The sequence below is a fragment of the Rhizobacter sp. genome (assembly GCF_046595475.1).
In the GTDB taxonomy this organism is placed as follows: Bacteria; Pseudomonadota; Gammaproteobacteria; order Burkholderiales; family Burkholderiaceae_C; genus Rhizobacter.
The window spans coordinates 1-53,905 of the sequence record NZ_JBKJOQ010000084.1; the positions used below are offsets into that span (position 1 = coordinate 1).

A 53,905-nucleotide genomic window follows, 5' to 3' on the forward strand; every position below is an offset into this window, starting at 1 on the left:
CAGAAGGCCGCGCTCGAGGCCTGGGTGCAGGAATACCGCGGCGACCTCGGCACGGCGCTGACCGACGTGGTCGGCATGGATGCCTTCATCGCCGACTTCGACCTGTATTTCGCTAAACTTTTTGACGGCCTGCGCCATGACTCGGGCGACCCGGTGGTGTGGGGCGAGAAGGCGCTGGCCCACTACGCCAAGCTGCGCATAGACGCGCGCACCAAGCGCTTGGTGTTTTCCGATGGGCTCGATTTGCCCACCGCCTTTTCCATCTACCGCCACTTCGCCGACCGCACGCAGCTGGGCTTTGGCATCGGCACCTCGCTCAGCAACGACGTGGGGCAAACGCCGCTCAACATCGTGATGAAGCTGACCCAGTGCAACGGCCAGCCGGTGGCCAAGCTCTCAGACTCACCAGGCAAGACGCTGTGCAAGGACGAGACCTTTCTCGCCTACCTGCGGCAGGTCTTCAATGTGAAAGAAATGACGTAAAGGAACTCTGATGCTCAACATCACCGTCGCGCAACTGAACTACTTCGTCGGCGACATCGAAGGCAACGCGCTGAAGATGATCGCAGCGGCCCAGCACGCGGCCGTCGAAGGCTCAGACCTGGTCGTCTTCTCGGAGCTGTCGCTCACCGGCTACTACCCCGGCGACCTGCTCGACGAGCCGCTCTTCATGGCGCGCGTGGCCGCCGGCATTGCGAGCCTGCAACACGCCTCGCGCGAGCTGCGTGGCCTGCACTGGGTGATCGGTGCGCCGGTGCCGCGCGAGGGCCCGGGCAAGCGTCTGCACAACGCGCTGCTGGTCATCAAGGCTGGCGACATCGTGCTGCGCTATGCCAAGCAGCTGCTGCCCACCTACAACATCTTCGACGAGCATCGCCACTTCGAGCCTGGGCCTGATGTGGCGCGTGTGCTGCGCATAGGCGATGCGCAGGTCGGCCTGATGATCTGCGAAGACGGCTGGAACGATGAAGGTCTCGACTACCACGTCAACCCCTTCGAGCGCATGCGCGATGCCGCGCCCGACCTGGTGGTGAGCATCAACGCCAGCCCCTCCAACATTGGCAAGCGCGAGCAGCGCCACCAGGTGTTCGGCGATGCGAGCCGCCGCCATGGCCTGCCCATCTTGTACGTCAACCAGATCGGCGGGCAGGACCAGATCGTGTTCGACGGCGCCTCGTTTGCGGTGGAGCCCGAGCGCGGCGTGGTCTACGAGGCGCAGCGCTTTGTGGAAGATGTGTGCACGCTGCGCTTCGAGCACGGCCACTTCCTGTCGCGCAGCGGTGAGGCGCTGCCCGCGGTCGCGCCGAAAGGCTTGCCCACGCTGGCCTTCTACCAAGCGCAGATCGTGCTGGGCCTGCGCGATTACACGCGGCGCTGCGGCTTTCGGCAGGTGGTGGTCGGCTCATCGGGCGGCATCGACAGCGCGCTCACGCTGGCGCTCGCCGTGCAGGCGCTGGGCGCGGAGAACGTGGTCGGCGTGACCATGCCGTCGTCGTTTTCATCCACCGGCTCGGTGAGCGATTCCGTCACCTTGTGCCGCAACCTGGGCATCGTGCTGCACACGCACCCGATCAAGGAAGCGGTAGCTGTGTATGCGCGCCAGTTCGAGGCCAGCTTCGGCCCGCCACTCAAGGGGCTGCCGCTAGAGAACCTGCAGGCGCGCATACGCGGCACCATCCTGATGGAGTACAGCAACCACTTCGGCCACATGCTGCTGACCACCGGCAACAAGTCTGAGCTGTCGGTGGGTTACTGCACGCTGTACGGCGACACCAACGGAGGCCTGGGCCTGCTGGGCGACCTCTACAAGACTGAGGTGTTCGCCTTGTCGACCTACGTGAACGAAGCGGCCGGCCGTGAGCTGATCCCGCAGATCGTGATCGACAAGCCGCCGTCTGCCGAGCTCGCACCCGACCAGAAAGACACCGACAGCCTGCCGCCTTACCCGGTGCTCGACGAGATCTTGAAGGTGCTGATCGAAGGCAAGCGCCTGGCGGCGTGGGAATTTGCGCAGGCGACTGCTTTCGTGGAGCGCCAGCGCGCTGACACGGCGGGCAACGCCTTGGTCGAGCGCATTCGCGGCATGATCGCTCGCAACGAATACAAGCGCCGCCAGTCGCCCCCCATCATCCGCGTGCGCGCACGCTCCTTCGGCACTGGCCGGCAAATGCCGATCGCTGCCAAACACGTTTGAAAGCTCCCATGACCGCACCCCATGACGTGGCCGTTTACGTCGGCCGCTTCCAGCCGTTTCACAACGGCCACCTCGCCTTGCTGCAGCGCGCGCTCGCGTTGGCGCCGCAGGTGGTGATGGTGATCGGCTCGGCCCACCAGGCGCGCACGCCGAAGAACCCTTTCAGCTGGCAGGAGCGCGCGGAGATGGTCCGCCTGGCACTCACGCCCGAAGAGCGCGAGCGGGTGCAGTTTCTGCCGGTGCGTGATTACTACGACGAGGCACGCTGGGTGCAAGCGGTACACGCCGGCGTAGAGGCCTTGGGTGGCGGCAACGACAAGCGTGTGGCCCTGGTTGGCCACTACAAGGACGCCACCAGCGAGTACCTGCGCGCCTTCAGCAGCTGGGCGGTGGTGTCGGTCGACCGCGTGGGCGCGGCCGATGGCACGCACCTGCGCGACGCGCTGTTTTCATCGGCCGGTGATGCGATAGAACCCACGCTTGCGGCGCTCACCGACCAGGCGCCGGCCACCACTTTGGCTTTCATCCGCGCCTGGGTGTCGCTGCCCTTTTTCGCCCGCCTCGCCGAGGAGTGGCGCATGCTGCGACAGTACGCCGCCGCGTGGGCCAGCGCGCCCTACCCGCCGGTGTTCGTGACGGTCGATGCGGTGGTGCGCTGCGCCGACCGCGTGCTGCTGATCCAGCGCGGCCGCGCACCGGGCCGCGGCTTGTGGGCGGTGCCGGGGGGCTTCATCGAGCTGCGTGAAACGGCTTACCAATCGTGCCTGCGCGAGCTGAAAGAAGAGACCCACTTGAGCCTGCTCGACACGACCATGCGCAACTGCCTGGTGGCTGCCGCCGTGTTCGACCACCCTGACCGCAGCCTGCGCGGTCGCACCATCACCCACGCGCACTACTTCAACCTGGGCGAACGCGAGCTGCCCGAAGTGCAAGCCGATGACGATGCGCAGGCGGTGGAGTGGGTGCCGATCGAGAAGCTGCTGGCGCTGGAAGACCAGTTCCATGACGACCACTTCCACATGCTGGATCACTTCTTGGGCTTGACCGAGGGGCCGTGATCGGCTCTCAGGCGAATTCATGGCGGAAGGCTGCCAGAGTGAGCTCGCCGGGTGAGTCATCAAGGACGGAAAAACGTACGTTGTTGAATTTCCCACCCAGGCGCGCGCCCGCGAGGTGTTGGGCAAAGATTCGGGCGACCAGCGTGGGATCGTTGCCGAATACCCCGCAGCCCCATGCGCCTAAGACCAAGTGTCTGCACCCGGCGTGCAAGGCGAGCGCTAGCACGCGACCTGCACGCTGAGACAGCACGGCAGCGAGCTGGGGCAGTGCCTGCTGGTCGTTCTCGCGCAAGGCGCGCGCGTTGGGCGCCGGGCTAGTCAGCAAGGTGATGTTGTAGGGCGAGGGAAGCAGCCCGCCTTCGTCGTCGCGAAAGACCGGGCAGTCGGGCGAAAGGATCATTCGGTCCGAATACAGGGCCGACGCTTCGCGCCGGTGGAACTCATAGAACGGGGTGGCCGCATCGCTCGTCAGCGAGGCATGCAAGGACGAGGTGCGCGCAAGAGACTCTTCTTGCGCCTGGCTGCCCGTTAGGAAGCCGCCACCCGGGTTGCGTGCCGACGCGAAGTTGAGCACGCCGACGCGCTCGGTTGTGGCTGTGGCCAGACGGCGGGCTCCCATCAAAGTGGTCTCGTTGGCCACGTCGAAGCGCGTGTCGATGCGCTCACCCGAAAGTGGCAGGTCGGCAGCGATCTGCTGCAGTTCGTCAGGCATAAAGAGGCGCGTGTGGTCGCGGCATTGCGCCGTGGCGGCGGCGATGCTGACTGATTGGCCACTTGCGGTGTTGTAGTGCCCGCTCTCCACGATGCGCAGGGTGTCGAGTGCGAGCGTGGTGCGCTGGGCTCGATTCATGTGCAAGCGCGCTCCCTGGCCTTGGCGCTGCGGGGTTCGAACACGGTCTCCAGCGGCGTCAGCAACTGGTGGGTGTGGGCGGTTGCGAACTGCCGCTGCTCGGCGACGAAATCAGACATGTCGATCACCTCGAGCAGCGCACAGTCGGCCATGGCCTTCAGCGCGTCACCGCGCAGCCCGAGCTGGATGGCGCGGCGCTCCAGCTTGCTGCCATCAGGCGCGTGGTCGGGGTCCCATTGCATGCGGACCTCGGAGGTGGCGACTTCGGCCTGCCACGCCTCTGTGCTGAGGTACATCGACGGCATGAAGCTCGAAGGCACGGCCTGCTCTAGCAGCGACTCGAAGAAAGGCCGCGGCAGGCGCAGGGCGAGCGTTACCTCTTGCCCGGGCTTGGTGCCCCAGCCCGAGCGGTACATCATCCACAGGAAGTTGGGCTTGATCCAGCTCATGCGGTTGAACGAGAAATCGGGCCCGCCAAGGCGACCGTGGCGAGCGGCGTAGTGCCCGGTGGAGGGCTGGTAGGCCTGGTACACGATGACGCTGTGCTCGTCGTGCTGCGCAAGGATGTGCTGGCCGGCCGCCGGCCAGCGGGCCGCCTGGCCGTCATGGCGTTCTGTCGGGAGGGGCTTCATGGAGGTTCTCTTGGAGTTTTTGTGGTGTGGTGGTGGCCCGGAAGCTTCGTATGACTTCGACCTGGCCAAAGATGCAATCGTTGAGCGCTTCGAGGTCTTCAGCTGGTATCCACCATTCCGTGTGGTGGCTCCCGCCGACGCGCTGGATGTCGTAGCGGTCCATGAAGGCCTTCTCGACCATGAATCGGGTGACATGCCCGACCCCGCCGGCCGGCACATTCCAGTCGCGCGCGATCTCGATCGCGTACTGTTCATTGGTCACCGGGTAGAAGATCGGCTGTTCGGCTAGGCGCGGCGGCCAGCGGCGGTAGCCACTGCGGGCCACCAGTGCGAGCTCCTCGTCGCCGGTGGGACGGTAGAGCACCACGGTGTCCGTCATGGCGTGACCTCGATGAACTCGGGTGGCACCGTGTCGCTTAGCCACACCTGGTTGGCCGTGCAGAAGAAAACATGGCCTGCTTGGTGCATGCGCAGTGCCGCTATGCGCAGCATTACCGGCGCACCATAGCGCTGCCCCACCGCCACGGCGGTGGCCGGGCGCTCTGTCAGGTGCACGTGGTGGCGCGCGCCCCGGCTCAAGCCCGTTTTCAAGATGGAGTCGAGCGAGCGGGTGGCCGTGCCGTGGTATAGCAACTCGGGTGGCACTTGCGGCGCCAGGGCCAGATCAACCTCGACCGAGTGGCCTTGGTTGGCGCGGATCGATAGGCCGTCAGTGCTCAGGGCAAAGCGCTGCTTGTCTGAGGTGTCGATCACCTGCTGTAGCAGCTCTCGGCTGACCGGCTTGCCGGCCCGGGAGAGCTTGACCAGCAGGTCATCGACTAGCACCCATCCTGCGCTGTCCAGCGTCAGGCCGATGCGTTCGGGTTCGTGCCGCAACACCAGGCTCAGAAACTTGCTGGTGGCGGTGGGGAAATTTTTGGTGTTCATTTTTTGTTTTCCTTGTTGTTGTGGAGTCATGCATGCACTCGCCGCCGCAGGCTTTATGCCAAGCGGTAGACGACATCGGAGCGAAGCGCGTACTTCAGACCGCGGCTGACCGCGGCGCCGCAGGTGGCGCGCGAAGACCAAAGCCGCGCCGCGCACGGGCTCCACTGGCGCCCAGCCGAAGCCGGTGCAGCCGCCATCAAAGTTGTCGTTCTGGTAGACCATGAAGGCGAGCATGCTGCGCTCGCCGTCACGCGGTCGGTGTTGCGCACTTCTTCATAGATGCGCTGCCCGATGATCGTCAGGATGCCTGTCGCTTCATAGCCCAGGCGCTCGCCGCGGGCGACGAAGCCCGCGCATTCCTTATTGGGGGAGAACGCCTCAATGAAGCTAACGCCGGCGCCAGGTTGTGGGTCTTCATGAGTCGATCGCACTGGATAAGGGCGTTTGTGCTGCGCCGGTGCTGTAAAAGTTGTGCTGAGCATCTTGTTTAAGATGCACAGTACAACCTACACTCCGGCGGCTGTCAAGAAGCAGCGCTTCCCCAGGGCCCAACGTGTCTGCCAAGAAACACACCCCGCTCGACTTCCCCCGCCCTTACACCACCGTCGACGTGGTGATCTTCGCGGTGCAGGATGACACCCTGAAAGTGCTGCTGGTGCGCCGGCCGGCCGACACGCGTGAGCCACACCCAGGCCTGTGGGCCTTGCCGGGCGGCTTTGTGGACGTTGGCCGCGACACCGACCTGGTGGCCTGCGCGCGCCGCAAGCTGCAGGAAAAGACGGCGGTCACGAGCCCGTACCTAGAGCAACTGGGTAGTTGGGGCAGCGCCACGCGCGACCCGCGCGGCTGGTCGGCCACGCACGCGTACTTCGCGCTCATTGCAGGCGAAGGGGTTGTGCTGCGAAAGGGCGCCAACGCCAGCGACGTGGCCTGGTTCGGCGTGGACGTTCTGCTGCAGAAACCCAAGCTCGCCTTTGACCACGACGAGATCCTGCGGGCTGGCGTGGCGCGTCTACGCAGCAAGGTCGAGTACACCTCGTTGCCGGCGTTCTTGCTAGCCGAGCCCTTCACGCTGCCGCAGTTGCAGCGCATGTACGAGGTGGTGCTTGGCCGCCCGGTGGACAAAAGCGGCTTTCGTACCCGTATGGTGGCCGCAGATTTCCTGGACGAAGTGGGTGTGGTCCAGAGCGAATCCAATCGGCCGCCCATGGGTTACCGCTTGAAGGATCGCGCCAAGGCCGTGTTATTCCCACGTACCTTCAGCCCGCGGGGGAGCGAATGACGACGCTGCGAGATCGCTATCGCGGGAGCTTGCTGGGCCTGGCTTGCGGCGACGCCGTGGGGACGACGGTGGAGTTCAGCATGCGTGGAAGCTTTGAGCCAATGACTGACATGATCGGGGGTGGGCCGTTTGAGTTGGCCGCTGGCCAGTGGACGGACGACACCTCTATGGCGCTGTGCTTGGCGACCAGCTTGCTCTACTGTCACGGCTTCGATGCCGTGGATCAGATGAATCGCTACGTCAACTGGTGGCAATGGGGCTACCTCAGTTCAACAGATGAATGCTTTGACATCGGAATGACGGTTGCCAAAGCATTGCAGCGGTATCAGGTCTCGCAAGATCCTATGGCTGGTTCGACAGACCCGAACACGGCCGGCAACGGTGCGTTAATGCGGTTGGCCCCAGTGATTCTTTTTTTCGGCCATGACCTTGCGCTTGTCCGCCGCTATGCGCGTCTCAGCACGGCGACCACCCACGCGGCGCCAGAGGCAATCGAATGTAGCGAGCTGTTCGGCGACTTGCTGGCGCGAACCCTCCAGGGGCTGCCTAAGGAGCATCTGTTCCCGGCGTCGAATCTGGCAGTTCAAACACTGGCCGTCAGGTTGCTGGCTGCGGGAGACTTTCTTTGCAAGCCGGTGTCAGCTGTCACCGGATCGGGCTATTGCGTTGCTTCCTTGGAGGCCGCCCTGTGGTGTTTCATGAATACGGCGTCGTTTGAGGAGGCAGTCCTTCAAGCGGCGAATCTCGGTGACGATGCCGACACGACAGCCGCCATTACAGGGCAGATCGCCGGGGCTTACTACGGCGCTGACGCCATACCGGCTTCTTGGCTGAGCAAGTTGCACATGCATGGGGAGATAGACCGTTTGGCCTGCGAGCTACTGGCTCAGTCAATTCGCCAGCGAGATGCAGTCTCGTCATGACGGCCACTGGTCTAAGAGCGATTGCTCGCGCGGCTCAGGCCTGCCAAACCCCATATCCTTTCTCCCGCAACCCAATCGCCAGCTCGACCTCCATGTCGCGCGCCCCGTCATACGGCATGGGGTTGAAGACCTCGTACAGCTGCGGCAACAAGCGCAAGCCGTACTCGAACACATAGCGGTTCGATTGAATCCCGGCCTTGTGTTTGTCAAAGCGCAGATCGGGGTCTAGGCCGGTCATGCCGACATAAACGAAGGGCTTGCCGAGCGTGTAGTCAGGGTTGGCCGCGCGAAAGCGCGCGTTGTTCCACACCGGGTCGGCGAGCTCGACCACGTACACGTGATAGTGGTGAGAGCGTGGCGTGGCCGCTGCCTTCGTGGCAGGGGTGCGGCGCTTCTTAGGGCTGGCCTTCTTGGTGGGAGCGGCAGACATGGCACCTACAATTCTCGCGCCTCCTTTGCTCCCCGCCGCGCCCTCACATGCCACGTGTTCCCAAACCGAAAACTGTGAGCATTCGCGATGTGGCCGAGCTGGCCGGGGTGTCTCTGGGCAGCGCTTCGCGCGTCATCAACAAGGTCGACAACGTGACGGCCGAGACGCGGCGCAAGGTTGACGAGGCCATTGCCCAGCTCGCCTACCGGCCCAACCACGCAGCGCAGTCGCTGCGCCTGCGTACCACGCGCACCATCGGCTGCCTGTTGACCGACGTGAGCAACCCGCTGTACGCCAAGCTGTTTCGAGCGCTGGAAGAGCAGCTGCGCAGTGCGGGCTACATGATGCTGCTGGCCAACAGCTTGAACCTCGCCGAACGCGAGATCGACATCCTCTCGACCTTCAAGAGCCGTGGCATGGACGGTGTGCTCATCGCCCCGGGCAATGAGCGTGACCGCGAGGTGCTGGCCGCGGTGCAAGGCTTGGGCGTGCCCACCGTGATCCTGGACCGCGACATGGCCACGACCAACGCCACCGACAGCGTGCTCTTCAACCACGTGCCGGGCATGAAGCGCGTGGTGGCGCACCTGGCCGGCCTGGGCCACCGCCGCATCGCGCTGATCGTGACGCAGTCGCCTACCCGGCCGATGCGCCGGCGCATCGAGGGCTTTCGGGCCGGCCTGCGCGCGCAAGGCCTCACGGCCGATGAAGATGTGATCGTGCGGCTGCCCAGCGCCATGAGCCCGGCCTTCGATGCCGTGCGCGCGCTGCTTCAGCGCGCAGACCGGCCGACCGCCATCGTTGCCATGGGCACCGGCATCTTGAACGACACGCTCAACGCCATCAGCGCACAGCACCTGCGCATACCGCAAGACGTGTCAGTGGTGGCTCTGGGCGACCCCGACTTCGCGGGTCACTACGCGCCGCCTATCACTTCTCTGCGCGTGGACCTGGAGGCCGCGGCCACAGCAGGCGCCGAGCTGCTGCTGTCGCGCTTGCAGGGCCGCAGCGGTGATGCACCGCGCAGCGTGATGATCGACTGCCACTTCATCGAGCGGCAATCGTGCGGGCCAGTGCAGGGCGGCAAGGCCCGCTGAGCCGTTCAGAGCTTGATGAGCGAAGCGCAAGCCGCCTGGTCGAGCACCGGGGCGGGTTGATCGCGGCGCGCCAAGGCCGCGGTGATGCCGGGCATGGCGGGTGACTTGAGCAGGGCCGCTGCCGTGTGGGCGCTGGGGGTGAGCCTGCACTCGTTCACGGTGTAGATCAGGGCCAGGTATTCGTCTTGGCTGAGGGCGCGCAAGCGTGCCTGGTCTGCCGCGCTGACCTCGGTGCTTTTGGCGTGAGAAGACAGGGCGATGAGGGCGATCGATGCCCCAAGAATCAAACGGTTCATGGCGTGTGTGACGTCGAGATTGAGGCCTCGTGGGCCGATCGGTGAAGTCTGCCTGCAAGTGGTTACTTGAAACACTTCTTGTTACGAGTGGTGTTCTACGGCCGCGCATTTCGTCGCGCTACTTTTTGGCACTGTGCCCGACCTAGTGGTTTGTCTCTATTCAGAAGGCTGGGCTCAGTGCTCGCCGCGTGAGAGCAGCAAGAACGCCGCGAGTGCCATCAGGCCCATCAGCCCGACGAGCGTGCCGATGCCAAAGGCGCTGCGCACTGGCAGGCTCACCACCAGCAAGCTGCCCAGCGAGCCCGCGCCCATGCGCAGGCAGCTCGACAGGGCCGACGACGAGCCCACCAGCGTGGGCGCCACACTCATGCTGCGCAGCGTGGCGGTGGGCATCACCAGGCCGTTGCCCAGGCCGAACAGCATCATCGGCAGGGCGATAAGGGGCGCGACGGGGCCGAACATTGCGCTGAGAACCGCGACCAGCACGCCCGCCGACACGATCAGCACACAACCCGATTCGATCAGGCGGCGCTGCGCCACCCGCCCGGCGATCTGGCTGGTGATGAAGTTGCCCAGCACGTAGCCGATGGGCGGCATGGCGCCGTAGATGCCGAAGGCGGCGGCGCTCACGTGCAGATCGCCGATCAGCAGCACCGGCGCTTGCGTGTTGTAGGCAAAGATGGCCAGCGCGCCGATGGCCACCGGCAGCGTGTTGGCCATGAAGCGCTTGGCGCGCAGCAGCTGCACATAGCCACGCACGAGGGACATGAAACCGCCATGGGGGTGGCGCCGCTCGGGCGGCAGCGTCTCGACCAGGCCGCGCACCGCACCCACGCACAGCACGCCGCCCATCACCGCAAAGAGCAGCAGGTTGGCCCGCCAGCCGAAGCTTTGCTGCACCAGCCCACCGACCATGGGTGCCACGATGGGTGCGATGGCGATTGACATGCCCAGGTGCGCGCTCGCGCGGGCGGCGTCTACGTCGTTCATCGCGTCGCGCACCATCGAGCGCGACAGCACCATGCCACCACTCGCCCCTATGCCCTGCACCATGCGCGCCACGATGAGTGTGGTGATGCTGTTGGCCCACCACGCCGCCACGCTGCCGAGCATGAAGACCACCAGCGTGATGAGCCCTACGCGGCGCCGGCCCACGCGGTCGCTCCAGGGCCCCACGACCAGCATGAAGGCCGCCATGGCCGCGAGGTAGGCGGTGACGGTGAGCTGCACCTGGCCGATGGGCACGCCGAAGTCACGCGCCATGGCCGGCAGCGAAGGCAGGTAGGCCGATGACGAAAAGAGGCCGACTGCGGGCAGCGCACTCAGCAGCCACAACGGGGCGATTGGCCGTGCGGGTGGGGCTGGAGAAGTGGTGGTGTCGCGCATCAGGGCAGGGTCAGCACGACCTTGCCGAAGTGTGCGTTGCGAGCCATATAGGCCAGCGCCTGCGCGGCCTCTTCGAAGGGGAAGCTGCGGTCTATGGGCAGCGAGAGCTGGCCTGCGGCGAGCGCCTCGCCAAGGTCTTGGCGCATGCGCTCGTAGACGACCCGCACTTCTTGCACGCTGCGGGTGCGGAAGGTCACGCCCACGTACTGAATGCGCCTGAGCGCATGCAGATCGAAATCGAAATCACCCCGCGTGCCGGCCAGGCGGCCCACGTTGATGATGCGCCCGTGCACGGCACACGCGCGCATGTTGGCGTTGGCCTGCGCGCCCGAGAGTTGGTCGACGATGAGGGCGACGCCCAGGCCAGCGGTGGCGGCCAGCACCTGCTGCGGCCAGTGTTCGTCGCGGCTGTCGATGGCGAGGTCGGCGCCGAAGTCTTTCAAGCGCATGCGGCGCTCGGGCGTGGTCGAGCTGCCGATCACCAGGCCGGCGCCCAGCAGCTTGGCGATCTGCATGCCCATCAGCCCCACGCCCGATGAGGCGCCCTGGATCAGCACGGCATCGCCGGCCTTCAGCTGGCCATTGGTGACGAGCGCATCGTGCATGGTCTGCAGCGCCACTGGCAAGGTGGCCGCCTGCTCGAAGCTCATGCTTGTGGACGGGATGGGCATCACGCGGCCCTTGTCAGCCAAGGCGTACTCGGCAAAGGCGCCAGCGCCTGAGCCCATCACGCGGTCACCTGGCTTGAGCCCCTGCACGCCGGCACCCGTGGCCGCCACCTCGCCGGCCCACTCGATGCCCAGCCGCGTGCCGGGGCCGCCCTGGGCGCCGTGGGCCTGGCCGGCAGCCATGCCGATGTCAACACGGTTGAGGCCGCAAGCGCGCACGCGCACAAGCACCTCGTCGACGCCTGGCTGCCGCAGGCTCACCTCTTCGATGCGCAGGCCGTCTGCGCCCGCTTGCACGGCGGCTTTCATGGTGTTCATAGGGCGTCGATTCTGAACTTCAAATGGGCGCGCGCACCACGCCGATGCTCAAGCCCCCGTCGAGCAGCAGTGCATGGCCGTTGGTGTAGCTGGACTCATGCGACATGAGGTGCAGCGTGGCGTAGGCCACCTCCCAGCCCGTGCCCTGGCGGCCAAAGGGCACGGACAGCGCGCGGTTGGGGCGGCGGCGGGTGGCGTCGCGGCCCATGGGCGTGTCCATCAGGCCTGGCAGCACGGCGTTGCAGCGTATGCCCTTGGCTTCGCCGGCCACGGCGATGGCGCGGGCGAGCGACACCTGCGCCGCCTTTGAAGACTCATACGCCGGGTTGCGGCTCGCGTTGCGTAGGCTGGCCAGCGACGACATCAGCACGATGGCGCTGCCGGGCTCCAGCACTTCGAGTGCCGCCTGCGAGAAAAACATGTGGCTGCGCAGGTTGACGGCGAATTCCTTGTCCCAGGTTTCAGGCGTGATCTTGGCGAGTGGCAGGCCATGCGAGATGCCCACGTTGAGCACCAAGCCGTCGAGGCCGCCCAGTTGTTGCGCGGCGCGCTGCACCAGTGGCGCAATCACCGACACATCGCTCACGTCGGCCACTTCTGCAAACGCGGTGCCGCCTTCGGCCCTCACCTGGTCGACGGTGGCTTGCGCGGCTTCGGCCGAGATGTCGGCGCAGACCACGCTCGCGCCTTCGCGGGCGAACAGCACCGAGATGGCGCGGCCGTTGCCTATGGGCGGGTTGTCTTCAGGGATCACGCGCTGGCCGGCGCCAATGATGAGCACGCGGCGGCCCTGCATGCGGCCACGGCCGGGCACTTGGCCGAAAGTCTCTGGGTGCATCTGGCGGCTGGGGTCTAGGGAGTTGGGGCTCATGGTGCAGTCTTTGAGTCGTGAGTCGCGTGTCTCAGCGGGGCTTGGTGTGCTGGCCTACTTGAACGTGCCGGCCGGCTCAATGTCCACCTCGAAGTTCTCCAGAAACCGGCTCACCAGCATGTAGAAGCCGATCGTCAACACCAGCTCGGCCGTCTGGCGGTGGCCGAAGCGCGCGGCCACGGCGTTGAACAGCGCATCCGGTGCCTTCACCTCACGGAACACGACGTCGGTGAAATTCAGCACCAGCTTCTCGTCGTCGGTGAGCACCGAGGTGTCGGCATTGACTTCCAGCGCCGCGACCTTCTCGTCCGACAAACCCACGTTGCGCGCCACGCGCTTGTGCTGGTGCACTTCGTAGCTCGCCTTGCTCAAGATGCCCACGCGCAGGATGGCGATCTCGCGCAGCTGCGAGTCGAGCTCGTTGTCACGCAAGAGCGCCGAGCCCAGCGCCAGAAACCCCGACGCTGCTGACGGGCCGGCGTGCGGCAGCATGCGGTAGAGGTTGAGCGGGTTGCGCGACTTGAGCAAGGCTTGGTATTGCTCGGGCGCCTGGGCCATGTCGAAGTAGGGAATGCGGGCCATGGGGTGCTCTCCTGCGGGGGGTTTTGGCCATCGTAGGCGGCCAGATGAAACGTTTCATGAGGAATTACACGGAGCGGCTGCGTCGCCTGCGAGACAGAGGGTCGGGCGAGAGCGAGCGCCTGGCCCGAGGCCATGTGAACGACAATCCCTGGCCTCTATGAACCTCTCTAACGAACCCGCGTTCGAGCGCCTGATGGCGCAGCTGTCGGCCAGCCTAAATGACGGCAGCTTCGTCAGGTTTGTGCTCGCCAAGCCCCAGCGCCCGAGCGACGACCTGCAGCGCCTGGATGGGCGCATGGTGCTGCTGCGCGGGGAGGCGATGCTGTCGCTGGTCTACACCCACAAGACGCGCGACATCACGCAAAACTTCCCACGCGAAGAGGGTGTGAAGGTGCTGGTCGGGCTGTTGGGCACGCACTTTCGCAACGTCCATGTGATGACGCAAACTGAAGAGCTGCAGCTGTCCATCAGCAGGCGAGGCAAGTGCACGCTGCACACGGCCGCGCACGCCACCTCGGCAGCACCTGCCGCGCACGACCGCGAGAAGCAGCGCTGGCTGGAGCTCACGCGCCCCTTTCTCGCCGAGCTGGGCGTGACCACGGCGCAAGGCCAGTTGATCCCGGCCATGTCGCGCAAGTGGAAGCAGATCAACAAGTTTGTCGAGGTGTTTGCCGGGGCGCTTGCGTCGTCGCGCTTGGCCGGCGCGAAGGAGCTGAAGGTGATCGACTTCGGCTCCGGCAAGGGCTACCTGACCTTTGCCATACACGACTGGCTGCAGCACGCCAAGGGCGTGCATGCGCAGGTGACCGGCGTGGAGCTGCGCCCCGACATGGTGGCGCTGTGCAACCACGCCATCGCCAAGCTCGGGCTCAACGGCCTGCGCATTGAAGAAGGCGATGTGCGCGACTACGAGCCTGGCAAGCTCGACGTGATGATCGCGCTGCATGCCTGCGATACCGCCACCGACCACGCCATCCACCTGGGCTTGCGGGCCGGCGCCGAGATCATCATGTGCTCGCCGTGCTGCCACAAGCAGCTGCGCCCGCAGCTCTTGAGCCCGCACCCGCTCAAGCCCATCCTGCAACACGGTGTGCACCTGGGCCAGCAGGCCGAGATGCTCACAGACGGCCTGCGCGCCATGCTGCTCGACGCCTGCGGCTACGACACCCAGGTGTTCGAGTTCATCTCGCTGGAGCACACCAACAAGAACAAGATGATCCTGGCAGTGAAGCGCGCGGTAGCCAAGGCGCCCGACGAGGTGCTGGCCCAGATCCGCGAGGTCAAGGATTTCTACCGCATCCAGGAGCAATGCCTGGAGACCCTGCTGAGGGCCGATGGGCTGATCACCACTTGACCCACGCACGCGGGTCGGCTGAGCGCATGCCTCGGTCAGTTTTTCAGTAGTTCTTGCCATTTCGCTGCAGCGCCGTGCGGTATCCGCAAGGCACTGCTGCGGGGAACGCCGATTGCTCCGGCACGCTTGCAGCTGGAGCCTTGCATGATGCCCTTGTCGTTCTTGTTTGGCCGCACCGAGTCGCGCGGCCTGTTTCAACGCTCTCGGAACTGTGTGCTGACCACCATCGCCGCAGGCCGCCACCCTCAAGCGCACAGGATGAAGGTGGCTGCCTGTTCGGATGACGGCACCCACCTCTGGTTCGTGATCACACGAGAGAGTGGCATCACGGAAGACGTGGTGCTCGAACCGAACGTGATGCTGTCGGTGATCAACCACGACAACCAGGAGCTGGTGCATGTGTCGGGCCGCGCTCGCGTGGTGGGCCAGCACCGCAGCCCCCTGTACCTGTCGCCTGACTTCGAGCAGTCGCAGTCGCTGGGGGTGATCAGCGAAGAGGCCGACATTGCCCTGCTGAGCGTGGACGTGAGCGAAAGCCGCGAGCCACCCGACAACGCGGGCGACAGCGAGCCGCCGCACCGCATCTTTCGGCTGTTCCAGGCGGGGCCCGGTAACGTAAGCGACACGGCCGAGAGACGCGGCTCGCAATAATCCGCGGGCGATGCAGGGCGACCCCGCCCCATCGAACCCTTCGGAGCGAGCCCCATGAATCGAGTGTTGGCCCACACGGGCGCGAAGTACCCCATCGTGCAAGCCCCGATGGGCTGGATCGCCCGCACACAGCTGGCCTCGGCCGTGTCGCGCGCCGGTGGGCTGGGCATCATCGAGACCTCGTCTGGCGAGACCGACAACTGCCAGGCCGAGATCACCAAGATGAGTGCGCTGGGCCTGCCCTTCGGTGTGAACCTGCCCATCCGCTTCCTGAAAGACGACGCCATGTTGCGCTTCGTCTGCGCCTCGGGCGTCAAGTTCGTCACCACCTCGGCGGGCAGCCCGGCCAAGTTCATCGCGCCGCTGAAAGACGCTGGCATCACCGTTTATCACGCGGTGCCCACGGTCGACGCGGCCATGAAGTGCGTGGACGCCGGCATCGATGGCCTGGTGGTCGAAGGCGGCGAGGGCGGCGGCTTCAAGAACCCTGAAGAAGTCTCGACGCTGGTGCTGCTGCAGGCGATACGCGCGCGCACCGACGTGCCCATGATCGCGGCCGGCGGCATTTGCGATGGGCGTGGCATGGCGGCCGCCTTTGCGCTGGGTGCAGAGGCCATCCAGATGGGCACGCGCTTCGTGAGCTGCACCGAGAGCCCGGTGCACGCCAACTACAAGAACGCCATCGTCGATGCGAAAGAAACCGGCACCTGGGTGCTCAACAAGAAATCAACGCCGTGCATACGCGCGCTCAAGTCGCAGCGCACCCAGGCGATCTTTGACGAAGGCCTGATGCCAGCCGATGCCTTGAAGGGCATACGCGGTGTTTATTTCGACGGTGACATGGAGGCCGCGCCCGCACTGGCCGGCCAGACAGTGGGGCTGATAGATGCCATCAAGTCGGCGCAACAGATCATCGAAGAGACGGTGGCCGAGTTCTTCGCGATCACGCAGCGCCTCGGCGCACTGGCGCAGAGCCGCTCGTTTGGTTAGCAGGGTCTAGCGGCGCCATCGGCAGCTCGGGTATCGGTATCTCGGGTAACTCGGGCAGCGCGCCCGGTCGCGATATGCCCCGGCGTGAGCCGTAGCTGTGGGCATAGACCCAGGTGAACTCGGCGCCCAGCAAGAAGATCTGCGCCGAGTAGTAGACCCACAGCAACAGCACGGCGAGTGAGCCTGCCGCACCAAAGGCCGAGGTGATGCCACTGCGCCCGATGTACAGGCCGATCAGCCACTTGCCGATGGTGAACAGCACGGCGGTGACCGAGGCACCCACCCACACGTCGCGCCACTGCACGCTCACGCGTGGCATGACTTTGTAGATCAGCGCAAAGATCGCGGTGATGAGCGCAAAGCTGATGAGCAGATTGCCCACCTGCGCCAGCGTCTCCCAGCCGCCGAACATGGGCGCCCACCAGCGGCCCAGGGCCGCGAGCCCGGCGCTGACCACCAGAGACACCATCAGCAGAAAGCCGATGCCGAGGATCATGCCGAACGAGAGCACGCGCGCCCTCAGCAGCTTCCACACGCCGCTGCTGCCGCGCTCAGGGGCGCGCCATATGCGGTCAAACGCGTCTTGCAGCTCGGCGAACACGGTGGTGGCACCGATCAACAGCACCACGGTGCCGATCACCGTCGCGACCACACCTTCGGCTGGCTTGCTCACGCTTCGCAGCAGGCCTTCCACCGCGCGCGCGCCCTGTTCGCCTATCAGGTCTCGCAGCTGGCTGAAGATCTCGCCGCGCGCCGCCTCTTGCCCGAACACCAGGCCGGCCACCGACACCACGATGAGCAGCAGCGGCGCGGCCGAGAAAGTGGTGTAGTAGGCAAGCGCCGCGCCCATGCTGGGCGCGTAGTCGTCGCGCCACGACACGGCGGCGTCTTTGGCCAGTCGCCACACCATGGCGAGCTTCATGCGAAGGCTCGCTCAGGCGGGGATGGCGTCGGCGTTGGTGGGCTGTGAGATCTCGCGCAAGGTGGCGTCGGTGTGCGCCGATTGGCGGGTGGCCAAGTCGCCCAGTGAGACGATGCCCACGATCTCGCCTTCGCGGTTCAGCACCGGCAGGCGGCGTATTTGCGCGTCGCCCATCTGCTTGAGCACATCGTCGATGCCGTCGTCTTCCGAACACCACAGGGTTTGCGACGTCATGATCTCGCTGACAGGGGTGCTGTCGGCGGGGCGGTTGAACGCGGTGGCGCGGATGGTGATGTCGCGGTCGGTCACGATGCCCACCAGCGACTTGCCGTCGTACACGGGCAGGGCGCCCACATTCAGCTTGTGCATGAGCTCGGCGGCGCGCTGCAAGCTCTCTTTTGGGCTCACGACCACCACATGTCGCGTGATGACTTCAGAGATCTTGGGCATGGAGGGCTCCTGAGGGAAAGCGCGAAAAGTCGCGTCGACTCAGGATAGGGGGGGTGGGGGCCGGGGTCAGTCGGCGGCTGCCGGTGCGCGCTGTGGGAGCTGTCTGACATTTTTCTGTTCGGTCGAGCTTGTCTAAGCCTCCCTTCGACAAGCTCAGGGTGAACGGGTGTCTCAGGGCGAGCGGGTGTCTCAAGGCGAGCGGGTGTCTCATCGCCAGCGGGTGTCTCAAGTCGGAAGAATGTCTCAGGACAGAAGGGTGTCTCAGGCCGAACGGATGCCGTTGCAGCGCGCGACCACCGCTTCTATCTCTGCCAGAAACTCCTTGTAGCGCAGCGGCTTGGTGATGTAGCCGTCGCAGCCGGCGGCGCGCATGGTGGCTTCATCGCCCTTCATCGCAAAAGCGGTGACCGCTATCACCGGCGTGTGGCGCATCTGGGGGTCGGCCTTCAAGATACGGGTGGCGGCCAGGCCATCCATGTCGGGCAGCTGAATGTCCATCAAGATCACGTCGGGCCGGTGCTCGCGCGCGAGTGCAATGCCGTCGGTGGCGGTCTCGGCCTCCAGGGTGGTGTGGCCCGCGCGCTCGAGGATCGCCACGGTCAACAGCATGTTGACGGGCAGGTCTTCGATGATGAGTACGCGCAGCATGTGTGACGGGGCCTTGGTTGTGCCGGACATTAGTTCACCGCAAGAGGGGCGGCGTAGCTGTCATGTCTTACAGGTCGCGCATGAACCGATCGCCTGGTACGGCATAGTGGTCAAACCCGAATGCTCTGGGAGCAAAGCGCATGACCTCAACCCTAGACGCCGTAATCGATGCCTTGCTGAAGGCCCGCGAAACGCGGACGGCCGCCGCAGAGACCGGGCTGTCGGTGCCCACCGCCGACGATGCCTATCGGGTGCAAGCCGCGATGGCCAACGAGCTGGGCTGGTTCGGTGACGGCGCAGCGCGGCACTGGAAGTCGGGTGGCGCCTCGCGCAGCGCAGTGATGACGCACGCGCCGCTGCCGCCGGCCGGCGTGTGGGCCAGCCCGGCCGAGGCGCGTGCGTGGCCGTTTCGCCTGCGCTACATCGAAGCCGAAATCGCGCTGCGCTTGGGGTCTGAGGTGGACGCCGACCTCGCGGCCACGCTCGACATGGGCTCGGCGGCTGCGCTGGTCGATGCCATGACGGTCAGCATCGAGATCGTCGATTCGCGCTGGCAGCAGGCCTTCACGGCGCCTGCGCTGCTGCGCTTGGCCGACCTGCAATCGCACGGGGCGCTGGTGCTGGGCGAGTGGGTGCCGTATGCCGCTCACCGCGCGCGCGACTGGGGCGCCCAGCCTGGCCGCGTGCAGATCGGCGAGCGCGTCAGCGAGCACCATGGCACGCACTCGTGCGGCGACCCAGCCTGGGTGCTGCCCGACTGGCTGCGCCACGCCACCCGCGAAGGCGAGGTGCTTGCCGCCGGCACGGTGGTGAGCACCGGCACCTGGTGCGGGGCGCTCGAGGCGCACGCCGGTGACCACGTCAGCGTGGTGTTCGACGGCGTGGGCCGTGCCGAGGTGCAGCTCTGATCAGCTCAGCAGCTTGACGAGGGCGCCAGGGTGTAGCGCCCAGCCGAGCAGGCCCGCCAGGCCCATGAGCACGCCAAAGCCCGCCGGCACCAGGCTCAGGCCGTAGAGCCAGCGCAGCTGCGTGAGCGAGGTAATGGCCAGCAGTGAAATGGCGATGGCGATCAGCGCGTCAGACAAGTCGAACTGGTCGTCGCGGTAGTTGAGTGCGTCGTAGTTTTCCTGGTCTTTGGCGGCCTGGCGGCGTAGCTCGTCTTTCTTCTCGGCCTGCTCCCGGGCGAGCTGCTCATAGCGCGTGATGGCTTCCTGCCAGGCGGCTTGTTTGTCGGCCGGGCGGTCAGCGGCTTGCAAGCGCAGCTGCACCACCGTGGCCTTGGCCACCTCTTCGCGCAGGTTGCGGGCTTGGTAGAAGGCCCAGTGGTCGATCTTGTCGGCCTGGGCCTGCTGCATGCCCTGCACGATGTTGTCGTCTTTCACTTTGCAGATGCCCATGAAGGTGGCGAGCAGCGCCACTGCCACGCCCACAGCGGGGTTGAGCCAGTGGTGTTTGCTGTTGGACGGGGGCTCGTCAGCGGGTTGTGCGATTTGCTGGGGGTCGATGTCCATGGGGTCACCAGAGTTGGGTGATGGGGAAGACCACGCCGGCGAAGACCGAGGTGCTGCCGGGTGTCGGTCGGGTGGCGCGGGCCGCGCCGAGGTCGAAGGTCAGGCGCTTGCTCGGGCTGAAGCTCACGGCGCCCAATACCTGTAGGGTGTTGTCGGTGTGGCGGCGGTGTGTGCCCGAGAGTTCGGCGGTGAGGCCCCAGCGCTCGGCCAGCGGCATGGAGAACGAGGCCGACAGGCCCAGTTGCGTGCGGCCGGTGCCCGCCTCGACCGCGCCGAGGCGTGTGGCGTTGGCATTCACGTCGATGTGCAGGCTGCCGAGGTCGCGGCTGTCGATGAGGTTGAGCGTGTAGTCGGCCTTGCCGCTGCCCAGCGTGTCTTTGGCGGTCGGCAGCTTGGCGCCGAGCTCCAGGCCTGCGGCATGGCCGTCTTCGATGTCCCAAGCGTGCTTGAGCACCAGGCTCGTGTCACCAACGCCGCTTTCGTGCGCGCTGCCATCGCGCGCCGAAACGTGAGCCTCGCCTCCGAGCAGCACGCCCCAGTCCTTGCTGAAGGCAAGTTTGAACTGGTAGGGCAGGCTGTCTCGGCGGGCATCGTCGGCGCGGGTGCGCAGGCCACCGAGCTCCATCTCCAGCTGGCCTTCGGCCGGCAGCTGCGCGGGGCTGGACACCGATGGGCGGTAAGGCGTGATGGCGGCATCGCCCTCGCCCTGGGCGAGGGCCGGCCAGGCGAAGACGAGCAGCGCGCAGGGCGCTAGAAGGTGGCGGGGCGCTGGTCTCATGTCGATACCTTTCAGGCCTGGGGTGGGCGGATTCTGAACGCTGCGTGCAAAGACGCTTTTTTCTATATATGATGATCGTCATTCAATGAACTTTTCGATGGAGAACACCATGCCCCACGCCGTCATCGCCGGGTACGCCCGCACCCCCTTCCACTTCGCCCGCAAGGGTGGCCTCACGCAAGTCCGCCCCGACGACCTGGCCGCTGCCGCCGTCAAAGGCCTGGTCGAGCGCACGGGCGTCAACACTGCTGACATCGAAGACCTGATCCTCGGCTGCTCGTATCCCGAGGCCGAGCAGGGCGACAACATGGCGCGCCTGGTGGTGTTTCTCGCCGGCTTGCCGATCGAAGTGGCGGGTACCACGGTCAACCGCTTTTGTGGTTCGTCGATGACGGCCATACACATCGCGGCCGGGCAAATCGCCATCGGCGCGGGCGAGGTGTTCATCTGCGCCGGTGTCGAGTCGATGACGCGTGTGCCGCAGGGCGGCTTCAACCACTCGCCCAACCCGCACCTGCTGGAGACCTTCCACGAGGCCTACATCAGCATGGGCGAGACGGCCGAAAACGTGGCCACGCGCTGGGGTGTCTCTCGCTTGGAGCAGGAAGCGCTGGCGGTGGAGTCGCAGCGCAAGGCGGCCAAGGCGCAGGAACTGGGTCTGTTGAAAGACGAGATCGTGCCGGTGCACACGCCCGAGGGCTGGGTGCATGCCGATGGTTGCCTGCGGCCTGCCACCTCAATGCAAGGCCTGGCCGGTCTGAAGACCGCCTTTCGCGCGGATGGCACGGTGACGGCCGGCACCTCGTCGCCGCTGACCGATGGCGCGGCCGCCGTGCTGGTGTGCTCCGAGGCGTACGCCCAGCGCCACGGCCTGACCGTGCTGGCCAAGATCCGCTCGACGGCGGTGGCCGGCTGCCCGCCAGACGTCATGGGCATGGGCCCGGTGCCGGCCACGCGCAAGGCGCTGGCGCGCGCCGGCCTCACGGTGGCCGACCTCGATGTGATCGAGATCAACGAGGCCTTCAGCAGCCAGGCGATCGCCTCGATGCGCGAGCTGCAGATCCCGCGCGAGAAGGTGAACCTCGATGGCGGCGGCCTGTCCATCGGCCACCCGCTGGGGGCGACCGGCGCGCGCATCACCGGCAAGGCAGCGGCGCTGCTCAAGCGCGAAGGCGGGCGCTTTGCGTTGTCAACTCAGTGCATCGGGGGCGGGCAAGGGATTGCGACCATCCTGGAGGCGGTCTGATTTCAGCGGCAGGCCCAGCCGTTGGCTGATGGCCTGCCGCGAGGCCCGCAGTATCGCGGTGGAATGCTCGGCGTTGGCAATCGAGCGCGACAGCACCACCGCCCCCACCATCTCCGACAGCAGCGACACCGCCAGCACGCCCGCGTCTTCGCGCCCCATGGCTTGCAGCCGCCCGGCGATCAACGTGGTGAGCCGCGCCGCTCCATGCTCGAAGGCGCGGCGCGCGTCTTCACCCAGGCGCGGCAGGTCGGCGGCCATGCTGGCGATGGGGCAGCTGGCCTCGCGGTGGTCGCGGTGGTAGCGCGACAAATAAAACCCCACATAGGCCGCCAAGCCCTGGGCCGGTGGCTTGTCGTGCGACAGCTCTTCAAACCAGGCGCAGGCCTCGTCGAACATCTGCGTGATGCTGGCCACCAGCAGCGCGTCTTTCGACGCGAAGTGTGCATAGAAGCCGCCGTGAGTGAGCCCGGCGCGCGCCATGATGCCGGCCACGCCGATGCGGTCAGGCCCGTCGACGCGGATGGCGGCCGAGGCTTCCTTCAGCACACGCTCGCGGGTGCGTTGCTTGTGTTCGGCGTCGTAGCGCATGGTCGGCCCGCTTTGATATGACGTTCGAAATATAACCCGCCCCCGGCCCACGGGGAGAAGCGCCCGCACCAGACCGAGGCAATTCGGGTTGGCACAGCGTTTGCTATGACTTGACTTGTCATAACAAGTTGAGCCCGGCATGAGCAAACCTGGTGCTTTCTCGACACCCAAACTGGTGGTTTCGCAGCCGCCTGATGCCAAGCGGGCGGACAAGGTGCAGCCGCTGTCGCCGACCCCGCTGTATGCGCAGATCAAGGAAATCTTGCGTGCGCGCATCCTCGATGGCAGCTACCAGCCGCACCAGCAGATGCCCTCCGAGGCCGAGATGATCGAGGCCTTCGACGTGAGCCGCATCACGGTGCGCCAGGCGCTCAACGACTTGCAAAACGAGGGTCTGATCTTTCGCATCCATGGCAAGGGCACCTTCGTCTCCAAGCCCAAGGCGTTTCAAGACCTGGGCCGGCTGCAGGGCTTCGGCGAAGCCATGCGGCAGATGGGTTATGAAACCTACTCGCGCGTGCTCTCCCTCAAGAGCGTGGCGCCCACGCCCCAGGTGGCCGAGCGGCTGCGATTGGCCAAGCGCGCACGGGTGACCGAGTTGCAGCGGGTGCGCTTCCTGAACCGAGAGCCGATCTCGCTCGATGTGACCTACGTGCCGCTGGCCATCGGCAACCGCCTGGCCAAGGAAGACCTGGCGGCGCGCGACGTGTTCGTGATCCTGGAGAACGACTACGGCCTCGCGCTGGGCCACGCCGAGCTGCAGATCGGCTCGACGCTGGCGGATGAAACCCTCGCCACGCAGCTCAAGGTGGAAGAGGGCTCGCCGGTGCTCTTCATCGAGCGCACCACGCACACCGCTGACGGCACGCCCGTCGACTACGAGCACCTCTATTACCGCGGCGACGCCTTCCAGTACAAGGTGCGCGTCGATCGCGTGCCTTTGTCTGACCGTGCCTCTTGATCAAGGAACCAGCATGAACACGATCGAACTCGAATACGACATTGTGGTGGTGGGCGGCGGCACCGGTGGCCCCATGGCTGCTGTGAAGGCCAAGGAGAAGAACCCCAAGCTCAGAGTGCTGTTGCTCGACAAGGCCAACGTGAAGCGCAGCGGCGCCATCAGCATGGGGATGGACGGGCTCAACAACGCCGTCATCCCCGGCCACGCCACACCCGAGCAGTACACCAAAGAGATCACGGTCGCCAACGACGGCATCGTCGACCAGAAGGGCGTCTACGCCTACGCGGCCAACAGCTTCGCAATGATCGAAGAGCTGGACAAGTGGGGCATCAAGTTCGAGAAAGACGAGACCGGCGACTACTCGGTGCGCAAGGTGCACCACCTGGGCAGCTACGTGCTGCCCATGCCCGAAGGCCACCACATGAAGCGTGTGCTGTACCGCCAGCTCAAGCGCGCACGGGTAGAGATCACCAACCGCGTGGTAGGCACGCGGCTGCTCACGGGCCCGAGCGGTGAGGTGGCGGGCGTGATGGGTTTCGACTGCCGCACGGCAGACTTCTTCGTTATCAAGGCCAAGTCCGTGATCATTTGCACCGGCGCCGCGGGGCGCCTGGGCCTGCCCGCATCGGGCTATCTGTTTGGCACCTACGAGAACCCGACCAACACCGGCGAGGGCCACGTGATGGCCTACCACGCAGGCGCCGAGCTGACCAACCTCGAGTGCTTTCAGATCAACCCGCTGATCAAAGATTACAACGGCCCGGCCTGCGCCTACGTGACCGGCCCCTTTGGTGGCTACACCTCCAACAACGCGGGCCAGCGCTTCATCGAGTGCGACTACTGGAGCGGCCAGATGATGATGGAGTTTTTCAACGAGCTCGAAGGCGGCAAGGGCCCGGTGTTCCTGAAGCTTGACCACCTGGCGGAAGAAACCATCAGCGAGATCGAGCACATCTTGCACACCAACGAGCGGCCCAGCCGCGGGCGCTTCCACGAAGGCCGCGGCACCGACTACCGCAAAAGCATGATCGAGATGCACATCTCGGAGATCGGCTTTTGCAGCGGCCACAGCGCGTCGGGCATCTGGACCAATGAGCGCGGCGAGTGCTCCATCCCCGGGCTGTATGCGGCGGGCGATTGCGCCAGCATCCCGCACAACTACATGCTGGGGGCGTTTGTCTACGGCAAGTTCTGTGGCGAGAACGCGGCCGATTACGTGAGCGGCATCTCGCAGCCCAGCTTTGAGCAAGAGAAGGTCGAGATCGAGCGCGCGCGCGTCTATGCGCCGCTGGCCAAGGCTGAGGGCCTCACGCCGTTCCAGCTCGAATACAAGACACGCCGCATCGTCAACGACTACCTGCAGCCACCCAAGGTCACCCGCAAGATGGAGATCGGCCTGCAGCGCTTTGACGAGATCCGCGAAGACCTGAACCACATGAGCGCGGCCGACCCGCACGAGCTGATGCGCGCGATGGAGGCCCACACCATCCGCGACTGCGCCGAGCTGGCGGCGCGCGCCTCGCTCTACCGCACCGAGAGCCGTTGGGGCCTGTACCACCTGTGCGTGGACCACCCCGAGCGCGACGACGAGAACTGGTTCTGCCACACCAACGTGACCAGCGATGAGAGCGGCAACGCCGTGTTCCGCAAGCGCGAGATCGAGCCCTATGTGGTGGAGCTGAATGAGCAGGAGAAATCGGCGTATCAGCGGCTGCGGGTGGCCAGCCCGGCGGCGGCTTGAGCGGGGCTTCGATACCTCAGCCTGAGCGGGCTGAGAGTGTTCGAGTTCTGCTTCATCCCCATGCCAATCCCCCGCTGAGCCTGAGGTATCGAAGGCCCGCTCTGAAGTGACCCAAGTGAAAGAGGAGAGATCCACATGACCATCAACTTCACCCGCACCCAAGCCCCCGTCGTTGTCGACGAAGACAAGTGCATCGCCGACAAGGGCTGCACGGTTTGCGTCGATGTGTGCCCGCTCGACGTGCTGGCCATCGACCTCACCAAGAACAAGGCATTCATGAAGTTCGATGAATGCTGGTACTGCATGCCCTGCGAGAAAGACTGCCCGACGGGCGCAGTGCACGTGAACATCCCTTACCTGGTGCGCTGACATGAGCATGGCCACCATCCACGAGCGCTTGCGCAATGCCGATGCGGGCGTGCGCCGCATCGCTGTCATCGACCTGCCCTACACCGACGAAGAAGACGACATTGCGCCGCTGCTGATCACGGCGCTGAGCGATGCCGACGCCACGGTGCGCCTCGAAGCCGCCAAGGCACTCGAAGGTTTTGAAGAGCCCGAGGTGCTCGCCGCGCTGGTGCCTTTGCTGAAGGACAGCGACACCGAGGTACGCGCCGCGGTGGCTTACACCCTCGCCGAGCTGAAGGAGCCGGCCTCGGCCAGCGCCTTGCTGCCTTACCTGAGCGATGCTGATCCCGAGGTGCAGGCCGCGGCGTTGCAGGCGGTGAAAGCGTTGCGTGTGGACGCCGCCTTTGAGCCCGCCTTACAGGCCTTGCAGCACACCGACCCTCAGGTACGCCGCGCCGCGGTGGGCCTGCTCGGCTACCTGAAGAAGCCCCACGCCATCGCCTCTCTGACCCAGATTGCCGCGCACGACGAAGACGCCGACGTGCGTCGCGTGGCGGTGGGTGCGCTGAGCTACGCCAGCGACTCGGCCGACGTCAGCGTGCACCCGGCGCTGAGCCGCGCGCTGGCCGACCCGGTGTGGCAGGTGCGCGAAGAGGCCGCCACCACCTTCGCCAAGGCCGGCTCGGCACTTGGCGTGCCCAACCTGGTGCGGGCGATGGAAGACGAGTATTGGCAGGTGCGCGTGAAGGCCGCGCGCAGCCTGGGCAAGCTGAAGGCGCGTGACGGTGTGGCCGCGCTCGCCGAGGCGCTGTCGCACCCGGTGAGCAACCTGCGCAAAGAGGCGGTCATCGCGCTAGGCGAAGTGGGCGACCCGCGCGGCATCACGCCGCTGGAGCGCGCCTTGCGCGACAGCGACCCTGATGTGCGCAAGCTCGCCAAGCTCGCGCTCACCAGCATCCAGATGGCCAAAGCCTAGGAGCCGCTCCATGAGTTTCGTCGTCACCGAAGCGTGTATTCGCTGCAAGTACACCGATTGCGTGTCGGTGTGCCCGGTCGAGTGCTTTCACGAAGGCCCCAACTTTCTCGTGATCAACCCCGAGGTGTGCATCGACTGCGGCGTGTGCGTGCCCGAATGCCCGGTCGAGGCCATCCTCGATGAGAAAGACCTCGCGCCGGGGCAGCTGGAGTACATCGCCCTCAACAAAGCGCTGGCCGCGAAGTGGCCGCTCATCACAGAGCCGAAAGAGCCGCTGCCCGACGCCGACGCCTGGGCCGACCAAACAGACAAGAGAGCCCTGCTGAGCGAAACCGCTTGAGCGTGGGGCCAGGAGACAGAAGTGGAGCCCGCGAGCAGGCATTGATCTTGCGCAAAGGCTTCGTGATCGTGAAGTGACCGACCAGGAGATTGACATGCGTTCAGTTGTTCTCTCGTTGACGTGCGCCACCGCACTGATCTGCTCCGCCTCATGGGCCTGGGCCGCCGACAAGCAAGTGATCACCGTGGGCATTGGCACCCAGAACACCACCACCAACACCGTCACCGGTGGCGTGGTGCTGAAAGAAATGAAGCTGATCGAGAAGTACCTGCCCAAGACCGGGAAGTACAAAAACATCGAGTTCCAGTTCGACTGGCAAAACGCCACCTCGGGCCCGCCCATCATCAACGGCATGATGGCCAAGAAGCTGCAGATCGGCATGATGGGTGACTACCCGCTGCTGGTGGCCGGCGCGACGGGCCAGTCGCAGCCGGGCAACGAGACGCAGCTGATCGCCACCATCGCCTACAACGCCTTCGGCTCGGGCAACGGCATCGTGGTGCACAAAGACTCGCCGTACTACGAGCTTGCCGACCTCAAGGGCAAGGTGGTGTCGGTGCCCTTCGGCTCTGCCGCGCACGGCATGGTGCTGCAGGCGCTGCAGTCGCGTGGACTGCCACCCGATTTCTTCAGCCTGGTGAGCCAAAGCCCCGAGGTGGGCACCACCAACCTGCAAGAAAAGAAGATCGACGCCCACGCTGACTTCGTGCCCTTCGCCGACCTGCTGCCCTACCGCGGCTTCGCCCGCAAGATCTTCGACGGCGTGCAGACCAACGTGCCCACGTTTCACGGCGTGATCGTGCGCAAGGACTTTGCCGAGGAGTACCCCGAAGTGGTGGTGGCCTACATCCGCGCGCTGATGGAAGCCAATGCCTGGCTCAAGGCCGACCCCGTGCGCGCCGCCACCAAGATCGAAGAGTGGACCAAGATCGAGAAAGAGGTGGCTTACCTCTACCTCGGCCCCGGCGGCATCCACACGCTGGACCCGACCATCAAGCCGCGCTGGCTGGACACCATCAAAATCGGCCACGGCGTGCTCACCGAACTCAAGCGGGTGAAGCCGCTGGACATCAAGGCATGGGTCAACGAGACCTATGTGCGCGAAGCCTACAAGCAGGTCAAGCTCGACTACGACGCGCAGAAGCAGTCGATGGCCGCCTTCGACATCACCGGCACCGACACGCTCTGCAAGCTGCCCATCGGCCGCCCCAAGGAGGCCGGCGAGGTGTGGGTCGATGGCGTCGGCGTCGAACCCCACGCCTCTGCGCTGTGCACACTGGGCGCCATCGCCAAGCTCGAAGCCGCAGGCAAGAAGGTGCGTGTGGCCTACCTGATCGACCACGCCTTGGGCATCAAGGTGTTTGCCGACAAGGCCTACTACGCCGTCAACGCGAGCGACGCGAAGAAGCCGGTGATCGTGCCCTTTCTGTTGAAGAAAGACGCCGAAGCGCACGCCGCCAAGATCGGCGGCAAGCTCACCAGCTACAGCGAGGCCCTGGCCTTCGCATCAGCGCCCTTCTGATCGGCCTGCCGGAGCACACCATGTCCATTGCCCCGCTGCGTCGCGTTGAAGATGCCGAACTCTTTGTCGCCAAAGCTTCCGTGGAGGCGGCGCCCGCCGTCCCTCACCTGGCCGAAGTGACGAAGGCCCCGACGCTCCCCGCGCCCGACCCAGCCCTTGCAGAGCCCGCCAGCGCAGCACCCGGCGCGCTGGCCTGGCTGGGTGGTTGGGTGCAGCGCCAGGGCGTGGCGGCCCTGTTGGCGTTCTGCTCGCTGGGCGGCATGGTGTTGTTCTGGCATGTCGTGACGACCTACAGACTCGATTTCTACATTCGCTTCGCCAACATCCCCACGCCGGCCGACGTGTGGCAGTCGGTGCTGCAAGCCGGCGCCAGCGGCAAGTTCATCACCAACGTGGGCATGAGCCTGCGCCGCATCTTCATCGGCTTCGCACTGGCCGGTGTGCTGGGCGTCGCCCTGGGTCTGGGCATAGGGCGTTACCGCCGCCTGCACCAGTTGCTGTTCCCGGCCATGGAGGCCTTGCGCCCCATTCCGGCCATCGCCTGGGTGCCCATCTCCATCATGCTGTGGCCCGACAACGAGGTGAGCATTGTGTTCATCACCTTCATCGGCGCTTTCTTTCCGATTCTGCTCAACACGGTGAGTGGCGTCACAGCCGTTGATTCGGTGCTGCTGCGCGCAGGCCGATGCCTGGGCGCCAAGGAGCGCCAGCTCCTGTGGCACGTGGTGCTGCCGGGCGCTGCGCCACAGATCTTCACCGGCCTGGCGGTGGGCATGGGCGTGGCCTGGGTCTCGCTGATCGCCGCCGAGATGATCTCGGGCCAGTTCGGCATCGGCTACTTCACCTGGGAGGCGTACTCGCTCATCTCTTATGCCGACATCGTGCTCGGCATGATCACCATCGGCGTGCTGGGCCTGCTGTGCAGCTGGCTGATTCGCTTCGCCGGCCAGATGCTCATGCCGTGGCTCGAATTCTCGAAACTGGGAGCGCGCGCATGACACCGGCTCAGAGCACCGGTCACGTCGAGGTACGCCACCTCAAGATGGTCTTCGGCGGCGCGCAGCAGCGTGTTCACGCGGTCAGCGATGTCTCGCTGCATGTGGCGCCGGGCGAGTTTGTTTCCATCATCGGCCCGTCGGGCTGCGGCAAGTCGACTCTGCTCAATGTGGTGGCCGGCTTCAGCCAGGCCACACAAGGCGAGGCCTTGCTCGATGGCCGAAAGATCACCGGCCCCGGCTCGGACCGCGGCGTGGTGTTCCAGCAGTACTCACTGTTCCCCTGGATGTCGGTGCGCAAAAACGTCGAGTTCGGTTTGAAGATGCAAGGCGTGCCGCAAAACAAGCGCGAGACCAGCGCGCGCACCCTGCTTGGTCTGGCCGGCTTGCTGTCGTTCGAGAACCACTACCCCGACCAACTTTCTGGCGGCATGAAGCAGCGCGTGGGCATCGTGCGCGCGCTGGCCACCAGCCCGCAGGTGCTGCTGATGGACGAGCCCTTCGGCGCGCTCGACTCGCAGACCCGTGTGGTGATGCAGGAAATACTGACCAACATGTGGCAGCGCCTGCGCCTCTCGGTGCTGTTCATCACCCACGACATCGACGAGGCGGTGTTCCTCTCCGACCGCATTTACGTGATGACGGCCCGGCCCGGGCGCATCAAGGCCGAGCTGGCGGTGCCGCTGCCGCGCCCGCGCACACCCCAGATGACGGCCTCGCCTGAGTTTGCGGCCATGGTGCGCACCATCAAGGGACTCATTCGCGAAGAGAGCTTGGCGGCCATGGGCGGCGAGCTGAGTGAGGGCGGGCTTACAGGCCTGTCCACCGAGATCGGCCCCCTGGGTGTGGGGCAGGTGATGTGATGGCCATCGACGGCGAGGTCTGGCCCGAAGAGGTGGTGTTGCACGAGGCGAGCGGGGCGCTCGCGCTGCGCTGGAGCGACGGCTTGGCGGCCCGTTTGCCTGCCCCCGCTCTAAGGGAGGCGTGCAAGTGCGCGGCCTGCGAGAATAAGCGCCGTGCCGGGCGGCCGCCAACCGCCAGCCCCGGCCTCGCGCTGACCGGGCTCAACCCGATCGGTGACATCGGTCTGCAGCTGGTCTTCAACGACGGCCATGACCGCGGCATCTACCCCTGGCCCTACTTGCACGAGCTCTCTAGGGCCTCTTTGTCACTCGAAAACTCATGAGCAATCTCTTCGACGCCAAGGTGCTGACGGTGCGCCACTGGACCGACCGGCAGTTCTCTTTCACCTGCACCCGCGACCCCGGTTTTCGCTTCCAGAGCGGGCAGTTCACCATGATCGGCCTGGAGGTCGACGGCAAGCCGCTGCTGCGCGCCTACAGCGTGGTCAGCCCGCACTGGGACGAAACCCTTGAGTTTCTGAGCATCAAGGTGCAAGACGGCCCGCTCACCTCGCGCCTGCAGCACATCAAGGTGGGTGACACGGTGAAGGTTGGCCGCAAGGCCTCGGGCACCTTGCTCACCCAAAACCTGCTGCCGGGCAAAAACCTGTACCTGCTCTCCACCGGCACCGGGCTTGCACCCTTCATGGCGATGATCCGCGACCCCGAGGTGTACGAGCTGTACGAAAAGGTCATCTTGGTGCACGGCTGCCGCCAGGTGGGCGAGCTGGCGTATGACGAGGTCATCACCAAGGAGCTGCCGGAAAACGAGTTCTTTGGTGACCAGGTGCGCGACAAACTCATCTACTACCCGGTCGTCACGCGCGAGGCCTTCCGCAACACCGGCCGCATCCCGACGCTGATGGAAACCGGCAAGCTGATGCACGACATCGGTTTGCCGCCGCTGTCGAAAGAAGACGACCGCTTCATGCTGTGCGGCAGCCCCGAGATGCTGCGCGACACGCGCGCCCTGTTCGACAAGCTGGGCATGACCGAGGGCAACATGAGCCACCCGGGGCACTTCGTGATCGAACGCGCCTTCGTCGACAAGTAGACCGGCCTACCCAGCCTGGCCATGCACACCAGCGCAGCTTTCGCCTCGGCTTCGGCCCAGGCGCTGCGCCGGGTCTGGCCGGGCTCGGCCACGTGCGTGTTGATCGCGCTGGCCGCGAGCTTTGTGGCCACGCTGCACAGCGGCCCGCCCATGCTCTATGCGATGCTCTTCGGCACTGCGTTTCACTACCAGAGCACCGATGCACGCACCGCGCCGGGTGTCGACTTCTGCAGCCGCACGGTGCTGCGCCTGGGCGTGGGCCTGCTGGGCGCGCGCATCACGCTGGAGCAGATCGCCGGGCTGGGGGCGCTGACTGCGGGCGTGGTGGTGGTGGCGGTGTTGAGCACCCTGCTCTGTGCGCGCTGGTTGGCGCGCGCGCTGCGCCTGCCCTGGACGCTGGGCCTGCTGGCCGGCGGCGCCACTGCGATCTGCGGCGCTTCGGCGGCGCTGGCGATTGCCGCGGTGCTGCCGCGCGACAAGCGCTCTGAGCGCGAGGTGCTGGTGGTGGTGGTGCTGGCCACGCTGCTGTCTACCGTGGCGATGCTGTTTTACCCACTGATCGCTCGCACACTGCAACTGCCGCCGTTGCTGGCCGGCCTTTTCATCGGCGGCAGCATTCACGACGTGGCGCAAGTGGTGGTGGCAGGCTACACGTTGAGCCCCGCGGTGGGCGATGCGGCCTCGGTGGTGAAGCTGTTTCGCGTGAGCTTGCTGGTGCTGGTGGTGCTCGGGGTGTCGCTCGCCTGTGGGTCTATGCGCGACGAGGCGGTTTCGCGGTCTTTGCCGCGCCGGCTGGGCGCGTTGGTGCCGGGGTTTCTGTGGCTCTTCCTGGCGCTGGCGGCACTCAACTCGCTGGGTGGCATGGCGCCACCGCTGCAGACGGGTCTGGCACAGGGCTCGCGCTATTGCCTGATGCTGGGGGTGGCGGGCCTGGGCATGAAGACATCGTTCAGCCACCTCGCCAGCACCGGCTGGCGGCCGGCGGCCCTGATGGTGGTCACCAGCGCATGGCTCGCGTGTGTGCTGCTGGGTGCGGCGTGGTGGATGCGCTAGGAAGCGCGATCAACCGAAGTGGTTCAACCCAAGAAGGTGAACCGAAGAGGCTCACCGAAGAGGCTCACGGAAGAGATCAGCCAAAGAAGTGCTTGAACAGCTCGGGCTCGTCGACCTCGCGCGTCACCAGGCCGCGTATGGTTTCGCGGAAAGGTGCGGGCTGCGGCGTGGTGTCGAGGTGGGCGGGCATGGTCACGCCCCAGGCGGTGTTGAAGTCGGCGGCTTGGGCACGCAGGGTCGGCGTGGGCGCAGCGGGCCGCATGTCCATCGGCACCATGCGGGGTGCGAGCGAGGGCGTGTCTTCCCATTCGATGGTGGCGTGCTGCGCGGCGGCGCGAACGTGGCGCGGTGCGAGCGGGTGGGGGGTGTGCGTGTTCATGGTGTAGCTCTCTCAATTCATCCTGATGCCTAGGCTATCGGCTGGTGCGCAGCGAGATGTATGGAAAAGCAAGCGATCCAGCCCCCAGTTCGTTAGCCGGTGGCATCTGGCGTGACTTAGTGCGCCGATTGGGGCGAGCCGCCTGCTTGACGCCACAATTGCTTCATGCCTCGTTTGACTGTGCTGCCTGACACCGAGCCGCTTTTGCTTGCGCCAATCGAACGACGTGGCCCGCAGAAATATGCGGTTGAGGTGCGCACCAGCGCGATCGATGGCCAAGGGGCTTTTGCGGCCCAGCCCATCCCTGCGCGCCGCAAGATCGGCGAGGTGCGCGGCGAGACGGTGAGCGCACAAGAGGCGCACCGGCGCAGCAAGGGCCAGGCGCGCATCATGATGATTGCGGTGTCAGAGCGCCGTGCCGTCGATGCCTCTCATTCGGCAGATGCCTTGCGTTACGCCAACCACTCTTGCCGGCCCAATGCGGCGTTGAAAGTGAACCAGGGGCGCGTGGAGTTTTATGCCATGCGCGACATCGCCACCGATGAAGAGATCACCGTGAACTACGGCGAGACGCATCACCGTGGCCGCCTGGCGTGCCGCTGCGGCGCACCGGGCTGCGTGGGGCGCTTGTAGAGTGGCCAACATGACCCAACCCGCCCCCGGCCTTTTTGCCGGCGCCGATGGCGCCCACCGCTGCTTCTGGTGCCGGGCCTCGCCGGCCTACCAGCATTACCACGATCATGAGTGGGGCTTCCCGGTGAATGACGACAGGCGGCTGTTCGAGAAGATCTGCTTGGAGGGCTTTCAGGCCGGCCTGAGCTGGCTCACCATTTTGAACAAGCGCGAGAACTTTCGCCGCGGCTTCGCCAACTTCGAGGCCGAGCCAGTGGCGCGCTTCAACGAGAGCGACATTGAGCGCCTGCTGGCCGACGCCGGCATCGTGCGCCACCGCGGCAAGATCGAGTCGACCATCAACAACGCCCAGCGCGTGATCGAGCTGCGCGCCGAGTTCGGCTCGCTCGCCGCCTATGCCTGGGGCTTCGAGCCGCCAGCCGCCTCGCGCCCCCAGCGCATGACGCTGGCGGCGGTGCGTGCGCAAGTGACCTCGCCCGAGTCGGTCGCCATGTCAAAAGACCTGAAGAAGCGTGGCTGGAGCTTTGTGGGCCCGACCACGGTGTATGCCTTCATGCAGGCCATGGGTCTGGTCAATGACCACCTCGACGGCTGCCACGTGCGCGATGCGGCGCTCGCCGCTCGCGCCCTGCTCAAGTAGGCGCGGCTCAAGGGGTGATGGCAGGCGCGGTGTCGAGCCAGCGCAAGAGGCAGGTGTAGAGCCGGTGCGGCGCTACCGGTTTGGTGATGTGGTCGTTCATGCCGGCGGCCAGGCACTCGTCGCGGTCTTCGGCATAGGCGTTGGCCGTCATGGCCAAAATGGGCACGCGCTGGCGCTGGGGCAGCGCGCGGATGGCGCGCGTGGCGTGCAGGCCGTCCATCACCGGCATCTGCACGTCCATCAGCACCAGGGCGTAGTCGTGCTGGCGCACGCTCTGCACGGCCTGGGCGCCGTCGCTGACCACGTCGACCGTGAGCTGCACACGGCGCAGCAGCGCCAGCGTGACCTCCTGGTTGACCGGGTCGTCGTCGACCAGCAGCACCTTGGCGCCGGCATGGCGCAGGGTGATGTCGTGCTCGGGCGACCGAGACTGCGGCGTGGCGTCGGGCTGGCCGATGCCAGGGGCCGCGAAGCGTGCCGTCATCCAGAAGGTACTGCCCGCGCCCGGTGTGCTGCGCACGCCTACGTCGCCGCCCATCAGCGCGGCCAGGCGCTTGGCAATGACCAAGCCCAGGCCGGTGCCACCGTATTTGCGCGAGGTGGAGTCGTCGGCCTGAGAGAACGACTGGAAGAGCCGCGCCTGCTGCTCCTCGGTGATGCCGATGCCGTTGTCGCTTACCTCGACCATCAGCGTCACGGCGCCACCGGTCAGCGGCGCGGCGCGTGCGCGCAGGCTGATGCTGCCCTGCTCAGAGAACTTGATGGCGTTGCTGAGGAAGTTGAGCAGGATCTGCTCCAACCGCAGCGGGTCTCCGCGCAGCGTGGCGGGCACGCTCGCATCCAGCTCGCTGGTAAGCGACAGGCCCTTGGCCACCGCCCGCTCGCGCAGCATGCCGAGCGCGTTTTCCACCACCTGTTGCAGCGCGAATTCGCGCTCTTCGAGCACCAGCCGCTCGGCCTCGATCTTCGACAGGTCGAGGATGTCGTTGATCACGCCCAGCAGGTGCTGCGCGGCCGCGCTCACCTTGGTCAGCTGGGCTTGCGCGCGCGGCTCGGCAATGTCTTGCTGCAGCAGGTGGGTGAGGCCGATGATGGCGTTCATCGGGGTGCGAATCTCGTGGCTCATGTTGGCCAGAAACGCGCTCTTCGCGCGGCTGGCCGCCTCGGCGGCATTGCGTGCAGTGACCAGGTCGGCGGTGCGCTCGGCCACCAGGGCTTCGAGGTTCTGCCTGTGCGCTTCCAACTCCAGGCGCGCCTGGCGCGCCTCGGTGATGTCGAGAAACGCGCCATGCACGCGTGCGATCACGCCCTGGCGGTTGCGCACGGCTTCGCCTTGGGCGCGTACCCACACCCGTTTGCCGCTGGCGGTGACGATCTGCATCTCGTGCTCGTAGGGGGTGCCGTCGCGTGCGCAGGCGCGAAAGGCCTGGTACACCATCTCCTGGTACTCGGGGGCGTAGTACGCGCGGGCCTCTTCCAGCGTGGGCGAGGTGCCCGGCGGGCGCTCGTGTATGGCGGCGGCTTCGTCCGACCACACCAGCGAGCGGTCGCGCAAGGTCACCACCCAGGCGCCCATGCGCACCATCTTGCTGGCCATCTTGAGCAGGCTTTCGCTCTGGCGCACCTGCTCTTGCGACTCGTGCAAATCGGTGATGTCTTGAATGACACCCAGCACGCGCTCGGGGCGGCCATCTTTCAGGGTCACGCGCCCGCGTGAGCGCACCCACAGGTTGCGGCCCTTGGCGGTGACCATCGGGATCTCGATGTCCCACGCGGTGCCATGCTCGATGGCTTGCTGCACCATGGCCTGCAGCCGCGGCCGCACGTGCGGCGGGCAGAACAACCAGCCTTCTTCGAACGACGGCTCGGCGTCAGGCGGTATTTCGAGCAGCTCGCGCATTTCGTCCGTGCCCGAGGCTTTCATGGTGGGGATGTCGAGGTCCCAGCCTGCTACGCGCGCCAGCGCGCCGGTGTCGCGCAGGCGTTCTTCGCGCGCCAGCAGCGCCTGCTGCACGCGGTAGGGCTCGGTCACGTCGCTGAACACCAGCACCATGCCGACGATCTGGCCGTGGCTGTCGCGTATGGGTGCGGCGCTGTCGGAGATCTGGTACTCGCGGCCGTCGCGCGACAAGAGCATCGTGTTGTTGGCCAGCCCGACCACCTCGCCCTTTTCCATCACGCGTTGCATCGGGTGGGGTGCCGGCTCGCGGGTGTCGGCGTTGACGATATGGAACACCTCGGCCAGTGGCTGGCCGATGGCCTGCGCTGCGCTCCATCCGGTGAGCCGCTCGGCGGCGGCGTTGAGGCGGGTGATCTGGCCCGTGGCGTCGGTTGCGATGACGGCATCGCCGATCGAATGCAGCGTGATGGCGAGGCGCTCTTCGCTGTCACGCAAGGCTTGCTCTGCGGCGGCGCGGGCGTGCAGCATGCTGCGGAAATCATCGGCCAGGGCCTGCACTTCGCGCGGTGCCATGGCGAGCTTGAGCCCGTCCAGCGCAGACAGCTGGGCCGAGGTGGTGGCCCGCCGCGCAGCCGCGGCGATGGCCTCCACCGGGGCGGCGGTGCGGCGGGCCGTGAAGTAGGCCAACGCGGCCGCCAGCAGCACCGCCAGCGCGGCGAGGGCGGCGCTGATTTGCAGGCGCTCGCGCACCGGGGCGTAGATCACGTCCACCGGGATGCCCACCGCGGCGTGCCACGGCGTGCCGCGTATGGGTGCCACACCGAAGATGCGCTGCACGTTTGCGTGGTCGGGCGACTCGCCCGTGGCCGGCTGGCCCGGCACCAGACGCTTGAACCACGGGATGTGGGCGAGGCTCTGGCCTATCCACTCCGAGGGCGCGAGGCTGCTGGCGATCACGACGCCTTTGGCGTCGACGATGCGTGCCAGCGCTTGCGGCGGCAGCTCGCCCGGGCCGGGCGCGAGGCGCAGGGCGGCGAGGTCGATGGTGAGTGCGATCACGCCCGGGGCCTCGCCCTGTGCCGTCGGCCCGGGCACGGGCAGCGGGCGCGCAACGATCAGGATCCAGCGGCCGGTGCGCAGCCCCTTTGTGACCTGCCCCACGGTAAAGGCCTTGGAGCGCAGCGTTTCATTGAGGTAGAGCCGGCGGTCGACCAGGGCCGGTGTGCCGGGCACGCGCGGGATGGCGCTGCAGATGCCCAGGCCGTCGCTGCGCACGGTGAAGAGGTTGGTGTAGTACGGAAACAGGTCGCGGAAGCTGCCAAAGATCGGGTCGCAGCGCGTGAGATCGAGCGCATTGATGAGCGGCTGCTGCGCCAGGTGGTCGAGCAGCGCGTTGGCGCTTTTCAGCATGCCCTCGCTTTCGATGGCCACGGCGCGAGCGGCACGCAGGGCTTCGGCCGAGGCGCGCTCGGTTTCACGCACGGCCAGGTTGTAGCCGTTATAGGCGACCAGCGCGATCAGGGGCAGGGCCGTGGCCAGCACCAGCAAGGTTAGGCGTGTGCGTATCGGCAGGGCGGTGCGCATTGGCGAAGGCGGGCTCCGTTCTTCCATCGCAGGGCGGGGCAGGCATCAGACGATGCAGCCCGGTTCATCTGGCTGCAAGGCATTTATGCATGCCGGTTCGGGTGTTGTAAGGGTGCTTTCCCCCGGGCCGCACGCCTTGTGGGCGCGTCAGGGCTCGGTTAGCCTCGCCTCAGGATAGAAGCAGACAGATGATGGCATCAGCACGAGAGCAATCATTGTGAAAAGCATCGGTGCATCGCTGGCGCGCCTGTTCAGGCGGCGTGTGCCGCCGGCCCCGGTGGCCATGCCCGGCGGCGTGGCGCTCATCGAAGGCGTGGGCTGGCACCAGTTCGAGTTGATGGCGGCCGATGGCTTTCGCCAGCGCGGTTACGTGGTCAGCGAAACCGGCGGCTCAGGGGGCCGCTCGGTCGACATGGTGCTCACGCGCGGGCCAGAGCTCTTTCTCGTCGACTGCAAACCGTGGCGCTCGAACGCCGTGGGCGTGGCACCGCTGCGCGAGCTGCACGCTGCGATGACGGCGCGCGGTGCGGTCGGCGGCTTTGTGCTGACCTCAGGTGTCTTCACCCCGGAAGCGCAGCGCTTCAGCGAAGGCCGCAACATCCAGCTCATCGACGGCGCACGCCTGCACGACCTGCTGCATGCGCGCGAGGAGAAAACGCTGCCCGTCATCATCCGCCGCGAAGGCCCGTTTCTCGACACCACGCTGCCGCCCTCGGCTTGGCGCCTGCGCAACCAGCCCTGCCCGCTGTGCGGCGGGCCCATGGTCGAGCGCGAGCTGACGCAAGGCCCGCTGGCCGGGCAACGCGTGTTGGGCTGCAGCCATTACCCGCTGTGCGAGGGCACGGGCGAGGTGGCGGATCTGCCTTGAAAGTAAGTTAAGTCGTTACCGGGACAGAGCTTCCTTCTGACGCTGAGCTCAAGCCAGCACCGCCTCGATCTGCGCCTCGGCTGAGTCCAGCGCCTTCTTCTCTGCGTCAGGCCCCATGGCCAGGCCTTCGGCATAGACGAACTGGATGTCGGTCATGCCGAGGAAGCCCAGCACCGTCTTCAGGTAAGGCACTTGCGTGTCGGCCGGCGTGTCGCGATACAGGCCGCCGCGGGCCAGGGCGACATAGACCTTCTTGCCGGCGAGCAGGCCAACGGGGCCCTTGTCGGTGTACTTGAAGGTGACGCCGACGCGGGCGATGGCGTCGATCCAGTTCTTCAGCGCGGCGGGTACGCCGAAGTTGTACATGGGCACGCCCAGCACCACCACGTCGGCGGCTTGCAGCTCGGCGATCAGGGCTTCGTCTTGCGCTACACGGGCAGCTTGCACCGCGCTGCGCTGGTCGGTTGGGGTGAACAAGGCTTGCAGCGTGGCTTCGTCTAGCGCGGGGTGCGGGGTGCGGCCCAGGTCGCGCAGCGTGAACGCTGCTGAAGGGTTGGTGGCTTGCAGGCGTTGAACCATCTCGGCGGCCATGCGGCTGGAGTGAGAGCCGGTGGTGCGTGCGCTGGAGTTGATTTGCAGGATGTTCATGGTGGCGTCCTCGTTGAATTTGTTTGCGATGGGGCCAATGTAGTTATCCCGAAAACAAAGCGGAAGCCATTGAAATGGATAACATTGTTCCATTCCAAAGCCGGTAGCTGCCATGAACCAGATCGAGCCCAACGACCTTCTGCTCTTTGCCCGCGTGGTGCAAGACGGCAGCTTCAGCCGCGCCGGCGAGCGCCTGGGCCTGCCCAAGTCGACGGTGTCGCGCCGGCTGGCAGCGCTTGAGACTCAGCTGGGTGAGCGCCTGCTTCTGCGCACCACACGCAAGCTCACAGTCACCGATTTCGGCCACGCTGTGCTGGAGCACGCGCGCCATGTCGCCGACGAGGTCGATGCCGCCAGCGCCCTGGCCCAGCACCGGCAGGCCGAGCCGAGCGGGCGGCTGCGGGTGTCGATGCCGGGCGACTTTGCCACCGTGGTGCTGGGCCGCGTGCTGGGAGAGTTCGCCCTGCGCTACCCGGCGATCTCGCTGGAGCTCGACCTTTCGCCACGCCGGGTAGATCTGATTGGCGAAAACTTCGATCTGGCCCTGCGCATGGGCGAGCTGGGCGACGACACCTCGCTCACCGCGCGTCGCGTGGCCACGTTTTCGCACGGCCTGTACGCAGCGCCCAGCTACCTGAAGAGGCGCGGCATACCGCCCGAGCCCGAGGCGCTGATGGAGCACGACAGCCTGCAAATCCTCACGCGCACCAGCGAGCCCAAGCCGTGGGTGCTGTCCCGCGGTGACGAGCGCTGGGAAGGCGTGCCGCCGGTGCGTGCCAAGGCCAACTCGCCCGAGCTGCTGATCCGCCTGGCCCGCGCCGGTGCAGGCATAGCCGAGGTCAACGACCACTTTGCCGAGCCGTATGTGCAGAGCGGTGAACTCATGCCGCTGCTGGTTGACTGGACCCTGCCGAGCGCGGCAGCCTGGGCGGTGTTCCCGGGGCGGCGGCTGATGCCGGCGCGCACGCGGGTGTTTCTCGATGCGCTGGAGGCCGAGTTCAGCGGGCCGCGCTGCCAGGTGGCGCAGGCGCAGAGCAAGTCGCTGCGGGAAGAGCGCATACGTCGCATGAAAGACGCTCTGGCGGCAGGGTAGCTCCTGTCCCGCGCGCGAAATCGCGGCTGTCCTACAAGCTCGGGCTGGCTGGCGTTCTAGTCTGCAAGCCTACGCATGGCCTGAGGAGACCCCCATGACCCGCGCTCTTTCCTTCTTCGTTGTGTTGCTGTTGATCGGCGTGTTTGCGTTGCTCAACTGGCCGGCCTTCACGGCGCCGACCAACCTTTCGCTTTTCTTCACCACGGTGCAAGCCCCGCTCGGCTTGATCATGCTGGGCCTGTCGTTCTTCCTGACCCTGCTGTTCATCGCCTGGGCCATCACCATGCAGGCCACCACGCTGGTGGAAACACGCCGCCAGACGCGCGAGTTGCAAACGCAGCGCGAGCTGGCCGACAAGGCCGAGGCCTCGCGCTTTGTCGAGTTGCGCAGCTTCCTCACCGCCGAGCTTTTGCGCGTGTCGCAAGCCTCATACGAGGCGCGCGCCGACCTGCTCGCGCGCATGGACCGCATGCAAGACGAGGTGCGCCTGGGCCTGGACCAGCACGGCAACTCGCTTTCCGCCACCATCGGCGAGCTGGATGACCGCATCGGTCGCGCTGGCCTGCCGCCACCAGAGGTCACGGCCCTCGCCGAGATGTCGCGGCCTGTGCGTCGCTGAAAGAACGCTGAAGCCCCTGCTATTTGCCCTCGCGCCCCTCTGCCGCCAGCGGCAAGGCGGCGGGTGTGCTGGCCGCGTGGTGATGGCGCTTCAGCTTGCGCGAGAACCATTGCTCGGTGTCGTCTACATAGGTGAACACCACCGGGATCACCAAGAGACTCAAGAACGTCGATGTGATCAGCCCGCCGATCACCACGATGGCCATCGGTGAGCGGAAGCTCGGGTCTACGCCCAGACCCAGCGCGATGGGCATCATGCCGGCGCCCATGGCGATGGTGGTCATGACGATGGGCCGCGCGCGCTTGTGGCAGGCATCCAAGATCGCGTCCCAACGGTTCAACCCATGCTCGCGCCGCGCGAGGATCACGTAGTCGATCAGCAAGATGGAGTTCTTGGTCGCAATGCCCATCAGCATGATCAACCCGATCATCGAGGGCATCGACAGGGCGGTGTGCGTGACGAAGAGCGCCAGGAAGGCGCCGGGAATCGACAGCACCAGCGCCACCAAGATGGTGACGGGCTGCACGAAGTCTTTGAACAGCAGCACCAGCACGATGTAGATGCACGCCACGCCGGTGAGCATGGCCAGGCCGAAGCTTGCGAACAAGTCGGCCATGGCCTCGGCATCTCCCACCGAGGTCTGTATCACGCCAGTTGGCAGGTTCTTGAGGCTCGGCAGCGCCTCGGCCGCCGCCTGCACGGCGCCCAGCGGCTGCTGGTTGAGCTCGATTTCGAAGTTGACGTTGCGCAGCCGGTCGTAGCGGGCGATCTCGGCTGGGCCGCTCGCGATCTCGATGGTGGCCACGTTGGACAGCGGCACCGGCCCGCGCGCGCCAGGCACCGGCAGGCGCGACAGGATGTCCATGTCTTGCCGGCCGTTTTCAGACAGCTTCACCACCACCGGCACCTGGCGCTGGCTCAGGTTCATCTTGGCCAGGCCTTGGTCGTAGTCGCCCGCGGTGGCGATGCGCAGTGTGTCGGCAATGGCGGCCGAGGTCACACCCAGGTCGGCGGCGCGCCGGAAGTCGGGCCGCACGATCATCTCGGGTCGCACCAGGCTGGCTGTGGAGGTGACCGCGCCGATGCCGGGGATGGTGCGCAGCTCGCGCTCCACCACCTGCGCGTGCGCGGCCAGCGCACGGCCGTCTTCACCGGCCAGCACCAGCACGTATTTTTCGCTGGACGCGCCCAGGCCCACCTTCACACGCGCCCCCGGCAGCGCTTCCATCGCGGTGCGCAGCTGCGCCTCGATGTCTTGCTTGCTGACGCCTGAGCGGTCGTTGCGGTGCGTCATGTTGATGGTGAGCACGGCTGTGCGCACGTTGGCGGGGCCGCCACCCGCGAACGGGTCGGAGCCCGCGCTGCCGCCGCCGATGGCGGTGTAAATCATCTTCACGTATTGGTTCTTGTGCACGATCTCGCGTGCGTGCTCGGCCAAGGCGTAGGTTTCCTTGAAGGTGCTGCCGGGGGGCAGGGTGAGCGTCACCTGCGTCTGCGACAGGTCATCGGGTGGGATGAAGCCGGTGGGCAAAAAGGGCACGAGCGCAAACGAGCCGATGAAGAACACCGCGCCACCCACCAGTGTCCAGATGCGGTGATTCAGGCACCAGGCGGCCCAGCGCAAATACAGCTTCATCCAGCCGGGTTCTTTCTCTTGCTTCTTGGGCGCGCGAAGAATGTAGGCCGCCATCATGGGCGTGAGCATGCGCGCGACCACCAGCGAGAAGAACACCGCGATCGCCGCCGTCCAGCCGAACTGCACGAAGAACTTGCCGGGCACGCCACCCATGAAGGCCGTGGGCAAAAACACCGCGATCAGCGTGAAGGTGGTGGCGATGACGGCCAGGCCGATCTCGTCGGCTGCTTCCATCGCGGCCTGGAACGGTGTCTTGCCCATGCGCAGGTGGCGCATGATGTTTTCGATCTCGACGATGGCGTCGTCGACCAAGATGCCGACCACCAGCGACAGGCTCAAGAGCGTGACCACGTTGACCGTGAAACCCATCAGGTGCATCACGGCGAAGGTCGGGATGGCCGACAACGGCAGGGCCACCGCCGAAACAAAAGTGGCGCGCCCGTCGCGCAGGAAGAGAAACACCACCAGCACGGCGAGTGCCGCACCTTCGTACAGCAGCTTCATCGAGCCGTCGTAGTTCTCGACCACGGGGTCGACGAAATTGAAGGCCTCGGTGACCTCAATGTCGGGGTGCTCAGTCTTCAGCTTTTCGAGTGTGGCGCGCACGCCCTTGGTCACGTCGATCTCACCGGCGCCGCGCGAGCGCACGATCTCGAAGCCCACCACCGGCTTGCCGTTGAGCAGCGCCGCCGAGCGTTGCTCGGCCACGGTGTCGCTTACCTTGGCAACCTGGTCGAGGCGGATGTGCCGCCCGTCGCTGAGCGTGACCTCAAGCGCGGCCAGCTCGGGGGCCGACTGCACGGTGGCGAGCGTACGCACCGACTGCTCGGCACCGCCCAGGTCGGCGCGCCCGCCCGAGGCCTCTTGCTGGACCTGGCGCAGCTGGCGCGAGATGTCGGCCGCGGTGACGTTGAGCGCCAGCAGCCGCCCGGGGTCAAGCTCGACACGCACTTCGCGCGACACGCCGCCCACGCGCGTGACCGCGCCCACGCCGGGCACCGCCAGCATGCTCTTGGTGACCTGGTTGTCGACGAACCACGACAGCGCCTCGTCGTCCATGCGCACCGACGACACGGTGTAGGTGAGGATGGGTGTGCCGGCCAGGTTCACCTTCTGGATGACCGGGTCGCGCAGGTCGGCCGGCAGGTCGGAGCGGATGCGCGAGACCGCGTCGCGCACATCGTCTAGGGCTTCTTGCGTGGGCTTTTCGAGCCGGAACTCGACGGTGACGATGGCGCTGCCGTCTTGCAGGCTGGTGTAGACGTGCTTCACGCCCTGCACGGTGGCGATCGAGTTCTCGATCTTGCGTGCGACTTCGGTTTCGAGTTGCGCGGGTGACGCGCCGGGCAGCGCCGCCACCACGGTGATCATCGGCAGGTCGATGTCTGGGAAGTTCTGAATCTTCATCGCCCTGAAGCCCAAGAGGCCAGCCAGCGTGAGCATGATGAAGAGCAGGATCGACGGCGTTGGGTTGCGGATCGACCAGGATGAAACGTTGATCATGATGGGGCTCCGTTCACTTGCCAGCGGCGGGTTTGGGCGTGGCCGTGACAGGTGCAGGCGCGTTGACCACCTTCACCGTGTCGCCGTCGCTCAGGAAGCCGCCGCCCGAGGCCACCACCTTGGCCGTGGCGTCCAGGCCGCTGGTGATCTCGATGCGCTCGCCGACGCGGCGACCCACACCCACCTTGGCCTGTGTCACTTTGAAGTCGGGGCCTACCTTGAGCACATAGCTGAAGCCGTCGCGCAGCACCACGGCGCTTTGCGGCAGGGTGAGCGCCTCGCTCTCGCCCACGTCGAACTCGCCACGCGCATACATGCCGGCCTTCACTTCGCTGGTGGCACCGAGGTCGACATAGACGATGCCGTTGCGCGTTTGGGTGTCGACCGTGGGCGCGACCATGCGCACCTTGCCGACCACCGGTGCGGCGCCCCTGATCGCATCAACGCTGGCGGGCAGGCCGACTTTGACCCGTGCCAGGTCACTGGATGGCACCTCGGCGCGCCATTCGAGCCGGCCCTGGCGGATCAGGCGAAACAGCTCCTGCCCGGCGGGCAGCACCGCACCCACGGTAGCGCTGCGGGCCGAGATGATGCCGTTGTCAGGTGCCACCACCTGGGTGTGCGCCAGGCGCAGCTGCTGCACTTTGGTGGCGGCACGCACGGCTTCGAGCCGCGCCTGGGCGGTGCGCTCGGAGGTGAGGTAGTTGTTGATCTGCTGGCCGCTCAAGGCGCCGGTGGGTTGCAGCTCGCGGGCACGCTGGGCGTTGGCCGCGGCTTCGGCCAGCGTGGCCTCGGCTTCGGCCACGGCCGCCTTGGCCTGCGCCACGTCGGCCTGCACGCTGTCAGGGGCAAACACCGCCAGCACCTGGCCGCGCTTGACCACGTCGCCCACATTGGCCCGAACTTCGGCCAGGCGCAGGCCATTGGCCTCGGTGCCCACGCTGGCTTCCTGCCAGGGGGCGATGTTGCCGTTGGCGGCGATCTTGAGTGGCAGCTTCGCCGACAGCGGCTGCGTCACCGAGACGGTGAGCGCGGCCTTGGACGGCGCGGCGGCTTTCTTGTCGTCGGCCCCTTGCGCACCGCAGGCGAGCAGGGCAACACCGAAGCAAGGCAGCAGGGCAAGGTGAAGGCGTTTGATCATGGCGGTGGGCGTTGAAGACGAAGAGTCGGGTGTAGACAAAAGCAAAGTGCGGGCGGCAGGTGCGCGATGCTGCCAGAAGGCTGCTGACAACGCACTGTCAGCAAGTGCCGTGCAGGCCGCTCGCCAGCCGAGGCCGGCCGCCGCGCGGGGCGCTGTCGAACGGTGGCGCCGCGTTGGCGTTGCCATGGTAAGCGGCGCAGGTCGTTGTATTTTTTCCTTTCGCACTGCGGCGCATCGCCACGGGGTGCTCTCGCGGTTTGCTCAATACTCCCGTTCTTGCTCACTTGCTGCAAACCCATGAAGCCTATCGTTTGCCTTTGCTTGCCTGCGCTCCTGCTGGTCGCCTGCGCAACGCCCTCGGACACCGCGACGGCCGACGCGGCCAACGCGGCGCGCAGCATGGCCTCGGGCTTCGGTGCCATGAAGGTCTGCCGTGACCTCAACGCCAACGCGCGTTGCGACGCGGGCGAGCCCGCCACCGTGACCGACGCCAAGGGCGGCTTCGAGCTGCAGGGCATCGAAGCGCTGGCGCTCGAAGCCGGCCCGCTGGTGCTGCGCGCGCCGGCCGGCGCGTCCAATGTGCTGAGCCCCGTCACCACCGAGCTTGTCGCCTTGATGGACGCCAACGGTGGCTCGCTGGCCGCCGCGCGCATCGTGCTGGCCAAGCGACTGGGCGTGACTGAAGACAAGCTGCTCGACAACGGCGACGCCCGGGTGCAAACCGAGAACGCATTGCTGATGCCACGCATTGCTGCTGCAGTGGCCGAAGCGGGCCCCGCGGGCGACCGCGTGAAGGCGCTGCGCAACCGCCTCGCGCTCGACGACATCGACACCGTGGTGGTGATCTTTGCCGAGAACCGCGCCTTTGACACGCTGTACGGCCTGTTCCCAGGCGCCAACGGCATCCCGGGCAAGAACCCCAGCTCGCAGGGCGCAGCCGCGCCGCAGAAAGACTTCGACGGCAGCGTGCTGCCGGTGCTGCCGCCCGCATGGGGCGGGCTCACGGCTGGCGGCCAGCCCGTCACGCTCACGCAGGCGCAGACCACGGGCATGCCCAACGCCATGTTTCAGATCGACGACCCGAAAGGCGTGGCCGCCAGCGGCGTGGTGGTGCCGCAGAGCGTGATCACGCGCGACCTGGTGCACCGCTACTACAGCAACATGATGCAGATCAACGGCGGCGCCAACGACAAGTTCGCCGCGTATGCCGACGGTGGCGCGCTCGCCATGGGCTATTACGACGGCAGCCAGATGGCGATGTGGAAGCTGGCGCAGCGCTATGTGCTGGCCGATAACTTCTACATGGGCGCGTTCGGGGGCTCTTACCTCAACCACCAGTACCTCATCTGTGCCTGCGCGCCACCCTACCCCCATGCCGACACCTCGCCGGCCAAGGATCTGATCAGCGCGGTGGATGTCGACGCGCAAGGCCGCTTCGTGCGTCTCACGCCGGCTGCCAACATGCCGGCCTCGGTGCTGGCCGGCGCGCCGCGCTACTTGAGGGATGGCGCGCTCACACCGAAAGACGCGAGCGGCATGTACTACACCATCAACACCATGCAGCCGGCCTACCAGCCCAGCGGCGCACCGCCCGTGGCTGGCGCCGAACCGCGCTTGGCCGACCTCACCCGCCCGAGCAGTTTGCCCCCGCAGACGCAGCCCACCATCGGCGACACGCTGAGCGCCAAGAACGTGCCCTGGGCCTGGTACGCGGGCGGCTGGAACACGGTGAGCGCGGGCACGCCCGAAGGCCGTGCGCAGATCTACCGCGGCAAGGTCAACTTCCAGCCGCACCACCAGCCCTTCAACTACTACGCCGCCTTCGACCCCCTGACCCAAGGCGAGGCGCGCACACGCCACCTGCGAGATTTCGACAGCCAGTTTCTGGCCGACGCCGCTGCCGGCCAGCTGCCGGCAGTGAGCTTCTACAAGCCGCAGGGCAACCTCAACCAGCACGCCGGCTACGCCAACATGGCCGACGGCGATGCGCACATCGCCGGGGTGATCGCCGAGCTGGAAAAGAGCCCGCAGTGGGCGCGCATGCTGATCGTCGTCACCTATGACGAGAACGGCGGCTTCTACGACCACGCGCCGGTACCGCAGGGCGACCGCTGGGGCCCGGGCACGCGCATCCCGGCGGTGATCGTGTCGCCGTTTGCCAAGAAGGGCCACGTCGACAAGACGCAGTACGACACCGGCTCCATCCTGCGCTTCATCACCCACCGCTGGTCGCTCAAGCCGCTGGCCGGCATCGTTGAGCGCGATGAAGCCTTGCAACGCAATGGCAGCGCGCCTATGGGTGACCTGAGCGGCGCGCTCGACTTCGCGCGCTGACGCACCGCCCCTCTGACGCGCTCCGCCGCAGGCTCAGTGCAGCAAAGACAGCTGCTGCACCGGCGCCGGCAAGCGGCTGCGCAGCACGGCGTGCGGCACGTAGCCGCGCGTCGCGAGGTTCCAGCCTTCGGTGGCCGCGTCGTCGTCTAGCAGCTGCACCTGCAGCGTGGAGAGCTTCTTGGCGCTGGCGCGTGCCACCAGCGCTTCGCACTGCGCGGGCGTGAGCTGGCGTGCAAATGCGGTCCAGCGCTGCAGGGCGAGCGGGTTGCGCCAGGCGTCTTCGATGGCCCAGCGCAAGGCCTCACCCTCTGCGCCCTTGCCGGCTTCCAGCACGCGTGGCAGCAGGGCGTGGAAGAAGGTTTGGAAGTCGCGCTTGAGTGTCTTGCCCGGCAGCAGGTCTTCGAAGCGCGCCATGCGGTGGCTCCAACCTGGGGTGAGCAGCTGCTGGCTGATGAAGGCTTGCAGCGCCTGCACGGGGTTGAACAGGCGCAGGCGGTTGGGCGGCAGCACCAGCATCGGCAGCGCAGCAGCCACCTCATGGTGCAGAGACTCGACGTAGCTGCACAGCACCGCCACGCGCGACCACTGCTCGGCGCTCAGCCCGTCAATGCCACCCAATGAACCTTCTTCAATGCGGTGCACCTGGGCGAGCGACTCGCGGAAGCCGCGCGCAGCCTTGGCGTGGTTCGCCTTCGTGCTCATCACCGCCAGGTTGCCGGCGGCGTAGCTCGCATCGCTGCGCACGCGGTCTATGGAAGCGTCGCTGCTTTCCAGCGTGGCGCTGCTCAGCGGCGTGCGGGTGATGGGGCAGTGGCTCACGTCGATCTGTTGCAGGTAGTGCGGCGTCACCTGTACCAGCTCGACGCTGCGGCCGCGCAGCCAGGCGTGCAGGCGCAGCTGCAGCCACTTGCGGGCGTGGCGAGTTGGCGGGAGCGTGCGCGTGCCGAAGGTGGCCTGGCCAGCAAGCCAGCCGCTGCGCAGCGACGAAGGCTCTTGCGCATAGGGTGCGGGCGGGGTGACGTGGTAGTGGGCGTAGTCCCAGCCCAGCTCGAAGCCGATGTGCTCGTGGGTGGTGAGGCTGGTGGTGGTGTTGAGGGTGTGCAGTTCGGTGGTCATGTCGGCTCCAGGTTTGGGTGCGGTCGCTGCAACCGATGCAGCGATGGAGCCAGTGTTTCCGGCGGGTAGCTCAAGGCGTGAGCCAGTGGTGGCTGTGGCGAATCGGCATCGCACGTTATGCTTGGTGCTGGTGGCTCATCGGGTGAGCCACCGACGTGCCACAACCTCGCCATCCATGGACAGAACCGAACGCTTCTACAAGATCGAGCTGCTGCTGAGGAGCCGCGGCTGCGTGAGCTTCCAGGCGCTGCAAGACGAGCTTGACGTGTCGCCCGCCACGCTCAAGCGCGACCTGCAGTACCTGCGCGACCGGCTCAGTGCGCCCATCGTCTACGACCGCTTCGACAACGGCTACCGGTTCGAGCAAAGCGATGTCGCCCGCCAAGAACTGCCGGGCCTGTGGTTCAGCGAAAAGGAGATCACCGCCTTGCTCACCATGCACCAGCTGATGGCGGGGCTGGATGACGACGGCGTGCTCTCGCGCCACCTGCAGCCCATGATGGAAAAGCTGCAGGGCATGCTGGGCACCGACGAGAGCGAAGCGCGCGAGCTGATGCGCCGGGTGAAGGTGATCTCGACCGCTCGGCGGCGTGCGCCGAGCCGCCACTTCGAGCTGCTGGGCAGCGCACTGGTGCAGCGCAAGCGCGTGTGGCTGCGCTACTTCAAGCGCAGTGACCGCGCGTTGAGCGAGCGCGAGGTTTCACCGCAGCGCCTGGTGAACTACCGCAACACCTGGTACCTCGACGCCTGGTGCCACGTGAGCGACGGCCTGCGCCGCTTTGCGCTCGACGCCATACAAGAGGCCCAGCCGCAAGAGAGCAAGGCGCGCCACGTGGCGGTGAAAGACCTGGAGACCGAGCTCGATGCCGGCTACGGCATCTATGGTGGCGGCAATGCCAAGGTGAAATGGGCCACGCTGGTGTTCAGCGCCGACGCGGCGCAGTGGGTGGCGGTGGAAGAGTGGCACGCGCAACAGAAGGGGCGCTGGCTGGCCGATGGCCGCTACGAGCTGCAAGTGCCCTACGTCGACCCGACCGAGTTGGTGATGGACATCCTGCGCCACGGCGACAACGTCGAGGTGAAGGGTGACAAGGGCCTGGTGACACTGATTGCGCAACGGGTGAAGAAGGCCGCGGCGCTGTACGCTTGAGAACCTCTGAAGGAGCCCGCATGAAAGCGACCTGGAACGGCGTGACCCTCGCCGAAAGCGACGACACCGTGATCGTCGAAGGCAACCACTATTTCCCCGAGAGCAGCCTGAAGCGCGAATACACCAGCTTCAGCAACCACCGCACCAGTTGCCCGTGGAAGGGGCAGGCCTACTACTACAGCCTGTTCGTCAACGGTGAGATGAACCCTGATGCGGTCTGGTACTACCCGGAGCCCAGCGAAGCCGCCGCCGAGATCAAGGGGCGTGTGGCGTTCTGGAAGGGCGTCAAGGTGGAGTGAGACGCTGCTGCGCAAAAAAGCGCAGCATCTCTCGCGAGGCATCGGGCCCTTCGGCATCGGTGAAGCTGCCCTCGGCGTTGCCGCCGGACCACGCGTGTCCGCTGCCGTGCACCAGCCAGTGCTCGGCGATCACGCGGCCGCTGGCGTCGCCATAGGTGGTGCGCACGAAGCTGCGCCCGCCTTCGAGTGCGCCGGGCAGCACCTCTGCCGCGATATGCCCCGCCACCAGGCGCTCGCCGTTGCGCGGGTGCACGGTGGCGTCTTGGTCGCCGTGGAACACGATCAGCGGCACCCAGGGCACGGCCGCCAGTTCGACAGGCACGTCTCGAGGGCCGTGCTTCATCACCGTCATGGCCGAGATCACGTTGTCGGCGGCGCCGTAGGCCAGGCCCGAATGCACGCCCACCGCCGCAAAGAGGTCGGGGTACTCGCGCGCCAAGATGGCGGCCATTGCACCACCCGCCGACAGGCCGGCCACGTAGACGCGATCGGCGTCCACCGGGTGCACTTGCATCACCTGGCGCACCATGCCGGCGAGCAGCGCGGGCTCGCCGGCATCGCGCTGCTGGTCGCCGCGGTTGAACCAGTTCCAGCAGCGATACGCATTGGCGCGCGCGGTCTGCGCCGGGTAGAGCACACGAAAGCCGCGCTCTTGCGCCAGCGCGTTCATGCGCGTGCCCTTGGCGAAGTCATCGGGGTCTTGCTTGCAGCCGTGCAGCATCACCACCAGCGGCGCGCGCCCTGACCCTGCGTTGGCTGGCACGAAGAGCTTGTAGGGGCGCTTGCCGTGCGGCGTGTCGAAGGCCAGCTCGTCGAAGCTGGCGGGCTGGGGTGGCGCGACCCGCCCGTGCAAAAAGTGCCAGAGCCGCCGCACAGCGCGCGTGAAGAAGCGAACGAGAGCGAGATGGGGTTTCATGGGGCCTCCTGATTAGCGACCAACCTCAGCGCCCAATATTGTTCGCGTAGCCCCGTTCGGCCTGAGGTATTGAAGGCCAGCGCTGGCCTTCGATACCTCAGCCCGAACGGAGCTTTGCTGAGGTTCGTCGCTGATCGGCTGGTGCCTTGAGCCTAGAGCTTGCACAAGACGCTTGCACGAAGCGGGCCGGGCATGCCACGTGACGCGCTTGCTTTGCCCATGTCACTGGGCGCTACAAAGATGCGGCCAAGCGGGTGCCCTGGTCGATGGCGCGCTTGGCGTCGAGCTCGCCGGCTTCATCCGCACCGCCGATCAGGTGGGTGGTGATGCCGGCCGCGCGCAAGGGCGCCAGCAGCTCGCGCAGCGGCTCTTGGCCGGCGCACAGCACGACGGTGTCGCACTCGATGAGCTGGCCGTCGCTGTGTTTTTCGCCGTAGGTGATGAAGAGGCCTTGCGGCGTGATGCGCTCGTAGTTCACGCCGCCGATCATTTCGACCTTTTTCATTTGCAGCGCGGCGCGGTGGATCCAGCCGGTGGTCTTGCCCAGGCCCTTGCCGAGCTTGCCGCTCTTGCGCTGCAGCAGCGTGACCTGGCGCGCCGGGGGCGCGGGCTGCGCGCGCACCACGCCGCCCCGCACGGTCTCGGGGTCGGCCACGCCCCACTCGGTGAGCCACTCTTTCAGGTTCAGCGTGGGCGAGTGGCCGGGTGCGGTGACCAGGTACTCGGCCACGTCGAAACCGATGCCGCCGGCCCCGACGATGGCCACGCGGTTGCCCACCGGCTTCTGGTGCAGCAGCACGTCGATGTAGCTCAGCACGTTGGGGCCGTCGCTGCCGGGAATCTTGGGGTCGCGCGGCGACACGCCGGTGGCGAGCACCACCTCGTCGAACTCGCGCAGGTCCGCCGCGCTCACCCGCGTGTCGAGCATGAGCTTCACGCCGGTGGCGTCTATGCGCTGGCGGAAGTAGCGCAAGGATTCGACGAACTCTTCTTTGCCGGGCACGCGCTTGGCCATGTTGAACTGGCCGCCGATGGTCGACGCGGCTTCAAACAAGTGCACCTCATGCCCGCACTCGGCCAGTGTGGTGGCGGCGGCCAGGCCCGCGGGGCCAGCACCGACGACCGCAACGCGCTTCTTCTTAGGCGCGATGCGGATGATGAGCTCGGTCTCGTGGCCCGCGCGCGGGTTGACCAGGCAGCTCGCAAGTTGCGACTTGAAGGTGTGATCGAGGCAGGCCTGGTTGCAGGCGATGCAGGTGTTGATCTCGGTGCTCTTGTCGCGCGCCGCCTTGTTGACGAACTCGGCATCGGCCAGCAGCGGGCGGGCCAGGCTCACCATGTCGGCGCAACCGTCGGCGAGCAGCTGCTCGGCCACCTCGGGCTTGTTGATGCGGTTGCTGGTGATGAGCGGAATGGTGAGGCCGCTCGCACGCAGCTCGCGGCGCATCTTCTGCGTCACCCAGCCGAAAGCGCCGCGCGGCACGCTGGTGGCAATGGTGGGCACGCGCGCTTCATGCCAGCCTATGCCGGTGTTGATGATGGTGGCGCCTGCCTGCTCGATGGCGCGGGCGAGCTGCACCACTTCGGGCCAGGAGCTGCCGTCGGGGATCAGGTCGATCATCGACAAGCGGTAGATGATGATGAAGTCGGGCCCCACCGCCTCGCGCGTGCGGCGCACGATCTCGACGGGCAGGCGCATGCGGTTCTCGTACGAGCCGCCCCATTCATCGTCGCGGTGGTTGGTGTGGGTGACCAGAAACTGGTTGATGAAGTAGCCCTCGCTGCCCATCACCTCCACGCCGTCGTAGCCCGCTTCGCGTGCCAGCTTGGCGCAGCGCACGAAGGCGCGAATTTGCCGCTCGATGCCGCGTGCGCTCAGCTCGCGCGGCGTGAAAGGTGAGATGGGCGACTGGATGCGCGAAGGCGCCACGCAAAAGGGCTGGTAGCCGTAGCGGCCGGCGTGCAGGATCTGCAGCGCAATCTTGCCGCCCTCGGCGTGCACGGCGTCGGTGACGATCTTGTGGCGGCGTGCGCCACCGCTGGTGCTGAGCGTGCCACCGAAGGGCTTGAGCCAGCCTTCGATGTTGGGCGAATAGCCGCCGGTCACCATCAAGCCCACGCCACCGCGTGCGCGCTCGGCGAAGAAGGCCGCCATGGCAGGGAAGTGTTTGCGCCCGTCTTCCAGGCCCGTGTGCATGCTGCCCATCAGCACGCGGTTCTTGAGGGTGGTGAAGCCGAGGTCTAGCGGTGCGAGCAGGTGCGGGTAGGGTTGCATCGGCCAATGTTAGAGGCCCCGCGCCGCGGCGCAACAGGGGAGAGCTCCCTATCAGCGGGCGCCTTCAGGATCGAACAGCGCCAGGCGCCCATTGGGCGAAGGCCGGTGGTGCCAGCGCTGGGTCAGCGCCTGCATAGGGCTGCCGTCTTCATGCCAGGCGCGCAGCAGGCCCATGGCGATGCGGCGCGACAGCGCGGCGCCCGGGCAGGCATGTGCGCCCAGGCCCCAGACGTAGTTGACCGGCGCCAGGCGCTCCAGCGCAAAGCGGTCTGCATCGGGCACGGTGGTGGTGTCGCGGTTGGCGCTGGCCAGCAGCACCAGCAGCGCCTCACCGGTTTGCAGCGCGTGACCTCGCACCGTGCAGGGCTCAGCCGCATAGCGGCGGGTGTTGTGGGTGGGCGGGTCGTGGCGGCCGGCTTCGCAGGCCAAGGCGTCGTCGAGCGAGGCGTTGGCCCGCCAACGCTCGCGCAGGCCAGGTTCGCGTTGCAAGGCGATCAGCACCGAGCCGATCAGGCCGGCGGTGGCTTCACAGGTTTGCGTGCACAGGCCGACGCGGTTGGCGTCTGCGCCCAGGCGCGTGAGCAAGTCGGCGGCGGCCTGGCTGCCGAGCTGCCGTGTGGTGTCGTC

Annotated in this window: 55 protein-coding genes (1 of these 55 cut by a window edge); 30 read left to right on the forward strand and 25 right to left on the reverse strand. The window is 66.4% G+C overall.

Features of this window, described 5'->3' with window-relative positions; translation table 11 throughout:
• The 3 genes from AC30QB_RS14310 to AC30QB_RS14320 all read left to right on the forward strand — a co-directional run.
• Positions 1 to 483 (forward strand): beta/alpha barrel domain-containing protein (locus AC30QB_RS14310; RefSeq protein WP_489546904.1); only part of this gene is annotated, 483 nt, incomplete at its 5' end.
• A 10-nt stretch (positions 484 to 493) separates the two neighbouring features.
• On the forward strand, positions 494 to 2,194 hold the full coding sequence (locus AC30QB_RS14315; protein WP_489546905.1) for an NAD+ synthase: 1,701 nt from the start codon (positions 494 to 496) through the stop codon (positions 2,192 to 2,194).
• A gap of 8 nt (positions 2,195 to 2,202) precedes the next feature.
• A complete protein-coding gene (locus AC30QB_RS14320) occupies positions 2,203 to 3,252 on the forward strand; it encodes a bifunctional nicotinamide-nucleotide adenylyltransferase/Nudix hydroxylase (RefSeq protein ID WP_489546906.1) in 1,050 nt (349 codons plus the stop codon).
• 7 nt (positions 3,253 to 3,259) lie between these two features.
• Here the strand turns inward: AC30QB_RS14320 and AC30QB_RS14325 are convergent, their stop codons facing one another.
• The 4 genes from AC30QB_RS14325 to AC30QB_RS14340 are packed head-to-tail and all read right to left on the reverse strand — an operon-like array spanning position 3,260 to position 5,661.
• Positions 3,260 to 4,102, reverse strand: a complete 843-nt coding sequence (locus AC30QB_RS14325) for a TIGR02452 family protein (RefSeq protein WP_489546907.1) — start codon at positions 4,100 to 4,102, stop codon at positions 3,260 to 3,262.
• Entirely contained in the window at positions 4,099 to 4,734 is a 636-nt protein-coding gene (locus AC30QB_RS14330; RefSeq protein WP_489546908.1) for a DUF4291 domain-containing protein, read from the reverse strand. The genes AC30QB_RS14325 and AC30QB_RS14330 overlap by 4 nt, the downstream gene beginning before the upstream one ends.
• Positions 4,706 to 5,113, reverse strand: coding sequence for a hypothetical protein (locus AC30QB_RS14335; protein WP_489546909.1), 408 nt, complete (start codon positions 5,111 to 5,113; stop codon positions 4,706 to 4,708). Before AC30QB_RS14335 ends, AC30QB_RS14330 begins: the two co-directional genes overlap by 29 nt.
• On the reverse strand, positions 5,110 to 5,661 hold the full coding sequence (locus AC30QB_RS14340) for an RNA 2'-phosphotransferase (RefSeq protein ID WP_489546910.1): 552 nt from the start codon (positions 5,659 to 5,661) through the stop codon (positions 5,110 to 5,112). Before AC30QB_RS14340 ends, AC30QB_RS14335 begins: the two co-directional genes overlap by 4 nt.
• A gap of 553 nt (positions 5,662 to 6,214) precedes the next feature.
• Here AC30QB_RS14340 and AC30QB_RS14345 point away from each other — a divergent pair.
• Both AC30QB_RS14345 and AC30QB_RS14350 read left to right on the forward strand, forming a co-directional pair.
• Positions 6,215 to 6,943, forward strand: coding sequence for an NUDIX hydrolase (locus tag AC30QB_RS14345; protein WP_489546911.1), 729 nt, complete (start codon positions 6,215 to 6,217; stop codon positions 6,941 to 6,943).
• On the forward strand, positions 6,940 to 7,866 hold the full coding sequence (locus AC30QB_RS14350; protein ID WP_489546912.1) for an ADP-ribosylglycohydrolase family protein: 927 nt from the start codon (positions 6,940 to 6,942) through the stop codon (positions 7,864 to 7,866). Before AC30QB_RS14345 ends, AC30QB_RS14350 begins: the two co-directional genes overlap by 4 nt.
• Before the next feature lie 34 nt (positions 7,867 to 7,900).
• Here AC30QB_RS14350 and AC30QB_RS14355 read toward each other — a convergent pair whose 3' ends face one another.
• Positions 7,901 to 8,296: a hypothetical protein gene (locus AC30QB_RS14355; RefSeq protein ID WP_489546913.1), complete on the reverse strand. Its 396-nt coding sequence runs from the start codon at positions 8,294 to 8,296 to the stop codon at positions 7,901 to 7,903.
• Between the two features lie 47 nt (positions 8,297 to 8,343).
• Between AC30QB_RS14355 and AC30QB_RS14360 the strand changes: the two genes are divergently transcribed.
• Positions 8,344 to 9,393, forward strand: a complete 1,050-nt coding sequence (locus AC30QB_RS14360) for a LacI family DNA-binding transcriptional regulator (protein ID WP_489546914.1) — start codon at positions 8,344 to 8,346, stop codon at positions 9,391 to 9,393.
• 5 nt (positions 9,394 to 9,398) lie between these two features.
• On the opposite strand, the gene AC30QB_RS14365 is transcribed toward AC30QB_RS14360, so the two are convergent.
• The 5 genes from AC30QB_RS14365 to AC30QB_RS14385 form a co-directional block, all read right to left on the reverse strand.
• Positions 9,399 to 9,689: a hypothetical protein gene (locus AC30QB_RS14365; protein ID WP_489546915.1), complete on the reverse strand. Its 291-nt coding sequence runs from the start codon at positions 9,687 to 9,689 to the stop codon at positions 9,399 to 9,401.
• 174 nt (positions 9,690 to 9,863) lie between these two features.
• Complete coding sequence (locus AC30QB_RS14370) at positions 9,864 to 11,075, reverse strand: multidrug effflux MFS transporter (protein ID WP_489546916.1); 1,212 nt, start codon at positions 11,073 to 11,075, stop codon at positions 9,864 to 9,866.
• On the reverse strand, positions 11,075 to 12,061 hold the full coding sequence (locus AC30QB_RS14375; RefSeq protein ID WP_489546917.1) for a quinone oxidoreductase family protein: 987 nt from the start codon (positions 12,059 to 12,061) through the stop codon (positions 11,075 to 11,077). The genes AC30QB_RS14370 and AC30QB_RS14375 overlap by 1 nt, the downstream gene beginning before the upstream one ends.
• A 19-nt stretch (positions 12,062 to 12,080) precedes the next feature.
• Entirely contained in the window at positions 12,081 to 12,932 is an 852-nt protein-coding gene (locus AC30QB_RS14380) for an SDR family NAD(P)-dependent oxidoreductase (protein ID WP_489546918.1), read from the reverse strand.
• 54 nt (positions 12,933 to 12,986) lie between these two features.
• On the reverse strand, positions 12,987 to 13,514 hold the full coding sequence (locus AC30QB_RS14385) for a carboxymuconolactone decarboxylase family protein (RefSeq protein WP_489546919.1): 528 nt from the start codon (positions 13,512 to 13,514) through the stop codon (positions 12,987 to 12,989).
• Between the two features lie 157 nt (positions 13,515 to 13,671).
• Here AC30QB_RS14385 and AC30QB_RS14390 point away from each other — a divergent pair, with 157 nt between their 5' ends.
• The 3 genes from AC30QB_RS14390 (at position 13,672) to AC30QB_RS14400 (ending at position 16,509) form a co-directional block, all read left to right on the forward strand.
• Positions 13,672 to 14,868 (forward strand): class I SAM-dependent methyltransferase, encoded by a 1,197-nt coding sequence (locus tag AC30QB_RS14390; protein WP_489546920.1) that lies wholly within the window; start codon positions 13,672 to 13,674, stop codon positions 14,866 to 14,868.
• Positions 14,869 to 15,012: 144 nt separating this feature from the next.
• A complete protein-coding gene (locus AC30QB_RS14395) occupies positions 15,013 to 15,519 on the forward strand; it encodes a pyridoxamine 5'-phosphate oxidase family protein (RefSeq protein ID WP_489546921.1) in 507 nt (168 codons plus the stop codon).
• 54 nt (positions 15,520 to 15,573) lie between these two features.
• Positions 15,574 to 16,509, forward strand: a complete 936-nt coding sequence (locus AC30QB_RS14400) for an NAD(P)H-dependent flavin oxidoreductase (RefSeq protein WP_489546922.1) — start codon at positions 15,574 to 15,576, stop codon at positions 16,507 to 16,509.
• Here AC30QB_RS14400 and AC30QB_RS14405 read toward each other — a convergent pair.
• The 3 genes from AC30QB_RS14405 to AC30QB_RS14415 all read right to left on the reverse strand — a co-directional run bounded on the left by AC30QB_RS14405 (position 16,463) and on the right by AC30QB_RS14415 (position 18,529).
• The gene (locus tag AC30QB_RS14405; protein WP_489546923.1) at positions 16,463 to 17,431 is read right to left on the reverse strand and encodes a YihY/virulence factor BrkB family protein; all 969 of its coding nucleotides are present in this window, start codon (positions 17,429 to 17,431) and stop codon (positions 16,463 to 16,465) included. The genes AC30QB_RS14400 and AC30QB_RS14405 overlap by 47 nt on opposite strands.
• A gap of 12 nt (positions 17,432 to 17,443) precedes the next feature.
• Positions 17,444 to 17,881 (reverse strand): CBS domain-containing protein, encoded by a 438-nt coding sequence (locus AC30QB_RS14410; RefSeq protein ID WP_489546924.1) that lies wholly within the window; start codon positions 17,879 to 17,881, stop codon positions 17,444 to 17,446.
• A gap of 261 nt (positions 17,882 to 18,142) precedes the next feature.
• Positions 18,143 to 18,529 carry a response regulator gene (locus AC30QB_RS14415; RefSeq protein WP_489546925.1) on the reverse strand — a complete coding sequence of 129 codons (387 nt, stop codon included), beginning with the start codon at positions 18,527 to 18,529 and terminating at the stop codon, positions 18,143 to 18,145.
• A 140-nt stretch (positions 18,530 to 18,669) separates the two neighbouring features.
• On the opposite strand from AC30QB_RS14415, the gene AC30QB_RS14420 reads away from it, so the two are divergent.
• On the forward strand, positions 18,670 to 19,437 hold the full coding sequence (locus AC30QB_RS14420; protein ID WP_489546926.1) for a fumarylacetoacetate hydrolase family protein: 768 nt from the start codon (positions 18,670 to 18,672) through the stop codon (positions 19,435 to 19,437).
• Here AC30QB_RS14420 and AC30QB_RS14425 read toward each other — a convergent pair whose 3' ends face one another.
• Entirely contained in the window at positions 19,438 to 20,040 is a 603-nt protein-coding gene (locus tag AC30QB_RS14425; RefSeq protein WP_489546927.1) for a DUF4337 domain-containing protein, read from the reverse strand. It lies immediately after the preceding gene.
• 4 nt (positions 20,041 to 20,044) lie between these two features.
• On the reverse strand, positions 20,045 to 20,818 hold the full coding sequence (locus tag AC30QB_RS14430) for a transporter (RefSeq protein ID WP_489546928.1): 774 nt from the start codon (positions 20,816 to 20,818) through the stop codon (positions 20,045 to 20,047).
• 109 nt (positions 20,819 to 20,927) lie between these two features.
• Here AC30QB_RS14430 and AC30QB_RS14435 point away from each other — a divergent pair, with 109 nt between their 5' ends.
• Positions 20,928 to 22,064: a thiolase family protein gene (locus AC30QB_RS14435; RefSeq protein WP_489546929.1), complete on the forward strand. Its 1,137-nt coding sequence runs from the start codon at positions 20,928 to 20,930 to the stop codon at positions 22,062 to 22,064.
• Here AC30QB_RS14435 and AC30QB_RS14440 read toward each other — a convergent pair.
• Complete coding sequence (locus tag AC30QB_RS14440; RefSeq protein ID WP_489546930.1) at positions 22,008 to 22,652, reverse strand: TetR/AcrR family transcriptional regulator; 645 nt, start codon at positions 22,650 to 22,652, stop codon at positions 22,008 to 22,010. The two genes, AC30QB_RS14435 and AC30QB_RS14440, sit on opposite strands and share 57 nt — an antisense overlap.
• A gap of 139 nt (positions 22,653 to 22,791) precedes the next feature.
• Between AC30QB_RS14440 and AC30QB_RS14445 the strand changes: the two genes are divergently transcribed.
• The 11 genes from AC30QB_RS14445 to AC30QB_RS14495 all read left to right on the forward strand — a co-directional run bounded on the left by AC30QB_RS14445 (position 22,792) and on the right by AC30QB_RS14495 (position 32,544).
• Positions 22,792 to 23,613 carry a GntR family transcriptional regulator gene (locus AC30QB_RS14445; protein ID WP_489546931.1) on the forward strand — a complete coding sequence of 274 codons (822 nt, stop codon included), beginning with the start codon at positions 22,792 to 22,794 and terminating at the stop codon, positions 23,611 to 23,613.
• A gap of 13 nt (positions 23,614 to 23,626) precedes the next feature.
• The gene (locus AC30QB_RS14450; protein WP_489546932.1) at positions 23,627 to 25,354 is read left to right on the forward strand and encodes a fumarate reductase/succinate dehydrogenase flavoprotein subunit; all 1,728 of its coding nucleotides are present in this window, start codon (positions 23,627 to 23,629) and stop codon (positions 25,352 to 25,354) included.
• 135 nt (positions 25,355 to 25,489) lie between these two features.
• Positions 25,490 to 25,723 carry a 4Fe-4S dicluster domain-containing protein gene (locus tag AC30QB_RS14455; RefSeq protein WP_489546933.1) on the forward strand — a complete coding sequence of 78 codons (234 nt, stop codon included), beginning with the start codon at positions 25,490 to 25,492 and terminating at the stop codon, positions 25,721 to 25,723.
• 1 nt (position 25,724) lies between these two features.
• On the forward strand, positions 25,725 to 26,678 hold the full coding sequence (locus AC30QB_RS14460) for a HEAT repeat domain-containing protein (RefSeq protein ID WP_489546934.1): 954 nt from the start codon (positions 25,725 to 25,727) through the stop codon (positions 26,676 to 26,678).
• 10 nt (positions 26,679 to 26,688) lie between these two features.
• The gene (gene fdxA, locus AC30QB_RS14465) at positions 26,689 to 27,018 is read left to right on the forward strand and encodes a ferredoxin FdxA (protein ID WP_489546935.1); all 330 of its coding nucleotides are present in this window, start codon (positions 26,689 to 26,691) and stop codon (positions 27,016 to 27,018) included.
• A gap of 94 nt (positions 27,019 to 27,112) precedes the next feature.
• Positions 27,113 to 28,540 carry an ABC transporter substrate-binding protein gene (locus AC30QB_RS14470; protein ID WP_489546936.1) on the forward strand — a complete coding sequence of 476 codons (1,428 nt, stop codon included), beginning with the start codon at positions 27,113 to 27,115 and terminating at the stop codon, positions 28,538 to 28,540.
• A gap of 20 nt (positions 28,541 to 28,560) precedes the next feature.
• The gene (locus AC30QB_RS14475) at positions 28,561 to 29,538 is read left to right on the forward strand and encodes an ABC transporter permease (protein WP_489546937.1); all 978 of its coding nucleotides are present in this window, start codon (positions 28,561 to 28,563) and stop codon (positions 29,536 to 29,538) included.
• Positions 29,535 to 30,398 carry an ABC transporter ATP-binding protein gene (locus tag AC30QB_RS14480; protein WP_489546938.1) on the forward strand — a complete coding sequence of 288 codons (864 nt, stop codon included), beginning with the start codon at positions 29,535 to 29,537 and terminating at the stop codon, positions 30,396 to 30,398. The genes AC30QB_RS14475 and AC30QB_RS14480 overlap by 4 nt, the downstream gene beginning before the upstream one ends.
• Positions 30,398 to 30,721 carry a gamma-butyrobetaine hydroxylase-like domain-containing protein gene (locus AC30QB_RS14485; protein WP_489546939.1) on the forward strand — a complete coding sequence of 108 codons (324 nt, stop codon included), beginning with the start codon at positions 30,398 to 30,400 and terminating at the stop codon, positions 30,719 to 30,721. The genes AC30QB_RS14480 and AC30QB_RS14485 overlap by 1 nt, the downstream gene beginning before the upstream one ends.
• Positions 30,718 to 31,491 (forward strand): ferredoxin--NADP reductase, encoded by a 774-nt coding sequence (locus AC30QB_RS14490; protein WP_489546940.1) that lies wholly within the window; start codon positions 30,718 to 30,720, stop codon positions 31,489 to 31,491. Before AC30QB_RS14485 ends, AC30QB_RS14490 begins: the two co-directional genes overlap by 4 nt.
• Positions 31,492 to 31,512: 21 nt before the next feature.
• Positions 31,513 to 32,544 carry a YeiH family protein gene (locus tag AC30QB_RS14495; RefSeq protein ID WP_489546941.1) on the forward strand — a complete coding sequence of 344 codons (1,032 nt, stop codon included), beginning with the start codon at positions 31,513 to 31,515 and terminating at the stop codon, positions 32,542 to 32,544.
• Positions 32,545 to 32,620: 76 nt separating this feature from the next.
• On the opposite strand, the gene AC30QB_RS14500 is transcribed toward AC30QB_RS14495, so the two are convergent.
• Positions 32,621 to 32,923 carry a hypothetical protein gene (locus tag AC30QB_RS14500; RefSeq protein ID WP_489546942.1) on the reverse strand — a complete coding sequence of 101 codons (303 nt, stop codon included), beginning with the start codon at positions 32,921 to 32,923 and terminating at the stop codon, positions 32,621 to 32,623.
• A gap of 165 nt (positions 32,924 to 33,088) precedes the next feature.
• On the opposite strand from AC30QB_RS14500, the gene AC30QB_RS14505 reads away from it, so the two are divergent.
• Both AC30QB_RS14505 and AC30QB_RS14510 read left to right on the forward strand, forming a co-directional pair.
• On the forward strand, positions 33,089 to 33,556 hold the full coding sequence (locus tag AC30QB_RS14505) for an SET domain-containing protein (RefSeq protein WP_489546943.1): 468 nt from the start codon (positions 33,089 to 33,091) through the stop codon (positions 33,554 to 33,556).
• Between the two features lie 10 nt (positions 33,557 to 33,566).
• A complete protein-coding gene (locus AC30QB_RS14510) occupies positions 33,567 to 34,196 on the forward strand; it encodes a DNA-3-methyladenine glycosylase I (protein ID WP_489546944.1) in 630 nt (209 codons plus the stop codon).
• A 7-nt stretch (positions 34,197 to 34,203) separates the two neighbouring features.
• On the opposite strand, the gene AC30QB_RS14515 is transcribed toward AC30QB_RS14510, so the two are convergent.
• Positions 34,204 to 37,680, reverse strand: a complete 3,477-nt coding sequence (locus AC30QB_RS14515) for a PAS domain S-box protein (RefSeq protein WP_489546945.1) — start codon at positions 37,678 to 37,680, stop codon at positions 34,204 to 34,206.
• Between the two features lie 217 nt (positions 37,681 to 37,897).
• On the opposite strand from AC30QB_RS14515, the gene AC30QB_RS14520 reads away from it, so the two are divergent.
• Entirely contained in the window at positions 37,898 to 38,548 is a 651-nt protein-coding gene (locus AC30QB_RS14520) for a restriction endonuclease (protein ID WP_489546946.1), read from the forward strand.
• Between the two features lie 48 nt (positions 38,549 to 38,596).
• Here AC30QB_RS14520 and AC30QB_RS14525 read toward each other — a convergent pair whose 3' ends face one another.
• Positions 38,597 to 39,196 (reverse strand): FMN-dependent NADH-azoreductase, encoded by a 600-nt coding sequence (locus tag AC30QB_RS14525; protein WP_489546947.1) that lies wholly within the window; start codon positions 39,194 to 39,196, stop codon positions 38,597 to 38,599.
• Positions 39,197 to 39,308: 112 nt separating this feature from the next.
• On the opposite strand from AC30QB_RS14525, the gene AC30QB_RS14530 reads away from it, so the two are divergent.
• Both AC30QB_RS14530 and AC30QB_RS14535 read left to right on the forward strand, forming a co-directional pair.
• A complete protein-coding gene (locus AC30QB_RS14530) occupies positions 39,309 to 40,289 on the forward strand; it encodes a LysR family transcriptional regulator (RefSeq protein ID WP_489546948.1) in 981 nt (326 codons plus the stop codon).
• Positions 40,290 to 40,383: 94 nt separating this feature from the next.
• On the forward strand, positions 40,384 to 40,908 hold the full coding sequence (locus AC30QB_RS14535; RefSeq protein WP_489546949.1) for a LapA family protein: 525 nt from the start codon (positions 40,384 to 40,386) through the stop codon (positions 40,906 to 40,908).
• Between the two features lie 19 nt (positions 40,909 to 40,927).
• On the opposite strand, the gene AC30QB_RS14540 is transcribed toward AC30QB_RS14535, so the two are convergent.
• Both AC30QB_RS14540 and AC30QB_RS14545 read right to left on the reverse strand, forming a co-directional pair.
• Positions 40,928 to 44,047, reverse strand: a complete 3,120-nt coding sequence (locus AC30QB_RS14540; protein WP_489546950.1) for an efflux RND transporter permease subunit — start codon at positions 44,045 to 44,047, stop codon at positions 40,928 to 40,930.
• Between the two features lie 13 nt (positions 44,048 to 44,060).
• Entirely contained in the window at positions 44,061 to 45,188 is a 1,128-nt protein-coding gene (locus tag AC30QB_RS14545; protein ID WP_489546951.1) for an efflux RND transporter periplasmic adaptor subunit, read from the reverse strand.
• A 297-nt stretch (positions 45,189 to 45,485) separates the two neighbouring features.
• Between AC30QB_RS14545 and acpA the strand changes: the two genes are divergently transcribed.
• Complete coding sequence (gene acpA, locus AC30QB_RS14550) at positions 45,486 to 47,522, forward strand: acid phosphatase (protein WP_489546952.1); 2,037 nt, start codon at positions 45,486 to 45,488, stop codon at positions 47,520 to 47,522.
• A 33-nt stretch (positions 47,523 to 47,555) separates the two neighbouring features.
• Here acpA and AC30QB_RS14555 read toward each other — a convergent pair whose 3' ends face one another.
• Positions 47,556 to 48,638, reverse strand: coding sequence for a hypothetical protein (locus AC30QB_RS14555; RefSeq protein ID WP_489546953.1), 1,083 nt, complete (start codon positions 48,636 to 48,638; stop codon positions 47,556 to 47,558).
• A 175-nt stretch (positions 48,639 to 48,813) separates the two neighbouring features.
• On the opposite strand from AC30QB_RS14555, the gene AC30QB_RS14560 reads away from it, so the two are divergent.
• A complete protein-coding gene (locus AC30QB_RS14560) occupies positions 48,814 to 49,788 on the forward strand; it encodes a helix-turn-helix transcriptional regulator (protein ID WP_489546954.1) in 975 nt (324 codons plus the stop codon).
• A gap of 20 nt (positions 49,789 to 49,808) precedes the next feature.
• Positions 49,809 to 50,087 carry a DUF427 domain-containing protein gene (locus AC30QB_RS14565; RefSeq protein WP_489546955.1) on the forward strand — a complete coding sequence of 93 codons (279 nt, stop codon included), beginning with the start codon at positions 49,809 to 49,811 and terminating at the stop codon, positions 50,085 to 50,087.
• Here AC30QB_RS14565 and AC30QB_RS14570 read toward each other — a convergent pair.
• From AC30QB_RS14570 to AC30QB_RS14580, 3 genes are all read right to left on the reverse strand, one after another.
• A complete protein-coding gene (locus AC30QB_RS14570; protein ID WP_489546956.1) occupies positions 50,074 to 51,003 on the reverse strand; it encodes an extracellular catalytic domain type 1 short-chain-length polyhydroxyalkanoate depolymerase in 930 nt (309 codons plus the stop codon). The two genes, AC30QB_RS14565 and AC30QB_RS14570, sit on opposite strands and share 14 nt — an antisense overlap.
• A gap of 232 nt (positions 51,004 to 51,235) precedes the next feature.
• Entirely contained in the window at positions 51,236 to 53,278 is a 2,043-nt protein-coding gene (locus AC30QB_RS14575) for an oxidoreductase (protein WP_489546957.1), read from the reverse strand.
• Between the two features lie 51 nt (positions 53,279 to 53,329).
• Positions 53,330 to 53,905: the 3' portion of a hypothetical protein gene (locus tag AC30QB_RS14580; protein ID WP_489546958.1), read on the reverse strand. The gene runs 501 nt beyond the window's last position; 576 of the gene's 1,077 nt are visible here — the last part of the coding sequence; its start codon lies beyond the right edge, outside the window; it ends in the stop codon at positions 53,330 to 53,332.

Bases quoted from the DNA above. Each gene is read 5' to 3' on its own strand.
- AC30QB_RS14380 (WP_489546918.1), bottom strand. From the start codon at position 12,932: ATGAGCCCCAACTCCCTAGACCCCAGCCGCCAGATGCACCCAGAGACT.
- AC30QB_RS14370 (WP_489546916.1), bottom strand. From the start codon at position 11,075: ATGCGCGACACCACCACTTCTCCAGCCCCACCCGCACGGCCAATCGCC.
- AC30QB_RS14570 (WP_489546956.1), bottom strand. From the start codon at position 51,003: ATGAAACCCCATCTCGCTCTCGTTCGCTTCTTCACGCGCGCTGTGCGG.
- AC30QB_RS14490 (WP_489546940.1), top strand. From the start codon at position 30,718: ATGAGCAATCTCTTCGACGCCAAGGTGCTGACGGTGCGCCACTGGACC.
- AC30QB_RS14385 (WP_489546919.1), bottom strand. From the start codon at position 13,514: ATGGCCCGCATTCCCTACTTCGACATGGCCCAGGCGCCCGAGCAATAC.
- AC30QB_RS14350 (WP_489546912.1), top strand. From the start codon at position 6,940: ATGACGACGCTGCGAGATCGCTATCGCGGGAGCTTGCTGGGCCTGGCT.
- AC30QB_RS14515 (WP_489546945.1), bottom strand. From the start codon at position 37,680: ATGCGCACCGCCCTGCCGATACGCACACGCCTAACCTTGCTGGTGCTG.
- AC30QB_RS14475 (WP_489546937.1), top strand. From the start codon at position 28,561: ATGTCCATTGCCCCGCTGCGTCGCGTTGAAGATGCCGAACTCTTTGTC.
- AC30QB_RS14560 (WP_489546954.1), top strand. From the start codon at position 48,814: ATGGACAGAACCGAACGCTTCTACAAGATCGAGCTGCTGCTGAGGAGC.
- AC30QB_RS14555 (WP_489546953.1), bottom strand. From the start codon at position 48,638: ATGACCACCGAACTGCACACCCTCAACACCACCACCAGCCTCACCACC.
- AC30QB_RS14400 (WP_489546922.1), top strand. From the start codon at position 15,574: ATGAATCGAGTGTTGGCCCACACGGGCGCGAAGTACCCCATCGTGCAA.
- AC30QB_RS14375 (WP_489546917.1), bottom strand. From the start codon at position 12,061: ATGAACACCATGAAAGCCGCCGTGCAAGCGGGCGCAGACGGCCTGCGC.
- AC30QB_RS14470 (WP_489546936.1), top strand. From the start codon at position 27,113: ATGCGTTCAGTTGTTCTCTCGTTGACGTGCGCCACCGCACTGATCTGC.
- AC30QB_RS14455 (WP_489546933.1), top strand. From the start codon at position 25,490: ATGACCATCAACTTCACCCGCACCCAAGCCCCCGTCGTTGTCGACGAA.
- AC30QB_RS14460 (WP_489546934.1), top strand. From the start codon at position 25,725: ATGAGCATGGCCACCATCCACGAGCGCTTGCGCAATGCCGATGCGGGC.
- AC30QB_RS14315 (WP_489546905.1), top strand. From the start codon at position 494: ATGCTCAACATCACCGTCGCGCAACTGAACTACTTCGTCGGCGACATC.
- AC30QB_RS14500 (WP_489546942.1), bottom strand. From the start codon at position 32,923: ATGAACACGCACACCCCCCACCCGCTCGCACCGCGCCACGTTCGCGCC.
- AC30QB_RS14480 (WP_489546938.1), top strand. From the start codon at position 29,535: ATGACACCGGCTCAGAGCACCGGTCACGTCGAGGTACGCCACCTCAAG.
- AC30QB_RS14535 (WP_489546949.1), top strand. From the start codon at position 40,384: ATGACCCGCGCTCTTTCCTTCTTCGTTGTGTTGCTGTTGATCGGCGTG.
- AC30QB_RS14530 (WP_489546948.1), top strand. From the start codon at position 39,309: ATGAACCAGATCGAGCCCAACGACCTTCTGCTCTTTGCCCGCGTGGTG.
- AC30QB_RS14495 (WP_489546941.1), top strand. From the start codon at position 31,513: ATGCACACCAGCGCAGCTTTCGCCTCGGCTTCGGCCCAGGCGCTGCGC.
- AC30QB_RS14335 (WP_489546909.1), bottom strand. From the start codon at position 5,113: ATGACGGACACCGTGGTGCTCTACCGTCCCACCGGCGACGAGGAGCTC.
- AC30QB_RS14360 (WP_489546914.1), top strand. From the start codon at position 8,344: ATGCCACGTGTTCCCAAACCGAAAACTGTGAGCATTCGCGATGTGGCC.
- AC30QB_RS14405 (WP_489546923.1), bottom strand. From the start codon at position 17,431: ATGAAGCTCGCCATGGTGTGGCGACTGGCCAAAGACGCCGCCGTGTCG.
- AC30QB_RS14540 (WP_489546950.1), bottom strand. From the start codon at position 44,047: ATGATCAACGTTTCATCCTGGTCGATCCGCAACCCAACGCCGTCGATC.
- AC30QB_RS14410 (WP_489546924.1), bottom strand. From the start codon at position 17,881: ATGCCCAAGATCTCTGAAGTCATCACGCGACATGTGGTGGTCGTGAGC.
- AC30QB_RS14565 (WP_489546955.1), top strand. From the start codon at position 49,809: ATGAAAGCGACCTGGAACGGCGTGACCCTCGCCGAAAGCGACGACACC.
- AC30QB_RS14445 (WP_489546931.1), top strand. From the start codon at position 22,792: ATGAGCAAACCTGGTGCTTTCTCGACACCCAAACTGGTGGTTTCGCAG.
- AC30QB_RS14435 (WP_489546929.1), top strand. From the start codon at position 20,928: ATGCCCCACGCCGTCATCGCCGGGTACGCCCGCACCCCCTTCCACTTC.
- AC30QB_RS14430 (WP_489546928.1), bottom strand. From the start codon at position 20,818: ATGAGACCAGCGCCCCGCCACCTTCTAGCGCCCTGCGCGCTGCTCGTC.
- AC30QB_RS14505 (WP_489546943.1), top strand. From the start codon at position 33,089: ATGCCTCGTTTGACTGTGCTGCCTGACACCGAGCCGCTTTTGCTTGCG.
- AC30QB_RS14440 (WP_489546930.1), bottom strand. From the start codon at position 22,652: ATGCGCTACGACGCCGAACACAAGCAACGCACCCGCGAGCGTGTGCTG.
- acpA (WP_489546952.1), top strand. From the start codon at position 45,486: ATGAAGCCTATCGTTTGCCTTTGCTTGCCTGCGCTCCTGCTGGTCGCC.
- AC30QB_RS14355 (WP_489546913.1), bottom strand. From the start codon at position 8,296: ATGTCTGCCGCTCCCACCAAGAAGGCCAGCCCTAAGAAGCGCCGCACC.
- AC30QB_RS14415 (WP_489546925.1), bottom strand. From the start codon at position 18,529: ATGCTGCGCGTACTCATCATCGAAGACCTGCCCGTCAACATGCTGTTG.
- AC30QB_RS14420 (WP_489546926.1), top strand. From the start codon at position 18,670: ATGACCTCAACCCTAGACGCCGTAATCGATGCCTTGCTGAAGGCCCGC.
- AC30QB_RS14325 (WP_489546907.1), bottom strand. From the start codon at position 4,102: ATGAATCGAGCCCAGCGCACCACGCTCGCACTCGACACCCTGCGCATC.
- AC30QB_RS14340 (WP_489546910.1), bottom strand. From the start codon at position 5,661: ATGAACACCAAAAATTTCCCCACCGCCACCAGCAAGTTTCTGAGCCTG.
- AC30QB_RS14390 (WP_489546920.1), top strand. From the start codon at position 13,672: ATGAACCTCTCTAACGAACCCGCGTTCGAGCGCCTGATGGCGCAGCTG.
- AC30QB_RS14330 (WP_489546908.1), bottom strand. From the start codon at position 4,734: ATGAAGCCCCTCCCGACAGAACGCCATGACGGCCAGGCGGCCCGCTGG.
- AC30QB_RS14395 (WP_489546921.1), top strand. From the start codon at position 15,013: ATGATGCCCTTGTCGTTCTTGTTTGGCCGCACCGAGTCGCGCGGCCTG.
- AC30QB_RS14425 (WP_489546927.1), bottom strand. From the start codon at position 20,040: ATGGACATCGACCCCCAGCAAATCGCACAACCCGCTGACGAGCCCCCG.
- AC30QB_RS14485 (WP_489546939.1), top strand. From the start codon at position 30,398: ATGGCCATCGACGGCGAGGTCTGGCCCGAAGAGGTGGTGTTGCACGAG.
- AC30QB_RS14510 (WP_489546944.1), top strand. From the start codon at position 33,567: ATGACCCAACCCGCCCCCGGCCTTTTTGCCGGCGCCGATGGCGCCCAC.
- AC30QB_RS14525 (WP_489546947.1), bottom strand. From the start codon at position 39,196: ATGAACATCCTGCAAATCAACTCCAGCGCACGCACCACCGGCTCTCAC.
- AC30QB_RS14450 (WP_489546932.1), top strand. From the start codon at position 23,627: ATGAACACGATCGAACTCGAATACGACATTGTGGTGGTGGGCGGCGGC.
- AC30QB_RS14575 (WP_489546957.1), bottom strand. From the start codon at position 53,278: ATGCAACCCTACCCGCACCTGCTCGCACCGCTAGACCTCGGCTTCACC.
- AC30QB_RS14320 (WP_489546906.1), top strand. From the start codon at position 2,203: ATGACCGCACCCCATGACGTGGCCGTTTACGTCGGCCGCTTCCAGCCG.
- fdxA (WP_489546935.1), top strand. From the start codon at position 26,689: ATGAGTTTCGTCGTCACCGAAGCGTGTATTCGCTGCAAGTACACCGAT.
- AC30QB_RS14545 (WP_489546951.1), bottom strand. From the start codon at position 45,188: ATGATCAAACGCCTTCACCTTGCCCTGCTGCCTTGCTTCGGTGTTGCC.
- AC30QB_RS14365 (WP_489546915.1), bottom strand. From the start codon at position 9,689: ATGAACCGTTTGATTCTTGGGGCATCGATCGCCCTCATCGCCCTGTCT.